The 57,671-nt window shown below is 42.9% G+C and carries 45 protein-coding genes, 1 pseudogene and 1 riboswitch (2 of these 47 running past the window's edge); of the genes and pseudogenes, 38 read left to right on the top strand and 8 right to left on the bottom strand.

All coding sequences use genetic code 11. From position 1 onward, the window contains the following. The 4 genes and pseudogenes from BMX50_RS03030 to BMX50_RS03015 form a co-directional block, all read left to right on the top strand. Window positions 1–192, top strand: the end of a protein-coding gene (locus tag BMX50_RS03030) for a hypothetical protein (RefSeq protein WP_091207453.1). The gene continues 1,377 nt to the left of window position 1, outside the view; the window shows 192 of its 1,569 coding nt (coding positions 1,378–1,569); its start codon lies beyond the left edge, outside the window; it ends in the stop codon at window positions 190–192. Beyond that, window positions 182–1,378, top strand: a complete 1,197-nt coding sequence (locus tag BMX50_RS03025; RefSeq protein WP_091207450.1) for a hypothetical protein — start codon at window positions 182–184, stop codon at window positions 1,376–1,378. The genes BMX50_RS03030 and BMX50_RS03025 overlap by 11 nt, the downstream gene beginning before the upstream one ends. Next, window positions 1,360–2,418: pseudogene (locus BMX50_RS03020) on the top strand (thiamine pyrophosphate-binding protein); the annotation flags it as partial. The gene BMX50_RS03025 and the pseudogene BMX50_RS03020, both read left to right, overlap by 19 nt. A 199-nt stretch (window positions 2,419–2,617) precedes the next feature. After that, entirely contained in the window at window positions 2,618–3,415 is a 798-nt protein-coding gene (locus BMX50_RS03015) for an AraC family transcriptional regulator (RefSeq protein WP_091207445.1), read from the top strand. Window positions 3,416–3,434: 19 nt separating this feature from the next. On the opposite strand, the gene mug is transcribed toward BMX50_RS03015, so the two are convergent. Next, window positions 3,435–3,977, bottom strand: coding sequence for a G/U mismatch-specific DNA glycosylase (gene mug / locus BMX50_RS03010; protein WP_091207442.1), 543 nt, complete (start codon window positions 3,975–3,977; stop codon window positions 3,435–3,437). A gap of 316 nt (window positions 3,978–4,293) precedes the next feature. On the opposite strand from mug, the gene BMX50_RS03005 reads away from it, so the two are divergent. From BMX50_RS03005 to BMX50_RS02875, 28 genes are all read left to right on the top strand, one after another. After that, window positions 4,294–4,806, top strand: coding sequence for a hypothetical protein (locus tag BMX50_RS03005; RefSeq protein WP_091207439.1), 513 nt, complete (start codon window positions 4,294–4,296; stop codon window positions 4,804–4,806). Window positions 4,807–5,024: 218 nt separating this feature from the next. Next, entirely contained in the window at window positions 5,025–5,930 is a 906-nt protein-coding gene (locus BMX50_RS03000) for an aldo/keto reductase (RefSeq protein ID WP_091207436.1), read from the top strand. 109 nt (window positions 5,931–6,039) lie between these two features. Continuing rightward, window positions 6,040–6,270 (top strand): hypothetical protein, encoded by a 231-nt coding sequence (locus BMX50_RS02995; protein ID WP_091207434.1) that lies wholly within the window; start codon window positions 6,040–6,042, stop codon window positions 6,268–6,270. 1 nt (window position 6,271) lies between these two features. Continuing rightward, window positions 6,272–8,002: a helix-turn-helix domain-containing protein gene (locus tag BMX50_RS34715; RefSeq protein ID WP_208864629.1), complete on the top strand. Its 1,731-nt coding sequence runs from the start codon at window positions 6,272–6,274 to the stop codon at window positions 8,000–8,002. A 21-nt stretch (window positions 8,003–8,023) separates the two neighbouring features. Further along, window positions 8,024–9,922: an FtsX-like permease family protein gene (locus BMX50_RS02990; protein ID WP_208864628.1), complete on the top strand. Its 1,899-nt coding sequence runs from the start codon at window positions 8,024–8,026 to the stop codon at window positions 9,920–9,922. Between the two features lie 145 nt (window positions 9,923–10,067). Next, window positions 10,068–10,448: a DoxX family membrane protein gene (locus tag BMX50_RS02985; RefSeq protein WP_091207431.1), complete on the top strand. Its 381-nt coding sequence runs from the start codon at window positions 10,068–10,070 to the stop codon at window positions 10,446–10,448. 56 nt (window positions 10,449–10,504) lie between these two features. Beyond that, window positions 10,505–10,825: an ArsR/SmtB family transcription factor gene (locus tag BMX50_RS02980; protein WP_091207429.1), complete on the top strand. Its 321-nt coding sequence runs from the start codon at window positions 10,505–10,507 to the stop codon at window positions 10,823–10,825. Next, window positions 10,822–11,325: an SRPBCC family protein gene (locus tag BMX50_RS02975; RefSeq protein WP_091207426.1), complete on the top strand. Its 504-nt coding sequence runs from the start codon at window positions 10,822–10,824 to the stop codon at window positions 11,323–11,325. The genes BMX50_RS02980 and BMX50_RS02975 overlap by 4 nt, the downstream gene beginning before the upstream one ends. 2 nt (window positions 11,326–11,327) lie before the next feature. Continuing rightward, window positions 11,328–11,741 (top strand): SRPBCC family protein, encoded by a 414-nt coding sequence (locus BMX50_RS02970; RefSeq protein WP_091207423.1) that lies wholly within the window; start codon window positions 11,328–11,330, stop codon window positions 11,739–11,741. Between the two features lie 199 nt (window positions 11,742–11,940). Then, window positions 11,941–12,375, top strand: coding sequence for an energy transducer TonB (locus BMX50_RS02965; protein WP_091207420.1), 435 nt, complete (start codon window positions 11,941–11,943; stop codon window positions 12,373–12,375). 238 nt (window positions 12,376–12,613) lie between these two features. Next, window positions 12,614–13,549 carry an acetylxylan esterase gene (locus BMX50_RS02960; RefSeq protein ID WP_244280829.1) on the top strand — a complete coding sequence of 312 codons (936 nt, stop codon included), beginning with the start codon at window positions 12,614–12,616 and terminating at the stop codon, window positions 13,547–13,549. Window positions 13,550–13,800: 251 nt separating this feature from the next. Beyond that, a complete protein-coding gene (locus BMX50_RS02955) occupies window positions 13,801–16,140 on the top strand; it encodes a GH92 family glycosyl hydrolase (RefSeq protein ID WP_091207414.1) in 2,340 nt (779 codons plus the stop codon). 128 nt (window positions 16,141–16,268) lie between these two features. Further along, window positions 16,269–17,963 (top strand): RICIN domain-containing protein, encoded by a 1,695-nt coding sequence (locus BMX50_RS02950; RefSeq protein ID WP_091207410.1) that lies wholly within the window; start codon window positions 16,269–16,271, stop codon window positions 17,961–17,963. 42 nt (window positions 17,964–18,005) lie between these two features. Further along, the gene (locus tag BMX50_RS02945; protein WP_091207408.1) at window positions 18,006–19,391 is read left to right on the top strand and encodes an SGNH/GDSL hydrolase family protein; all 1,386 of its coding nucleotides are present in this window, start codon (window positions 18,006–18,008) and stop codon (window positions 19,389–19,391) included. Between the two features lie 15 nt (window positions 19,392–19,406). Next, a complete protein-coding gene (locus tag BMX50_RS02940; RefSeq protein WP_091207405.1) occupies window positions 19,407–20,237 on the top strand; it encodes an alpha/beta hydrolase in 831 nt (276 codons plus the stop codon). Window positions 20,238–20,522: 285 nt separating this feature from the next. Further along, complete coding sequence (locus tag BMX50_RS02935) at window positions 20,523–22,274, top strand: RagB/SusD family nutrient uptake outer membrane protein (protein WP_091207403.1); 1,752 nt, start codon at window positions 20,523–20,525, stop codon at window positions 22,272–22,274. 27 nt (window positions 22,275–22,301) lie between these two features. Continuing rightward, entirely contained in the window at window positions 22,302–22,745 is a 444-nt protein-coding gene (locus BMX50_RS02930) for a DUF5004 domain-containing protein (RefSeq protein ID WP_091207402.1), read from the top strand. 24 nt (window positions 22,746–22,769) lie between these two features. Beyond that, window positions 22,770–23,777, top strand: a complete 1,008-nt coding sequence (locus BMX50_RS02925) for a DUF4961 domain-containing protein (protein WP_091207400.1) — start codon at window positions 22,770–22,772, stop codon at window positions 23,775–23,777. A gap of 68 nt (window positions 23,778–23,845) precedes the next feature. Then, entirely contained in the window at window positions 23,846–26,971 is a 3,126-nt protein-coding gene (locus BMX50_RS02920; protein WP_208864627.1) for a SusC/RagA family TonB-linked outer membrane protein, read from the top strand. Between the two features lie 27 nt (window positions 26,972–26,998). Next, window positions 26,999–28,705, top strand: coding sequence for a RagB/SusD family nutrient uptake outer membrane protein (locus BMX50_RS02915; protein WP_091207399.1), 1,707 nt, complete (start codon window positions 26,999–27,001; stop codon window positions 28,703–28,705). A 40-nt stretch (window positions 28,706–28,745) separates the two neighbouring features. Then, window positions 28,746–31,838 (top strand): SusC/RagA family TonB-linked outer membrane protein, encoded by a 3,093-nt coding sequence (locus tag BMX50_RS02910; protein WP_091207398.1) that lies wholly within the window; start codon window positions 28,746–28,748, stop codon window positions 31,836–31,838. Window positions 31,839–31,922: 84 nt separating this feature from the next. Next, window positions 31,923–33,098, top strand: a complete 1,176-nt coding sequence (locus tag BMX50_RS02905) for a prolipoprotein diacylglyceryl transferase (protein WP_091207396.1) — start codon at window positions 31,923–31,925, stop codon at window positions 33,096–33,098. Window positions 33,099–33,106: 8 nt separating this feature from the next. Beyond that, a complete protein-coding gene (locus tag BMX50_RS02900) occupies window positions 33,107–34,297 on the top strand; it encodes a DUF4185 domain-containing protein (protein WP_091207394.1) in 1,191 nt (396 codons plus the stop codon). A gap of 140 nt (window positions 34,298–34,437) precedes the next feature. Continuing rightward, a complete protein-coding gene (locus tag BMX50_RS02895; protein WP_091207392.1) occupies window positions 34,438–36,714 on the top strand; it encodes a GH92 family glycosyl hydrolase in 2,277 nt (758 codons plus the stop codon). Window positions 36,715–36,972: 258 nt separating this feature from the next. Further along, a complete protein-coding gene (locus BMX50_RS02890; protein WP_091207390.1) occupies window positions 36,973–39,942 on the top strand; it encodes a discoidin domain-containing protein in 2,970 nt (989 codons plus the stop codon). A 65-nt stretch (window positions 39,943–40,007) separates the two neighbouring features. After that, the gene (fucP, locus tag BMX50_RS02885; protein WP_091207388.1) at window positions 40,008–41,252 is read left to right on the top strand and encodes an L-fucose:H+ symporter permease; all 1,245 of its coding nucleotides are present in this window, start codon (window positions 40,008–40,010) and stop codon (window positions 41,250–41,252) included. Between the two features lie 100 nt (window positions 41,253–41,352). After that, window positions 41,353–42,375, top strand: a complete 1,023-nt coding sequence (locus tag BMX50_RS02880) for a LacI family DNA-binding transcriptional regulator (RefSeq protein ID WP_244280827.1) — start codon at window positions 41,353–41,355, stop codon at window positions 42,373–42,375. Window positions 42,376–42,483: 108 nt separating this feature from the next. Further along, window positions 42,484–43,095: an MCP four helix bundle domain-containing protein gene (locus BMX50_RS02875; RefSeq protein ID WP_091207386.1), complete on the top strand. Its 612-nt coding sequence runs from the start codon at window positions 42,484–42,486 to the stop codon at window positions 43,093–43,095. Window positions 43,096–43,154: 59 nt separating this feature from the next. On the opposite strand, the gene BMX50_RS02870 is transcribed toward BMX50_RS02875, so the two are convergent. Further along, the gene (locus BMX50_RS02870; RefSeq protein ID WP_091207384.1) at window positions 43,155–45,518 is read right to left on the bottom strand and encodes an alpha-L-rhamnosidase-related protein; all 2,364 of its coding nucleotides are present in this window, start codon (window positions 45,516–45,518) and stop codon (window positions 43,155–43,157) included. 276 nt (window positions 45,519–45,794) lie between these two features. Here BMX50_RS02870 and BMX50_RS02865 point away from each other — a divergent pair, with 276 nt between their 5' ends. Beyond that, window positions 45,795–47,240, top strand: coding sequence for a TlpA family protein disulfide reductase (locus BMX50_RS02865; RefSeq protein ID WP_091207382.1), 1,446 nt, complete (start codon window positions 45,795–45,797; stop codon window positions 47,238–47,240). 5 nt (window positions 47,241–47,245) lie between these two features. Here BMX50_RS02865 and BMX50_RS02860 read toward each other — a convergent pair whose 3' ends face one another. Then, window positions 47,246–47,842 carry a TetR/AcrR family transcriptional regulator gene (locus tag BMX50_RS02860; RefSeq protein WP_091207380.1) on the bottom strand — a complete coding sequence of 199 codons (597 nt, stop codon included), beginning with the start codon at window positions 47,840–47,842 and terminating at the stop codon, window positions 47,246–47,248. A gap of 355 nt (window positions 47,843–48,197) precedes the next feature. Between BMX50_RS02860 and BMX50_RS02855 the strand changes: the two genes are divergently transcribed. Continuing rightward, window positions 48,198–49,436 carry an MFS transporter gene (locus BMX50_RS02855; protein WP_091207378.1) on the top strand — a complete coding sequence of 413 codons (1,239 nt, stop codon included), beginning with the start codon at window positions 48,198–48,200 and terminating at the stop codon, window positions 49,434–49,436. 82 nt (window positions 49,437–49,518) lie between these two features. Here the strand turns inward: BMX50_RS02855 and BMX50_RS02850 are convergent, their stop codons facing one another. Further along, window positions 49,519–50,883 (bottom strand): MFS transporter, encoded by a 1,365-nt coding sequence (locus BMX50_RS02850; protein ID WP_091207375.1) that lies wholly within the window; start codon window positions 50,881–50,883, stop codon window positions 49,519–49,521. A 224-nt stretch (window positions 50,884–51,107) separates the two neighbouring features. Continuing rightward, a riboswitch (cobalamin riboswitch) is annotated at window positions 51,108–51,300 on the top strand. A 172-nt stretch (window positions 51,301–51,472) separates the two neighbouring features. Here BMX50_RS02850 and metE point away from each other — a divergent pair. Both metE and BMX50_RS02840 read left to right on the top strand, forming a co-directional pair. Continuing rightward, entirely contained in the window at window positions 51,473–53,797 is a 2,325-nt protein-coding gene (gene metE / locus BMX50_RS02845; RefSeq protein ID WP_091207367.1) for a 5-methyltetrahydropteroyltriglutamate--homocysteine S-methyltransferase, read from the top strand. A 53-nt stretch (window positions 53,798–53,850) separates the two neighbouring features. Continuing rightward, complete coding sequence (locus BMX50_RS02840) at window positions 53,851–54,096, top strand: cysteine-rich CWC family protein (protein ID WP_091207365.1); 246 nt, start codon at window positions 53,851–53,853, stop codon at window positions 54,094–54,096. 63 nt (window positions 54,097–54,159) lie between these two features. Here BMX50_RS02840 and BMX50_RS02835 read toward each other — a convergent pair whose 3' ends face one another. From BMX50_RS02835 to BMX50_RS02820, 4 genes are all read right to left on the bottom strand, one after another. Continuing rightward, window positions 54,160–54,660, bottom strand: coding sequence for an SRPBCC family protein (locus tag BMX50_RS02835; RefSeq protein ID WP_091207363.1), 501 nt, complete (start codon window positions 54,658–54,660; stop codon window positions 54,160–54,162). A gap of 25 nt (window positions 54,661–54,685) precedes the next feature. Continuing rightward, window positions 54,686–55,174 carry a VOC family protein gene (locus BMX50_RS02830; RefSeq protein ID WP_091207361.1) on the bottom strand — a complete coding sequence of 163 codons (489 nt, stop codon included), beginning with the start codon at window positions 55,172–55,174 and terminating at the stop codon, window positions 54,686–54,688. 122 nt (window positions 55,175–55,296) lie between these two features. After that, a complete protein-coding gene (locus BMX50_RS02825; protein WP_091207359.1) occupies window positions 55,297–55,716 on the bottom strand; it encodes a VOC family protein in 420 nt (139 codons plus the stop codon). A gap of 6 nt (window positions 55,717–55,722) precedes the next feature. Further along, a complete protein-coding gene (locus tag BMX50_RS02820) occupies window positions 55,723–56,052 on the bottom strand; it encodes an ArsR/SmtB family transcription factor (RefSeq protein WP_091207357.1) in 330 nt (109 codons plus the stop codon). Window positions 56,053–56,385: 333 nt separating this feature from the next. On the opposite strand from BMX50_RS02820, the gene kdsA reads away from it, so the two are divergent. After that, window positions 56,386–57,162: a 3-deoxy-8-phosphooctulonate synthase gene (kdsA, locus tag BMX50_RS02815; protein ID WP_091207355.1), complete on the top strand. Its 777-nt coding sequence runs from the start codon at window positions 56,386–56,388 to the stop codon at window positions 57,160–57,162. Window positions 57,163–57,186: 24 nt separating this feature from the next. Continuing rightward, window positions 57,187–57,671 carry the 5' portion of a KpsF/GutQ family sugar-phosphate isomerase gene (locus tag BMX50_RS02810; protein ID WP_091207352.1) on the top strand. 451 nt of this gene lie beyond the right edge of the window, so only the first 485 of its 936 coding nucleotides appear in the window; it begins with the start codon at window positions 57,187–57,189; its stop codon lies beyond the right edge, outside the window.

Genomic DNA, 57,671 nt, shown 5'->3' with positions numbered 1-57,671 from the left:
CAAGCACTGGTGCACAATTATATGATCGAAGATGGTATGATTTGGCGTTTACGGGAAACCTACCCTAACCGGACAACACCAAGGTTACAAAATGCTGTCCAATACCTGGAGGATGTCAAATGGTTGCAAAGGGAAGAGAAAAAGATAATCATCACCGCCTTAGGCAACAAGCTGTTGACCGATGCAAGCTAAGATCATCCTTAAAGACATTCCCGCAGGAAAATTTCACTCGGCGGTTCTGACGACGTATTCCATTGACCTCTACTTTTTTGAGCAGCAGGTTTTGCCGCTATTGGGTAGCAAGGGGGTACACTATGTTTCCGTGCTGGCTGACGGTGGGATGCTCAGTAAACAGCTTTCTGGCTACAGCGGATTAAGTGAAAGGCGGCGGCGAAATTACGCTTTACATGGCATGCAAAGTAATGGGGCATTCCATCCAAAAATTATATTTCTGGCCGGTGACCGTAGCTTGTTACTGTTAATCGGTTCGGGAAATTTGACCAGCGCTGGACATGGCAAAAATCTGGAAACCTGGAATGCGGTGTATGTCGACGCTCCTACTGATTTACGATTGGGTTTGTTAAAAGAAGCCTGGAGTTTTATCCAACATTTGCACCAGGATCTGGGGAAGTCCGCACTCCACAAAATAAATACGATCGCGGAAAATTGCGATCTGCTACGCAATACCAACAAGTCGGAAAGCCAGCAAAAATATGCCAATGGCGGAAACGGTGCTTTGATTAGTTTTTTGGGTAGTCAGGGTATCCAATCGATGTTTGAGCAATTAAAAGACGCAGTTGGTGAACAAAGCGTGAATCAGATTCATCTCATGTGCCCTTATTATGATGTAAATGGCGCATTCCTCCACCAGCTCGAAGAAACGTTCCGTCCTAACAAGATCAATGTAATACTCCAGGAGGAGTTTGGTATGATTCCCTATAAAATGAAACCGCTACCTAACGTGCGCTTTTATACCTGGACAGGGTCTCAAAAACGGGATTTTAAACAGTCTTTTTTCCATACGAAGCACATTATTTTTGAAGGCAGCCAAACCAATTTAATGTATACAGGCAGTGCTAACGCATCAATGGCAGCCTTCGGCGGCCCGGGCTTTCGGGAAATCAATACAGAAGCCGGACTGATTTACGAAAAAAGCAATTTTGATTTCTTCTCCCATTTAGAAATTGAACTACGCAACGATATTCAACTTGTCGATCTATCAATTCCCGCTTTAGCGGAACCAATAACCGGTGAAGCTATTCTCGTTTACATCAAAACGGCGGAAAAGCAGCGAAACGAGGTTCACTTTTCTTTTTTTTCGAAGCAAGCGCTAACTAACGTGGAAGTTGTGCTCTATGGGTTTGGGGGCAAGGCGTGATTTTAGGTGGTGCCGAAGATGAATTTAAGGCCTTCATTGAAAAGTCGGGCATCCCGAGCGCCTGGACAATTCTGGGTATAGGTGCAATTCCGGGCAATCACCCGCTTAACGTTGGTATGCTTGGCATGCATGGAAATTATGCGCCCAATATATTAACTAACGAGTGCGATTTGCTGATAGCAATTGGGATGCGGTTTGATGACAGGGTTACAGGCCGGCTGGATAAATACGCTAAACAGGCTAAAGTGATCCATCTTGATATCGACCCGGCAGAGATCGACAAAAACGTGAAGGCTACAGTGCCCGTGTGGGGCGACTGCAAAGAAACTTTGCCAATGCTTACGGCTTTAATCGAAAAAAAAGAGCATGCAGAGTGGTTAGGAGAGTTTCAAAAACGTTATAAAGAAGAACTCGATACAGTTATCAACCCCGAGCTATACCCAACCTCTGTAGATATTACCATGGGCGAGGTTATGCGCAACCTTAATGAGCTTACGAAGGGGGAGGCGGTTATTGTTTCGGATGTAGGGCAAAACCAAATGGTAACCTGTCGTTACGCAAAAATGGATAAGACCCGGACTAATGTAACCAGTGGTGGCTTAGGCACAATGGGTTTTGCTTTGCCTGCCGCTATCGGTGCAAAATATGGTGCACCTGAAAAAACGGTGATTGCCATAGCGGGTGACGGAGGCTTTCAAATGACATTGCAGGAACTGGGTACGATTATGCAAAACAAGATTGATGTTAAGATCATAATTTTAAATAACCGCTTTTTAGGTATGATCCGGCAGTGGCAGGAACTGTTTAGTGATAGCAGATATTCATTCTCAGATCTTGAAAATCCGGATTTTGTTGCCCTGGCAGCATCATACCGTATTAAGGGAAAATGGGTATCTGACCGTGATGAGTTGCCGGGCGCTTTAAGTGAAATGATGAGTAGCAGCGGGGCGTTTTTGCTTGAAGTGATGGTCACAAAAGAAAATAATGTTTTTCCGATGGTGCCGCAAGGCTGCAGCTTAAGCGAAATAAGGCTTAAGTAATGATAAACTGAGGTTGGTATTAGTACCTCCTGAGTTCTTGGAGGGGAATGCCTCTGAGTGTGATTTGTGTTTTATTGTTGTTTTGATTTGAATGTATCTGCCCCTGCAACGTAGGGGCGGATCATTCTTTTTTTGTTAATTTAAGGAAGGGCCTGGTAACTATCCGGGTTGGTTTCGGAGCCCGAAAAGTTTAGATAAAATGGGTACGATAGCGTCTCTTGAAGAAATTGAATTATTTGATGATTCGATATTTGTGATGCATGAAAAGTGCGAAAAGTTTATTCCTTTTCATATGCATAGTAAAAGCCAGCTAACTTATGTTGAAGGAGGGTTGGGATATGTCAGGTTCAGGGAAAAACTATATGTAATACCTGCAAGGCATTATTTTTGGATTCCGGCAGGTGTGGAGCATACATTCACAATAGGAAATCCCGCTACTAAATGCCGGACACTTTTTTTTCACACGTACGGTGATTCGCAAAATCAATTTTATAATAAAGTAGGTATCTACCCGGTAAACGATCTCCTTTTTCAAATGATAAAGTTCACCGAACAGTGGAACGGGCATAGTTTGCCTGATGATGAGCGATTTGTGTTTTTACAGAGCATCAAAAATATATTACCTCAATTAAGCAATCAGGCACTTTCTGTTGCTTTGCCATTTACCGAAAATGAACGGATGCTGAAGATCCTGGCTTACCTGGAAGATAACCTTTCTGAAAGCCATACGTTGCAAAGTATCAGCTCAAAATTTGGCGTTAGTGAACGAACCTTGTCGCGTTTTTTTCAGGCAACCTTAAATGTTTCTTTTCTCCAATACCTGAAATTATTAAGGATGGCTAAAGCATTCAGGCTTATTGTCGGAAATGAGCACTCTTTAGCTGATATCGCTTTTTTATGCGGTTATCAGAGCCTGTCGTCGTTTAGTAATACATTTTATCAGGTCACTAAAACGAGGCCGTCAGAACATTTATCAATGCCTAATAGCCTGGTTTAGTTGGCCAAAGAATTATAAATCAAGATCTATCAGCCTTTTCGGAAATTATCACAGGTTTTGTAACGGCTACATATAGCTCGCTATAATGAATCACAAGGTCATTAAGTGTAAAGCCTCTGTTTAAACCACTTGGATTAGGCAATACCCATACTTTTGCACCGCAAAAATCTTCGGGCTGATGTCCCCATGAAACCTGTTTTTTGCCCGAAAAGGCTATATAAGTAGGCTTACCTAAAAAAGCAATGTATTGGGGTTGATAAACGTTCATTTTGATTTTGAAGGCTTCAATTGCGTTTGCAAACTCGTGTTTGGAAAGCTCATCGGCACGTACGGTTGCCCTTTCTACGGCGGTGGTAAGGCCATAGCCGAAATCGAGAATTGTGGCATCATTAAGAGGCTCAATTTCATTTGGCGTAAAACCTGACAGATGTAATACTTTCCAGAAACGATTACTTCGGCCGGAAAAATGATGGCCATCCCATGCAGACTTTAAACCGGGGTTGATCCCGCAAAAAACAACTGTAAGGTTGTTGGCAATAAGATCAGTTAACAGAGGAATCATCGGATTGTGTTGAACTGTGCAAAGTTAAGGTAGCTTTCATATAAAGAGGGTACTAATCCGGTCAAATTTTATATAAAAAGCGCCAGGTAAAATACCACAGAAGCAAGTAAAAATACCATGGTGTTTATCCCTTTGCCAGTATCTTCGGCTTTGTGCATAAAGCAATGAAATGATTAAATATCATTTTAAAGTAAGAAAGGATGGTTGGCCGGAATCGTAAAAATATTGGCTTTTTTGGTGCTCGTAAGAAAACAAAACGTATCCAAATTTGCAATCAGAGAAGAGTGCATAACAACACCAAATTAAATTCAGGACTATGAAGGTTGAAACAAAATTCGTCATCGGGAATAAACAGGGGATTGATACGCTTGCCTTTGTTGCTGTAGCAACGGCACGGCAAAAATTTGCAGAGAAAATTTCTGCTCAGGAATTAGATGATTATATCAGCACAAACTTTAATCAGGATGTATTGATGACCGAGCTAAATAGCTTGTCCAATCAATATTTGATAGTTTATTTGGAGGGACAACCCGCTGGTTATGCCAGGGTAACATCAAAAGGTATGCGGCCTCAAATATTTGATGGGAAAACCTTGGCCCGGATAGCCGACTTCAACATACTGGATGAATATAATGATGAGGCTGTGATTAAATCATTGTTTGAAAAATGCCTTTCTCTTACTGCACGGCAACAGGCAACCTGGATAAACGAGTATGAGTTTGACCCTTTCCTGGCTTTTTTTGAGGCCTATGGATTTCAAAGAAGAAACGATATCGCCGTTTCGAAAGAATTGGTTCTGACGTCTGTTAGCCTGGTTAAAGAGAATTGATAGAATGTCATTTTAGGTACGGATAGATCTGTGATGATAAATGGTGGGTCTGGTGAAAAAAAATATCTGAAATTCAATTAGTTATATGTGATTTTCTGCCTTACTTTGTATTGCGGATTTGATAATATATAACAAGGTTAACTTATGAGTTTGGACGTTAAAAACAAACGCAGTTAGCCTGATAACCTAATGTAAATTACAATAGATATATTATAAAAATGAAAGCAATAAATAATTCAATCGGCATGCCAGCCCTCGGGTTTGGTACCCTGATCCCCGATGCTGATGAAACTATAAGTGCTACGAGAAACGCACTGAAAGCCGGGTTCCGGCATTTTGATTGTGCCGAACGTTACCGAAATGAACGTGAGGTTGGCAAAGCCTTACAGGAAGGACTTGCTGCCGAAGGTATAGCACGTGAAGATATTTTTGTTACCACTAAATTGTGGAACACTAATCATCGGCCCGACCGTGTTGAAGCAGCCTTTGAAGGGAGTATCGAAAGGTTGAGGCTCAACTACCTTGATCTTTATCTTATTCACACTCCGTTTGCGTTTCAGGCAGGAGAGGAGCAGGATCCGCGGGATGAGAATGGTAATGTTATCTATGACGATGGGGTAACACTGCTTGATACCTGGAGAGCAATGGAAAATCTTGTAGATAACGGCCGTTGCCATGCCATCGGATTATCTGACGTTACACTGGCCGAACTGAAACCGCTTTACGAGTTGGCGAGGATTAAACCGGCTGTAGTGCAGATAGAATCACATCCTTATTTACCGGAGACCGAACTCCTGGAGTTTTGCAAGGAGAGGGATATTGTATTTTTAGCTTTTGCACCATTAGGTCACGGAATAAAACCGGGCCCGCTTAAAGACCCTGTTGTTTTGTCGGTAGCTGCGCGCGTTGGTAAAACACCGGCACAGGTACTACTGGCCTGGGCGGTACAACGTGGAACCGCACTCCTTACCACGCCAAAAACCGAGGTGCGCGCGAAGGAGAATTTTGATATTTCCCCGCTGCCTGATGATGCGTTCAACGAAATCAACAACATTCAAACCCGGCAACGTTTCAATTCCGTGGTGAAAACCGGTGTTCCGGGTTTTATAGCCAGGGGTAATTGAATCAGAAACAATAATTTGTTGGGAAATTTAAAGGGCTGTTTTCATTAGTTCCCGTTATTTACCTACCTTGATTGTGCAATGAAAAAGGTTGGTTTATATTTTTAAGACAATGGCAAGTGTATTTAAGACTAAATATTGGGGGGATGAAATTCTAAAATCGTTTGCCAGCTTTTATGAAGGTGGGTTTTTCTTTGTTGATTTGGTTCTCGAAAGAAAAAATGGCTCGAATCCGAACAATCAAACGTTCGCTTTTATTACAGTAGCCTTGCCTGTAAAATCTTATTTGGCATATGTATCAATAAGTTATAAAGTTGGAATGGCCTTTGAAGCAGCATTTTAACTTGACCACATACAGCCTCCATATCACCCTTTATGATGTTGCGTTTTTGGCTGCGATATTTACCGGGCTCACGTTCAGTCTGCTGTTATGGTTTACCAAAAATATTAACTTCATTGCAAACCGTTTTCTCGCCATTGCTGTGCTAATCATTGTTTTGTGGATGGCCTGGGTTTTGGGAAATAGCATTGGACTGGATGTTTACGTCCCGCATTGGAGCCGGCTGCCATTCCGATTTTCGCTGGCGCTGGGCCCGTTCATCTATTTTTACGTGCTTAAGATAACTCAGCCGGGTTATAAATTACGCCTTACGGATTTGCTGCACTTTATCCCTTTGTTACTTCAACAATGCATTCTTGCGTGGGGGATTGGGGACAACATTAGCGTGGCAACTTATTATACACCAATCTTCCGGCAATTAGGCCTGATACTGAATATGGCGGCCTTCATTTCTGTGCTTACCTACTTGTATATTTCCTTCAGGCTGATTGAAAGCTATTACCAGCAGTTGAAATTCAATAACGTAAATGACCGCTACCGCAACCAAATGCGCTGGTTAAGCCGATTGATCAGGGCTTTTGGCCTTTTATGGTTATTATGGCTGCCATATACTGCTACGGATTATTTTTATTTCCATTATCAGTTAGGGATGCAAGCATATTATCCCTTGTATTTGCTGTTAGCCGGAATGATGATTTGGATAGCGGCGACAGCTCATTCAAAACCAGGCTCCTCAGTTATGGTGCAGGCCTCTCCGGTTTTCAAAACGCCGGTTTCGGCAGAGCTCAGGCAAAAAGGAGCCTGGCTTAGGAAGGTGATAGAGGCTAACAGGTATTACGAGGACGCAGAGCTGAATTTGACCTCACTTGCCGAAAAGCTTGGGCTCACGGTTCATGAACTATCCCGGATCATCAATGTAGCGCTCAAAAAAAACTTTAACGATTTTATCAACGAATATCGCGTGGCGGAAGTGATCTGTAAAATGCTGGATCCCGCTTTTGCCCATATAACCCTGCTTGGCATAGCACTGGAGTCTGGGTTTAATTCAAAATCATCCTTTAACCGCATTTTTAAACAACTGACGGGTAAAAGCCCTGCGGAATATAAAAACGAGCCCCAAAAAGAGTTCCCAAGTTATAACTTAAGACGACATGCGCAGTTTGCAAGGGTAATTTCGAAGCATGAAACCACAACTAAGTGGTCTTCCCCGAAATTAAACCGCAGTTATATGTTTAAAAATTATTTTAAAATCGCGTGGCGTAATATCACCCGTCATCAAAGTTACTCGGCCATTAACGTAGCTGGGTTGGCAGTGGGCATAGCCGCTTGCCTGCTTATATTTGTAGTTGTTCAATATGAGTTAAGCTTTGATACGTATCAACCCGGCTATAAAAGCACTTATCGCATTGTTACAAAAAAAGAGCGGGAGGGCAATATCAGGTATAGTGCCGGGATCTCAACGCCTGCTGTAGATGCTTTTCGCCTTTATTATCCGCAGGCTGTTGTTGCGGGTATCAATGCCATTTACGGTAGTCAAATTGTGGCCCAGGCTAATGGCAGCCCCGCCGGTGATAAAAAATTTGTTGAGAACACGGGTATCATGTTTGCCGAACCTCAGCTTTTCGACATTTTTTCAGCAACGTGGCTCGCCGGCAGTGCCTCAGCGTTAAGAGATCCCGATATGGTGGTCATAGATAAAAGCAGCGCCATAAAATATTTTGGTAACTGGCAATAGGCTGTAGGAAAAACACTCCGGATGGACAACCTGCTAACGCTGAAGGTTGCAGGTGTGATACAGGATCTTCCCTCAAATACCGACCTGCCGTTTAAAGTGTTGATTTCGTACGTTACCTGGAAAAAGAACCCCAAAAGCTACAATTACTCATATACCTGGGACGAAACCAGTAGCGATTGCCAGGTATATATAAAATTTCCTCCTAATGTGCTGCAAAGTACCGTCGAAGGTCAAATGCTCAGCTTTTCGGAAAAGCAATTTAATAGCAATAATAAACGCACAGCCAGGAAAAGATATGCCGTAGCACAGCCGCTATCAACTATCCACTTTGATACGAGCTTTGGAGGTACATTAGGGGATCATGTGACGAGCAGGTCTACGTTGCGCACGCTGTCGCTTATTGCAGTACTAATCGTCGTCATGGCTTCCATCAACTTTATTAATCTTTCAACTGCGCAATCTGTTGGCCGCTCTAAGGAGGTAGGCGTTCGCAAGGTGCTTGGGAGCAGCCGCAGGCAATTAATAGGTCTGGTAATGTGCGAAACGGCCATTATCGTATTGTTTTCAGCAGGGCTTGCAATAGGCGTGGCCGAAGTAGCTTTACCTTTGCTCAAACATATCGCCAGTGTTCCGGAGAGCATTGGCCTGTTCAATGCGGGTACAATGCTTTGCCTGGCTTTAGTAATAGTTGCTGTAGTTTTGCTTTCAGGAATATATCCGGCAATTATTGTATCCGGGTTTAAGCCTGTCCAGGCGCTGAAAAACAAGATTAATTCTGCCGCGGTTGGTGGTATATCGCTTCGCCGTGTGCTGGTAGTTACGCAGTTTGCCATTTCACAGTTGCTGATTATCGGAACAGCCATCGCCGTTAAACAAATGGATTTTGTAAACAATGCCGACCTTGGATTTAATAAAGAAGCGGTATTGGCCATCCCATGCCCGGCCGACAGCATAGGCTTATCGCGATTGAATAGCTTTAAGCAACAGGTACTCACATTACAAGGTGTAAAAGCGGCCAGTTTTTCGGCAGATGCACCATCTTCGTCGCATAATAATTCAAGCAATTTCTATTTTAATCATTCAGATAAAGATCCGGGCTTTGATGTTTTCATGAAAATAGCTGATGCAGATTATTTCAAAACATTTGGCCTCAGGTTTATAGCAGGCAGAGGCTATGCACCCGGCGATACCGCGCGCGAACTGGTGATTAATGAAACCATGGTACATAAACTCGGCATTAAAAACGCTAACGATGCTTTGGGTAAAACCCTAACCTTCGATAGTTACGGAAACCTGCCTATGGTAGGTGTTGTTGCCGACTTTAAAACAAATTCCATGCGCGAGGAGATTAAGCCGCTGGTGATGTATCCCTCAAAACAATCGGAGCAGCAGATAGCGATAAAAATTGAAGGCCCAAAATTTGCAAAAACGGTAGCATTGGTGCAAAGTGCCTGGGAGAAGAAATATCCCGAATACGCTTACACCGGCTTTTTTGTTGACGATAGTATTGCCAAATTTTATGAACAGGAGAATCAGCTCGAACTGATTTATAAAGTATTTGCGCTCATTGCGATTTTTATTTCCTGCCTCGGTTTATACGGCCTCGTGTCATTTATGGCGGTACAGCGTACCAGAGAGGTAGGGATCCGGAAGATATTAGGGGCATCAACAGGCAGTATCGTGTACCTGTTTTCGAAGGAATTTTTAGTGCTTATTGTTGTGGCATTTGTTATTGGAGCTCCTGTTGCCTGGTACCTGATGAACGGATGGTTACAAACATTTGCCTATCGTATTTCGCCGGGCCTGTGGGTTTTTGCGGCCGCTATTGCAACCTCTCTATTGATAGGTTGGTTCACTGTAGGCTACAAGGCCTTAAAAGCCGCTTTGGCAAATCCTGTAGATAGCTTACGGAATGAATAATTAGGTTGGCCCAATCGCAGAACACCGACAAACAGCTTGAATTTAAGGATGCTATCTTAAGTTTTTTAAAAATAAATTTGCGAAACTGATTGGTTGCGTATATATTTGCAATCAATCAGTTTCTTATTTTTAAATAAAACCAATTATGAAAAGTAAAATCCTCTTTGTTTTATGCCTGTTAACCGGGCTAATGTTTATTAATGCCGGCCTGAACAAATTCCTGAACTATATGCCGATGCCCAAAGATATGCCTGAAAAAATGGTGAAAGTAATGCAGGCGTATATGCAGATAGGCTGGCTTATGCCACTGGTTGGAGCAGCCGAGGTATTTGGTGGTCTATTATTGATTATTCCAAGAACAAGGGCGCTTGGTGCAGTTATACTTGTACCCATATTAACCGGTATTTTATTGTCCAATATCAGCATGGCCCCATCAGGTTTGCCTATTGTGTTGGTATTGATTGCCATTGTAATTTGGGTAATCATTGACAATTGGGAAAAGTACCTTCCCATGATCAGGAAATAATTTTTTGTTAATGACACCGGTTAGCCGACTTTAACCGGTATGTAAAAGCTACCTCAATGAGAAGGGACATTTTTCAGGCTGTTGCCGATCCTACGCGGAGGGCAATCATAGCGTTGATTGCATTACAGGCCATGACGCCCAATGCTATAGCCGAACATTTTGATACCACCCGGCAGGCTATTTCCAAGCACCTGAAGGTTTTAACCGAATGTGAGCTGGTAAAACAAGAGCATCAGGGCCGGGAGATTTATTATCTATTGGAGATTGACAAAATGAAAGAAATAGACAAATGGCTGGAGCAATTTCGCAAAATTTGGGAAACCCGGTTTGCACAACTCGATAACCTTTTAGCAACCTTAAAAAAAACACATAAATGAAAAACAACTTGTATTTCGATTTTATTGCCGACAAAGTGAAAAATACGCTGACTATTAAGCGTGAGTTTTTGGCCGACAGGCCGTTGGTTTGGGACTGTTATACTAAAAGTGAATTGCTCGACCAATGGTTTGCGCCTGCGCCTTTAACTACCAAAACCAAATCAATGGATTTTAGTGAAGGTGGACGTTGGCATTATGCCATGGTTGAACCCAATGGTACAGAGTACTGGGGGTTAACAGAATATGTTAAAATACAGCCAATTGATTATTATACAGCATTAGATGCTTTTAGTAATGCAGATGGAGAAATTAATAAAGACTTGCCACGTGCCGAGTGGTTGGTAAATTTTACCGATAAAGGGGAAAACGCTTTGGTGGAAACCATTGTTACCTATAAATCGCTTTCTGATTTGGAAACGGTTATCCAGATGGGTATGGAACAAGGCATGATGGCAACCCTTGAAAAATTGGATCAGTTATTACTAACCTTAAAAAAATAAAAATGAGCAACAAAATCACTGTTACAGCTACAGTAAATGCCGGTGTAAAAAAAGTGTGGGATTATTATACCAATCCTGAGCATATAACAAAATGGAACTTTGCCGATCCATCATGGCAATGCCCTTCTGCATCAAATGACATGCGGGTAGGGGGCAAGTACTCGGCAAGGATGGAGGCCAAAGACGGAAGCTTCGGTTTTGACTTTGAAGCTACTTATGATGAAGTTATTGACGGCGAAAAGTTTACTTACACCATGCCAAACGGCAGGCAGGCCTCTGTTGCTTTCAAGGCAAATGGCAACGAAACCGAGGTTGAAGTAACATTTGACCCGGAAGACCAAAATTCACTTGAAATGCAAAAAAACGGCTGGCAGGCTATATTAAACAACTTCAAAAAATATACTGAAGAAAACTAAAGAAAAGCTCACCAGGCTTTTTATAAGTTCGTGAGGGGGCTATGCAACAAGAAGGCCGGATACGGAAAGTATCAGGCCTTCTTGTTGCTGATAGGTATTAACAGTATCTATTGTTTCATGTTTGTTTCTCAATAAATGGCTCAGTTATTTAATGACTTAAGCTTAACAGAAACATGGAATTTTTTATAATATTGTTTTCATGAAGAAAACCCTAATCCTTTTATTTTTAGCTTGTGTGTCTTATCAGGTAAGCGCTCAAAAATCAATAAATATTGCTGATACAATCGTAGCTGGTAGTATCGAAAAAAGCTGCCCCGGTGGCTTTGAAGCCTTCAAGTTGTACATCAAAAAAAATGTTCGCGTGCCTGCCATCGCATTTGAAAATCACAAGGTAGGTACAACTTATGTAAGTTTTATTATTGAGCCAGATGGAAGTGTAAGTCATGTCTGTACAATTTTTGCCGCCGGTAGCGGTATGGATGAAGAAGTAGTTAGGGCGATTAGTAACTCGAAAAACTGGTCACCGGTAGTTATTGATAATAATCCAGTAAGATCTTTTTGTCGGGCTGGCGTGCAATTCTTTGCTGATTTTAATAAGAATTCCATGTGGGTAGATGCCAAACAAATTGATTGAGATAGATTATTTAGATGCAGGCCTGTTTTTTTAAGGTTCTAATATTTCATGTCAGCATTGTTACACGGAGTACACTGGCCGTTTAATAAATTGTAGCGGTCAATTATTTTGTATTATGTTGTTTAAAATCAAAGTGCTCTGCTTTAGCATTGTCTTGTCGTTATGTTCAATGCTTTCATTTGCGCAGCAAATAAATTATCCTCCTGTCGAAAAAGTAGCGGCTGATTTTAAAAAGCTCTTGGAAAGGCCCCGTGTGCCGTTAAATCCTTCTTTCACAATAATTAAAACAGATTCGGTTATTATAGAGCATGGTTTTATTTACAGCGAAAAGGATGAACGGGTACCTATCCTGATTTACAAACCGGTTACCGGCGCAAAACCATATCCAGCCGTAGTTTTTTTGCACGGCACCGGCGGTAAAAAAGAAGATAACAAAAAAATGTTATACCAGTTAGCTAAAAGAGGGATCATGGGTGTGGCTATTGATGCCCGCTTTCACGGCGAACGTATTGCCGGAGGAGCGCATGGATCAAAGGAATATGTAGCTGCAGCTATTGCTGCCTGGGAAAATAAGGATCAGGCCCATCAAGCCCATCCATTTTTGTTTGATACGGCTTTTGATTTGTGGAGGGTAACCGATTACCTGGTAAGCAGGCCCGACGTTGATGCCAACCGGATCGGTATGGGCGGTATATCTATGGGTGGGATGGAAACATGGCTTGCAGCATCCGTAGATAAGCGCATAAAAGTAGTTGTACTGGATATCGCGGTGCAAAGCTTCAAATGGTCATTAGATAATGATAAATGGCAGGGACGTGCAGGTACAATTCACGGAGCGCATCTGCAGGCAGCCAAAGATCTTGGCGATTCAGTGTTAAATAAACGTAATGTACAAGCTGTGTGGAATAAACTATTACCTGGTATCACTGGTGAATTCGACTGTCCGTCAATGTTGCGATTGATAGCTCCCCGCGCCATGTTGGTTTTAAGTACAGAGAATGATTCTAATTGCCCATTGCCTGGCGCAAATATAGCCTACGCATCGGCTATGCAGGCATATGCATCAGAAAACGCCGCTGATAAGATCATGCGCGACGTAGCACCGAAACTACCCCATACTTCTACCCCCGTACATTTTGAAATGACTCTGGATTGGTTTGCCAGGTGGCTGTAGTTATAGTATTGTAATTGTCAGCATGAGTAATGCCCCCTTTTATTCCAAAAAATAAAAAGCAACAAAAATTTGCTAAATCGATTTTATTACATAATTTGGTTGCGTAATAACCAATTAACAAATAACGGTCACGTTTTTAAATTCTGAAGCTTTATCTGTCATAAAAAACTTACGTTAAATAAAGTTTTTTCCGATAATAAATCACAGTTTCGGCATGCCAGATTTTAAACAACGATACCGGTACTACTATTATGAACGCAACTACGTTTCCTGTATTAAAAAAATATTTAATAGCCGTATTTACTACGGGTTTGTCACTTGGTTCAGCAACAGTGCTGAAGGCTCAAAGCGCGGCATCGTACGTTAATCCATTTATAGGTGCCAGCACCAGTGCCGATGGAGCAGGCGTTTATCATGGCTTAGGTAAAACTTTTCCGGGAGCAGCTACACCTTACGGTTTGGTGCAGCTTAGCCCTAATACTATAACGGGCGGCGATAACGGCTCCGGCTACAGTTATGAGCATAAAAGTATTGAAGGTTTTGCTTTCACCCAAATGAGCGGCATTGGCTGGTATGGCGATTTAGGAAACTTTTTGGTAATGCCATCAACTGGCACGCTAAAAACAAGTGCCGGTAAAATAGGTACTACCGGATTGGGATACCGTTCCGCTTATGATAAAAGCAGTGAAAAAGCATCTGCAGGTTATTATAGTGTGCAGTTAACCGATAATAATATCAAAGCCGAGGCTACAGCCGCTCCTCACAGCGGTATGCTGCGCTTTACTTTTCCTCAAAATAAACAATCGCGTATCCAGGTAGATCTGGCCCGCAGGGTAGGAGGAACATCAACACTGCAATACGTTAAAGTGGTTGATGATCACACCATTGAAGGTTTTATGAAATGTACGCCAGATGGCGGGGGCTGGGGCAATGGGGATGGCAAGGCCGATTATACAGTATATTTCTATGCACAATTCAGCAAACCACTAAAGAGCTACGGCGTTTGGAGTGCCGATATCCCCGACGATTGGAGCCGCAAACTGGATGATGTAACCAGCGATAAATACCAGGAGCGTTTAGCTAAAGCTGAAGTATTGAAGGGCCTGAAGGAAAAACAAGGCAAGCATCTTGGGTTTTATACCGAGTTTGCAACCAAAGCCAATGAGCAGGTATTGCTTAAATCAGGTATTTCATTTGTGAGTATTGCGGGTGCCAAAGCCAATTTACAAGCCGAAATTAAAGACTGGAATTTCGACGCCGTGCACCAACACACTGTTGACTTATGGAATAACGCTTTATCAAAAGTAAGTATTCAGGGTGGTACCGCTGAGCAAAAAACGGTGTTTTATACCGCGCTATATCACACCATGATCGATCCGCGGATTGTAAGCGATGTTACCGGGCAATATATGGGCGGCGATGGTAAGCTTCATCATACCACAACCTTTAAGAAGCGCACTATTTTTAGCGGATGGGATGTTTTCAGGAGCCAGATGCCTTTACAAACTATTATTAACCCTTCGCTGGTTAATGACCTGGTTAATTCGCTGGTGACGCTTGCCAATGAAAAAAATAAGGATTACCTGGAACGTTGGGAGTTATTAAACGCTTATAGCGGTTGTATGCTTGGTAACCCGGCGGTAGCTGTTATGGCCGATGCGTATGCCAAAGGCATTCGTAACTATAATATCCCCGATGCTTATAAATTAGCTGTGAGTACCGTTGAAAAATTTGGGAATGGCGATAAAGGCTTTACTCCTGGCGGCGGTGGCATAAGTTATACGCTTGAGTACGCCTATAACGATTGGTGCGTTGCACAGCTGGCAAAAGCGCTTAATAAAACACAGGACGTCAAAAAATACGGCGAAAGGGGAGAAGCCTTTAAAAACATCTTTGACGCGGATAAAGGTTGGTTCCGCCCGAAAGATAGTACCGGTAATTGGCTGCCTTGGCCTGCAGAAGGACGTATTAAACAGTGGTATGGCTGTGTAGAGAGTAACCCTTATCAGCAGGGCTGGTTTGTACCTCAGGATGTTAACGGAATGGCCAAATTGATGGGCGGGCGCGAGAAAGTAATAGCCGACCTGAATAATCTTTTTGAAAAAACACCTGATAACATGATGTGGAACGATTACTACAATCACTCAAATGAGCCTGTACACCACGTTCCATTTTTATATAACAGGTTGGGCGCTCCATGGCTTACCCAGAAATGGACCCGTGAGATCTGCCGCCGGGCATATAAAAACTCGGTAGAGGGCCTGGTAGGCAATGAAGATGTAGGACAAATGTCGGCATGGTATGTGTTGGCAGCCAGTGGTTTGCATCCTGTTTGTCCGGGTGATACCAGGCAAGAGATCACCAGTCCGGTATTCAATAAAGTAACCTTGCGGCTCGACCCTAAGTATGCAAAAGGGAAATCGTTTACCATCATCGCCAATAATAATTCGGCAAAAAACATTTACATACAAGGAGCAAAGCTTAACGGTAAAGCCTATAACAAATGCTATATCGATTATAAGGATATCGCTGCAGGCGGCACGCTTGAGTTAAGCATGGGCGCAGCGCCGAATAAAAACTGGGGAATCTGATAATTTAAGAAAAAAAGAAAGGTAAGGGGCGGGTGATTTTTTATGTTTAATTGCTAAATCGATTTTATAATTAATTGATTTTACAACACTAACCAAACATCAAACCAAATTATAAACCAAACCAAATTATGAAAACAAACCTTTTTACCTGTGCTTTTGCGGCTATGGTCTTGCTGGTATCATGCAGCAAACAAACTGCCGTTAAGTATCCCAAGCCCTTTGTACGTACTGATTCAATTCAATTGGCCAGCGGATCGCCGGTAAGCTCTTATGGTACCTTTTTTATCACCAATGTTTTGAGCGGAAAAGCTATTGAAATCAATAGCAGCGGCATGCTTAATGACGGCACCGGTGCACAGCAAAATCAATACTCGGGCAGCGGTACAGCCACTGCGCCTAATCAAAAATGGATAATTGTGCAACAAGGCAGCGGTGCTATAACCAGTACTACTAAGTTCAAGATCATGAATGTGGCCAGTGGCAAGTATCTGGAGGTGCCGCTGGCAACAACTAATCCGGGTACAGGATTGTGGCAGGATAAGGCCAATACCAATAACGCCCAGCAATGGTATATTCAATCTGTAAGCGCCGGTGTATATAAAATTATTAATGTAGGTAATGGCCTGGCAGCTACTAATCACGGTTCATCTACCACTAATGGCACTCCTATAACGCAGGAGACTTTTGTAGCCGGTAATACGGCACAAACCTGGCTGCTTAACGGGCTTGCGGCTGAGGCTTACCGCGATGATGATGTGGTGAACTTTTTTCACCGTACTAATGGCACCGTGGCCTTTGACGAGGGAAAAAGTATCCCGCTTACCTACGGTGCTAATAACGGAAAAGTTCTTTGGATAACCGAAGATGCCTATGAGTCATCGCAACTTCAAAGCAACGGGCAATTATATTGCCAGTTTTTTAAATATCATAATTCGGCCTTGTTACAGCCGGCCAGCCACAGTTGGGACCAATCCCTCACGCCCAATATTACTACCACCAACTCGCCGGTTAACAGTATGGAGATCATCGAAAGCCCCGGCGATCATAATTCAACTTACCGCTGGCCTGGAGCCGGTATTGAGGCTGGCAATCATGTTTATCTCTACACTTTTGAATCAGCCAACGGATCTACGCCCGAAAACCAGGTACTTTATGATCTCACGCAAAATACAGCAGGACTAAATTGGGGCACAGCGGCCCGTATCACACCTGCGGGCATGTCAGGACAAACAGAAACAGGCTTTTCAAACGGCATGGTTAAAAACGTAAGCAATGATTCTGTATATGTTTACGGAAGCAAAAGCGTTTACTTCAATACGTCTAACGTGTTCCTGGCCCGTTTCCCTGTAAGTAATCCGGCTAACTGGTCGTTTTGGACGGGCTCTTCATGGTCATCAACGCGTACAACGGCCTCTGCTGCAGCTGTAACTGTGGGCGCAAGCAACACTACTCAGCAAAATGTGATCATATCAAAAGTGAATAACAAATACGTAATGATGCAGATGGACCTGGGTTATTTTTGTGATCCAGCGAGTCATAACATTTATATCTCAACAGCCGATAGCCCTAAGGGGCCTTTCACCGCGCCTAAAATGGTTTTCACCATTAATGATGTTTACCAGGGGCATTTGGCTAAGTATTATACCCCGGCCATCCATGCCGAGTTTACAAACGGGCATAACGAATTGCTTGTTACCTATTGCCTAAATTATAATGGTGACGGTGGCAGTTGCAGTACCACCACCTGCGTAAACAATAACCAGGATCCTAACTTTTACCAGGTAAAAGCGGTGAGGATTCCGTATAGTTTAGTGGGCCTATAGTTTGAATTTATTTTTTGCTGAACACATTATAATTAACAGTTAATGAAAAAGTTGATTTTATTATTAGTACTAATAGCAGCGCGGGGAGCAGTAATTGCCCAAAATATTGCGCCTTTTCGCGCCGGAGACCGGGTGGCCTTTGTTGGCAACAGCATTACCGATGGGGGCCATTACCATTCATACATTTGGCTGTATTACATGACCCGTTTCCCAAACATGCGGATAACCTGCTACAACGCGGGGATTGGGGGCGATGTAGTTGGGCAGATCAACGATCGTTTTGAGGATGATGTGTTCAGCAAAAAACCTAATGTTTTAACACTTACCTGGGGTATGAATGATACCGGCTATTTTGAATGGTACCGTGCCGATGCGCAAGACTTTATGGATAAAAAGATCCAGGGTTCATACGATAATTATGCACTGTTGGAAAACAAACTTAAGCAACATCCGGAGATTCGTAAGATCTTTATTTTAGGTTCGCCTTATGACGAAGCCAGCAAGTTCACTACCAAGAATATCTACCCCAAAAAAAGCGCTGCTTTTTCAAAAGTGATAGATTTCCAGCGCGATGCTGCTAAAAAGAATAATTGGGGGTATGTCGATTTTTTTCATCCTATGACCGAGATCAACCTGCGCGAACAGGCCAAAGATTCAACATTTAGTTTAACCCCTAATGACAGGGTGCACCCCGATAATGATGGGCACCTGGTAATGGCTTACCTGTTTTTAAGAGCCCAGGGTTTCAGTAATAAAGTGGTGGCCGATGTTGCTGTAGATGCTAAAAGTAAAAAGGCAATTAAAGCGGTTAATTGCAAGATAACCAATGTGGTATATGCGAAAGATTCGGTGTCGTTCAATTATCTTGCAAACTCATTGCCTTACCCCATAGATACTATTCCCCGTGGTTGGGGAAACCGCAAAAAGCAAGCTGATGCCCTTAATGTTGTGCCATTTATCAAAGAAATGAACCAGGAGTTGCTTGCTGTTAAAGGATTAAAAACAGCCAATTATGATGTTCTTATTGATGGTGAAAAAATGGGCAACTGGTCGGCTGAGCAATTAAGTGGGGGTATCAACCTGGCAGAGATCACAATCGCGCCGCAATACCAGCAGGCTATCCAGATCCGGGAGTTGAATGAGGAACGCTGGGATATTGAAAGGCGCATCCGCATGTATGTTTGGATGCAGTTCGACTTTTTGAAAGGTAAAGGTTTGTTATTTCACGATACCAATGCTGCCATGGATACCGTCAGCAAGTATGCCAAAAAAGACATTTTTGTAAACGGTAACAAGGATAATTACACCCGTGCCCGCTACAAAAGCCTGCGCGACGCATGGCAAAAGGAAATGGATGTACTTACCGATCAGATCTACGCTATAAACAAACCACAGAATCATCGTATTACTATCATAGCCTCAAAATAAAATCACTATATACAGATGAACATTAAAAAACTATTATTTATTCCGTTATTTACCTGCCTTGCGGTCTGCAGCTTTAAAGCGAATGCTGCAACGGTTGATACGGCGCTTACCCACAGTGCTGCGATGAACAAGGATATCAAGGCAGTAGTAATTAAGCCTTCCGACTACTCGAATACTAAAAAGTTTCCTGTATTGTATCTGCTGCACGGTTTCAGCGGTAACTATAGTGATTGGATCAAAAAAGTGCCGGCAGTTGCCAACCTTGCCGACACCTATCAGTTTATTATAGTTTGTGCCGATGGCGATTTTGCGGGCTGGTATTTTGATAGTCCAACCGTTAAGGAATCACAGTATGAAACCTATGTGGGTACCGAACTGGTAAATTGGGTGGATAAACATTACTCAACTATAACTGATAGGAAGGGGAGGGCCATAACCGGTTTGAGTATGGGTGGGCATGGCGCTTTGTATTTAGCTTTTAAGCATTTAGATAGGTTTGGCGCAGCGGGCAGCATGAGCGGTGCGGTTGATATCAGGCCTTTCCCGGATAGTTTCGGCATTGAACGGGTGCTGGGTAAATACAGCGAACATCCCGACCGATGGGAGCAAAACAGCGTTGTAAACCTGATTTATCTGTTAAAACCAAACTCGCTTGCTATAACATTTGATGTTGGTTATGATGATTTTCTTTACCAGGCCAACCAGGAACTGCATAAAAAGCTGCTTGAGCGCAAGGTTCCTCATGATTATACAGTAAGACCAGGAGCACACACCTGGGAATATTGGGGTAATTCAATCAACTACCAGGCCCTTTTTTTTAGTCGCTTTTTTAACGGCATTAAATAGGGGAGAAGGATACCTTACAAATACAACATTTTCAACCGATTGTAAATGTTGTATTTGTTAAAATCTGAGCAAAGAAATTGCGATTTTGAAAAATATTATAAAATCGAATAAAAAATTTGCTAAATCGTTTTTATAAACTATATTAGTGACAGATTTAAACATCTGAATTATAAACCAATTAATAAATAGCTTTTAAACTTTAGCTCCCGGAGTTATAAACTATAGAATTGCTAAAACGATTTTACGTTTTCTCTGTCGATGCCTGATGTTAACTAACCCTATAGTATGAAAAAACTTTACTTCAAGGTTCTTGCTTATTCGGTTTTGGGCGGCTTTTTCTTTTTTACCTCGTGTAAAAAGGATGGTTTCCTGGGGCAAACTCAAACATCAAACCTAACCGAAAACACCGTATTCACTGATAGTGCCAATACCGTCTCATTTTTAGCCAATATTTACAGTAACGTCGGTTTCAGTGCAGCCGCGGGCAGGTTTACTTACGGGCCGATACTTTCGCCAACCCCTAATGGAGGCATCGATGCCGCTTCAGACGAGGCTGAAGTATCTGCATCAGCGGGCTCAACAGCCCTGGCCTTTGAAACCGGTACCATCAACGCCGCCGTGGTTACCGATGATGCCTATAAAAACTGCTATACCAATATCCGGTCGGTAAACCAGTTGCTTAAAAACCTGCCCCAGGCACCGATCAATAGCTTCGTTAAAACACAAATGAAAGCCGAGGCCCGGTTTTTACGTGCCTGGTATTATTCTATATTGGTAAAGCATTATGGTGGTGTGCATTTGTTGGGCGACAGCATCTATACCTATACTGACAAGATCCCGGCCGGCCGTAATACTTATGCGGATTGTGTGAACTATATCCTTACCGAATGCGATGCAGCCGGGCAAGATCTGCCGACAGCACAATCGGGCGTAAATTACGGCAGGGCTTCAAAAGGGGCTTGTCTGGCTTTAAAATCAAGGGTGTTGCTTTATGCGGCAAGTCCGTTATTTAATGGTCAGTCCATAGGCGAAGGTAAAACGGTTGGCTTAGCAGGTTATCCGGACAGTGATCCTAAACGCTGGCAACTTGCGGAGCAGGCCGCTGCCGCTGTGATATCAACAGGGATGTATAGTTTGAATGTGGACAATGCCACAGCTCCGGGTTTTGGCTTTCAAAAGCTTTTTACCAAGCGCGTAAATACCGAATACATTTTTCAACTGATGCGCCCAACGGGCAATGTTGACCTTGAAAACTTATGGCAGCCGCCAACCCGTACAGGTAAAAATGGCGCGTTCCCTTTACAAGGATTGGTTGATGCCTTCCCCATGAGTAACGGTAAACTAATAACTGATCCCTCATCAGGCTATAACCCCAACGACCCATATGCCAACCGCGACCCACGGTTGAATTACAGCATTATTCATGATCAAACGCCTTTGCAAATCAGGCTTGCATCAGGTACTTCGCCAATAAACATCTTTGTAGGTAAGTACAACGGAAACACTACCGGACCTGATGCCGTGCATGTTGGCACTACTACCGGCTATTACACCAATAAAATGCTTGATCCGGCTGCGGTTGCGAATGATTTTGAGCATCGCACAGATCGCTGCCTGCCGCTGATTCGCTACGCTGAGATCCTGCTCAACTATGCCGAAGCAGCTAATGAATATGAAGGGCCAACAGGAGCGGTTTATTCGGCGGTCGAAGCTATTCGTCAAAGAGAAGGGTTAAATCCTTATCAATTGCCAACCGGGTTAAATCAGACTGAAATGCGTGGGGTGATTCAAAACGAACGCCGTATTGAGCTGGCCTTTGAAGAACACCGTTTCTGGGATGTGCGCCGCTGGAAGATCGCCGATCAAACAGATAATATAACTACTAAAGGCATGGAGGTTGACCGTGATGGCGCTGCGGTAGCATACAAACAGTTTGATGTGCGCAAACGCAATTTTCGTAAAGCGATGTACCTGTGGCCTTTTCCGCAAAGTGAGGTTGCTAAATCGCCCGAACTGATCCAGAATCCAGGCTATTAATTACCCGACAGCATAAATAATATTGATATGAAATATAATTACAAAGCAAAACGGATTTACCTGGCGCTTGTGGCTGTCGTTATGTTGGCGGCAACATCATGTAAAACCGAAAAGATAGTGCCCGGAAGTGAGGCCCCAAAAAATATCGCAGGTAACTGGCGGGTGATTAAGGCTACCCGTAATGGTACCGACTTAACGTCCATTATCGATTTTAGCCAGTTCCGGATCAATTTCACTGATAAGGGTTACTCGCTGGTAAACAAGCTGCCCTTCCTGGTAAGCAAAGATGGCGCTTTCACGCTGGACGATCCGCAGTACCCTTACAAGATCACTTTTACGGCTACTGGCGACAAGCCGGTTTCAACTCCTTTTACCTATCCAATTGTAAATGGTAAAAGGCAGCTCAGCATAACCTTTAGCCCTGGGTGCGCCAACAATACCTATGTGTACGTGCTTGAAAAAGCGAATTAATAAACCAATAGTAACAGATAAATTATGAGATCATATTTACTACATATAAAAGGTAAAAATTTGTGGAAGCTGTGCGCTTTGGTTGTGTTGGGCATTGCCCTGGCCTGCTGCGGCGAGCAGATCACCAGCGTCGATCAGCCTGCTACTGCTACCGTAGGCGCTGTAGTGCCTATAACTGTGCATTGCGATATCCCAACAGCGGGCGATGGTGGTCCAGACTACCTGATCTTCGGTTTCCTGGTACCTAAAGGCTGGAAAGCTGCACAAAATACTACCATAACTTATACCAGTAAACAAGGCAACGGCAATATGACACTAATCCCTGACGGTACTTTGCCTAAAAATGGTGGTGGGCTTACCTGGCCGGCTTATATGAAAAAAATGTTCGGCAATGGCGGCAATCTTATTGATGATGTAGAGTGGGTGGCTTACCAAACAGATAAAGCCTATAGTCATACCGGCGGAGTTGAGTTTATTGTTGACTTAAATATCAAAACAAAAGTAGGAGCCGATAATAATAACATGCTGGTAAAACTGGGCTATACCATAACAGATAGCGGTAACGGCTTTACGAGCGATGGTAACGGTACTTATTACAGCGTGCTGACCGGTATGAATTGCTTTGAAGTAACCGGCGGCACGGGCGACCTGGTTGACTTTTGTAACCCGCAACTTACAACCATTGATCCGCCAAAATCACTTGATAACGATTTCGTGACCCTCACCTTTGATGGTACTGTTACCGACACTCATTTAAAGGGGGAAAGCGAGGTTTACTTGTGCGCAACTGCTTATACCAGCGATGGTAAAACCATAATTGTTTGTGAGCAAACCACTAAAACTATGCTCAAACAAACTACAGCTACCAGTAAAAAGTATCAGCTTACATTTTGGCCACGATCATTCTTTAACGTAGGGGATACGCAAACCATTACAAGAATGGAGTACTACCTAACCGATAAAACGGGTAAAACGAAGGTTGGCTACGGTAATACCGATGCCCCGTTCACTTACACCTTTAAGTGTGGTTAACCGATAGATAAACAAAACAGCGGATGCATTTAACCAATGTGTATTTGCTAAAACGATATTTAAACCTATTGCCAACAATTTTAAACCTGAAAGATATGGCTTATTGCTACATAAAGAGATGCTTAACAGGTATCACACTGTTGTTATTGATGCTGGCCACGGCCGGTTATGCAGTGGCACAGCAGGATACTACCGCCGTGGTGCCTGCACAACCCGGTCAGGCAAGCGGTATCGTACTTGATGAGTACGGCAACCCGTTGCCGGGCGTTAGGGTAACCAATAAAGGAAAAAACAGCACCCAAACTACCGGTAAAGACGGCGCTTTCACTATTAACGCTACCAGAGGCGATGTGCTGGTATTTGCCGCCGCAAATTATAACGCCCGTCAGGTTGCCGTGAAAAACACTACAGGTATTAGGGTAAGGCTTTTAGATACTTATATACAGAAGCCCAAAACCATCAATGTACTTTATGATACCGTTAGCACAACAAAAAGTGTAGGTGCCGTATCAACTATTTATACCAATCAGCTTACTACAACACCTTCTACTTTATACACTTACGCATTACCCGGACAGCTCCCAGGCTTATATACCCAGCAGTATAGTGGTTTTGCTTCGCCTCAAACCGGCGTACAAACAGTAAACGATTTTATTGGCGCGGTGGTGCAGCACAATAACTATTCGGCTAATGATAATAGCGAGTTTGGGCTGTTTTTAAGAGGACAGGCACCGGTAACCATTATCGATGGTGTTCAGCGTGAGATAGCTTCGCTTGATCCTGAAAGTATTGAGTCCGTTTCAGTTTTAAAAGATGCGCTCTCAAATATTATGCTGGGGATCAATAGTTCGCGCGGAACATTGCTGATCACCACCAAACGCGGACAAGCCGGTACGCCTCATATTTCGTTCACGGCGCAAACCGGTATTCAGCAACCTTTGGGTTTACCTAACCCGCTGCCCGCTTATCAGTATGCTTATTTATATAACGAAGCTTTGCAGAATGATGGTAAGCCTGCTCTTTATAATGCTGCTGATTTTAATGCTTACCGCAACCATACCGATCCTGTAAGGCATCCGGATATCAATTGGTTCAAAACCATATTACGCGATAACTCGCTCATGACCAGTTATAAGCTTAATGTAAATGGTGGTACACAGGTAGCGCGTTATAGTGTTTCATTAAATTATCTCGATCAGGCAGGGATGTTTCGCCAGGATCCTTCTGTAGCTTATAATACCAATAACGACCTTAACCGTTATATCATCAATTCTGATCTGGCTGTTAACGTTACCAAAAAGTTTACCGTCGATCTGCAATTGTTTGGCCGCGTTCAGCAAAGCACACAACCGGGAGCAGGTTATGGAAACATATTGAGCACACTTTATAGCCTGCCAAATAATGCTTATCCATTATACAACCCAAACAAATCATTTGGTGGTACAACTACTTATACCAATAACCTGCTTTCGCAAACCGAGTTTTCTGGCTATCAGCGCACCAACAGTAATGACGTACTCGCCAACCTCGACCTCAATTATAACCTGAATAGTATTACTCCGGGTTTATCGGCAAAAGCAAAGGGGAATCTTGCTTTTTCATCGCAAAGCTTCTTAAACCGCTCGTTACAGAACAATGCTTATTCCTTTAATGCGGATAGCTCTTATTCAGCGGTAGGATCATCGGTTGCGCAAAGCAATTCATATAGTACCGTATCAAGCGCCCGCTATTCATTTGCCCAGGCATCGGTTAATTACGACAGGACTTTCGGTAAAAGCAATTTTACAGGTATGGCTTTGTATGATGTGCGCTCGGTAGTGTTAAACTATGACCTTTCGCAGGTAACAACAAACCGCGCTCTAAAAGCTGGTTATAACTATGACGGTAAGTACTTTATTGAGGCTGCCGCCAACAGCAGTGGTTATAACCGTTATCCTCCCGGTAATCAATACGGGTTGTTTTATGCAGGCGGTATTGGATGGCAAATGGGGAAAGAAGGTTTTATCAAGGATAATTTCAGCTGGATCAACTCATGGAAATGGCGCGCCACCTATGGTAAAACCGGCAACAACAACGTAGATAATTACGGTTATTATAATTTTTTACAAACCTACGGTGCTACAAACGGCTATTCGTATAGTACAGGTACCTCAAAAAGCCCGGTACAGGGGTTTTATGAAAATACGCTGGCTAACCCTTACATCCGCTGGGAGAAAGCCCGTAAGCTGGACATTGGTACAGATATTTCACTGTTTAATGACCATTTCAATATTACCGCTGATGTTTACCGGGACAGGTATTACGATCTGTTGCAGGTTAGGGGAAACAGTATTGCTTTGTTAGGTACTTCATATCCTTACGAAAATTTAGGTATTAATCTTTACAAAGGCGCTGAGCTTACTTTAACCTATCAAAATCATATTCAAAACTTTAATTATTTTATCTCAGGTAACGCTTCTATCCAATCGTCTAAAATTATTTTTAGCGATGAGGAACCATATCCTTATCCCTGGATGAGGCATACTGGTCGTTCAACTACAGCTATTTACGGTTACACTGCCATTGGTTATTTCAAAGATGCTCAGGATGCAGCCGCCAGCGCAACAACTACCGGCTACACGGCACAAGCGGGTGACGTAAAATACAAAGACCTTAACGGCGATCATATCATTAACCAGTTTGATGTTTCGGCCATTGGCGGCAACCGGCCTCTGGTTTATTACGGCTTTTCCGGAGGTTTCAATTATAAAGGTTTTAGCTTGAGCTTCCTGTTGCAGGGGGTAACCAACCGCGAGCTGATGTTCAACAATTCGCAGGTGAATGGTTTTGCCGGGGTGGGGTTCCTGGGGCTTACTTACAGTGGCCAGGGATACGAGACCATTTTAGGTCGCTGGACACCTGAAACAGCCGCCACAGCTACCGCGCCGAGGTTATCTCTTGGTAATGCCAATAACACTGCCAATTCAACACTGTATTTGCGCAAAGGCAATTATGTAAGGCTTAAAAATGCTGAGTTAGGCTATAATCTGCCTTATGAATGGGCGCACAAACTCAGGCTCTCTGGCTTGAGGGTATTTGTAAATGGCGAAAACCTGTATACACTCTACGGCTACAAAGATTTCGATCCGGAAGTATATGGCACTGCTTACCCGATTCAAAGGGTGATAAATGCCGGTGTTAACATTAAGCTTTGATTTTGGCCACCATAAAATATCACGATCATGAAGAATTTCAATAAAATAATTTTAGCGGCCGCCGGCATCATCACCTTAATGGCAGGTTGTAAAAAGTACGAGCAATTCCCGGTTGATAAGGTGACCATTAACTACGTATTTGATAAAAAGGATTCGTTGGGAACTAATGCTCAGATGTTCCTGTACGGGATTTACGCATCATTACAAAATGGCCATAGCAGGATAGGAGGTGATTACCTTGATGCTGCGAGTGACGATGCCATATCATCGGCTGCAGGCGCGTCAAACGAGGTTACCGTACTGTCAACGGCGGCTTATAACTCTTACACTGTTCCTACTGACGAAAACCTTTGGGCCTATTATTACGCCGGTATTCGCAAGGCAAACGAGTTTGTAACCAATATTGATGTGGTACCAGTAATGGCTAAATACAATGGTTACTCCATGAAATATGTATGGAAAGATGAAGCCCGCTTTTTAAGGGCACTGTATTACTTTGAGTTGGTTAAACGCTATGGCGGCGTACCATTATTGGGCAATAAAGTATTTACCATAACTGATGATGTATCCCTGCCCCGAAATTCATTTGCCGATTGTATCAAATACATTGTAAGTGAATGCGATGCTATCAAAGACACACTGATGACCGCTCCGTTGAGCAACCCTAATGCCGACTATCACCGCCCAACTAAAGGTGCGGCCATGGCTTTAAAAGCAAAGGTGCTACTGTACGCGGCAAGCCCTTTGTTTAACGGGCAAAATATTGATGCCTCAAATCCGCTGACTGGTTATACCGATTTCAACGCCGATAGATGGGCGCAGGCCGCCGCTGCTGAAAAAGCAGTAATGGATCTGAACGTTTATTCGTTACTACCCAGTTTCAAAGATGTATTCCTGACCCAAAATAGTTCGGAAAATATCTTTATTCGCCAAACTGATAATTCATCATCGATAGAAACCACCAACGGGCCGATAGGCTTTACAGGGGCGGTAGGTAAAGGGCAAACCAGTCCAACCCAGCAATTGGTTGATGCCTTCCCGATGCAAAACGGTTTGGCTATTACCGATCCCGCATCAGGTTATAACCCCGACAACCCTTACGTAAACCGTGATCCCCGCTTAACATACACTGTGCTTTACAACGGTACAAGATGGCTTAACTCCGATCTGCAATTGTTTGAAGGTGGCATCAGCAAACCTAACGGCTCGTTACAGCAAACCAAAACCGGTTACTACATGCGCAAGTTCATGGGCAACTTCGAAAATACCAATGCCTACGCAGCCCACGTGATCGACTGGCAGATACTCCGCTATGCTGATGTGGTTTTAGGTTATGCTGAAGCACTCAATGAGTCGGCAGGGGCCACTGCTGATGTTTATAACGCGGTGATCAGCATCCGGAAACGTGCGGGGATTGATGCGGGTACCGGTAATTATGGACTTAAAGCCGGCATGACTAAAGACGAGATGCGCGCCATCATTCAAAATGAACGCCGTTTGGAAATGGCTTTTGAAGAGAACCGCTACTTTGATATCCGCCGCTGGAAAATTGCCGGCACCGTGATGAACCAGCCCCAAAAGGGGATGAGCATTGTGAAGATAGGTTCAAGCCTCACTTATAATGTGGTGAATGCGCTCACGACCAAATTCGAATCGCCTAAGATGTACCTGTACCCGATACCTTATGACGAGGTTTTGAAAAATCCGAATATGAAACAAAATCCAGGATGGTAATCTCAAAACCGATTCAGTTAAATCAAAAAAATTAAGCTTTATGAGAAAAATAATACTTTTCTTCCAGATATTAATGATCCTGCTCCCGGCAGTGTCATTTGCGCAAAGCCGAACCATAACAGGTACTGTGCGCGATATTACCGGGGTATTGCCGGGGGTATCGGTTATTGAAAAAGGCGTTGCCAATAACGGCGCCATTACAGATCAGAGCGGTAAATTCAGGCTTGTTCCGAAGGGCAAATCAAATACCATTATTGTGCGTTTTATCGGTTACATCCCGCGTGAACTCCGCGTATCAGAAACCGGCCGGATGGATATCATCCTGCAAACCAACACCAATGGTTTAGATGAGGTTGCTGTCGTAGCCTACGGAACAAGAAAGCGTATTACCAATACCGGCGCTGTAAGCTCTATTTCGGCCAGCGAGATTCGCACCGTACCCACCGCTAACGTGCAAAATGCTTTAACCGGTAAATTGCCTGGCTTCTTTTCACAACAAGCTTCGGGTCAGCCAGGTAAAGATGCTTCAGACTTTTATATCCGTGGTGTAAGTTCGTTGAACCCATCAGGTAACCAGCCGCTCATTATTGTGGATGATATCGAGTACAGCTATGACCAGTTGCAACAGATTAACGTAAATGAGATAGAAAGTATCTCCATTTTGAAGGATGCGTCAACTTCTGCTATTTATGGTATTAAAGGGGCCAACGGTGTATTGGTGGTTACCACACGCCGTGGTAAGGCCGGTACACCTAAAGTAAACCTGCGTGTTGAAAGCGGCATACAGCAGCCAACCAAAACACCGCAGTTTTTAGATTCATACAATACCGCAGTACTCATCAACGAGGCGCAGCATAATGACGGCATCCCGCTTAGCTTTACCCAGCAAGATCTCGATCTATTTAAAAACGGATCTGACCCGTATGGGCACCCCAATGTTGACTGGTACAACAAGATTTTTAAGAAATACACTTACCAAACCAACGCTAACCTGGATATTTCCGGTGGAACCACAGGGGTGAAATATTTCATCTCGGGTGGCGCGTTAAACCAAAATGGTTTAGTGCGTGATTTTGCCGATCCGCAAAGTTTGGTGAATACCAATTATTATTTCAAACGCTACAATTTTCGTTCAAATCTCGATCTGAAAGCAAATAAAACGCTTGATTTACGATTGGATATTACCACTCGTTTCTCCGATTTAAACCAGCCTTACAACGAGAATGCTGTTAGTGAAGTGTACAATTTTACCAAGGAAACACCTTTTACCGCGCCGTATCTAAATCCTAACGGAAGCTATTCATACGCTTATTCATCTTTTAACCCAGATCACCTGCCAACGCTTAATGCAAGGCTGGCTACCGGAGGTTATCAGCACTCGCGCCGTACCGATTTTAACGTGCTTTTTGGCGCTACCCAACGATTGGATGATTTGACCAATGGGCTTTCGGTAACAGGTAGGGTGGCATATTCCAGTATAGAGCAGTTTACTAAGCAGATTTTTAACGGCGGGATTCCTGCATATCATTACGACCCTACAACTAACCAATACTCATTAAGACCGGGTGCTACTTATGTTTACCAAACTTATGCATTAACAGGAAGCACAGATATCAGCACTAATAATTATAACCTTCAGCTTTACGCTAATTACGACAGGACATTCCGTGGTTCACACCATTTTTCTGGATTGTTATTGTTTAACCAAACTTCACAAACCTATTTTACTTATCCATTGTTGGATGGAGCACAGGTGGGTGTTCCACAGAAATTCCGCGGTGTATCGGGTAAGGTTGGGTATGATTTTAAGCAGAAGTTTCTGTTTGATTTTAACGTAGCCTATAACGGTACCGACCGCTTTGCCGCAAATCACCGCTTTGGTATTTTCCCGGCTGTAAGCTTTGGTTACAATATTGCAAAAGAGTCTTTTTTTGAAAAAGCTATGCCGGTTTTCAGCCTCCTGAAACTGAGGGGAAGTTACGGTTTGGTTGGTTCGGATGCTGCACCGGGTAACCGTTATGTGTACAATCAGGTTTATAACCAGGGTGGCGGTTATAACTTTGGCGAAACCGCACAGGGCTATACAACCATTTCTGAAGGATCATTAGGCAACCCAACCGTTGTATGGGAACGTGCCAAAAAGATAGATATCGGTTTGGATGCCAACTTATTTAACGATAAGATCTCCATCACTGCCGATTACTTCCATGATATCCGCTACAACCAACTGATTACTCCGGGTAGCGTGCCCGAAATATTGGGCGTTGGCTTGCCCGCGGTAAATATCGGTAAAACCCGTAACCAGGGCCTCGATGGGCAGATCAGCTACCACAGTACCCTTGGCAAAGTACAGTATAATGTGGGCTTCGTGTTCTCGTATGCTAAGAATAAGATCCTTTTTGAAGATGAGGCTACGCCGGCTTATCCATGGCTTGCACAAACCGGCCATTCTATCGGCCAGCAATATGGTTATCATTTTATGGGATACTATACCGCTGCTGATATTGCCGCAATTAACTCAGGAAGCAAATCGGTTCCGGTGCCTGATAACGGTATCCCGCTGCAGCCGGGCGATCTGAAATACCAGGATTTGAATGGCGATGGTGTCATCAACGTATTTGATAAAAGACCAATCGGTAATCCCAACCTGCCAAATACTATACTTGGCCTGTCGTTACAGGCAGTTTACAAAGGTTTTAGTGTGAGCGTGCTTTTGCAGGGATCATTCAACTACAGTTTTGCAGTTATTGGTACAGGTATCGAACCATTCCAAAGCCAGTTTCAACCCATACACCAGGAACGCTGGACACCCGAAAATCCGGTTAATGCAGCTTTCCCGAGGCTAACCACTAACCCAACTTCGGTAAATAGTCCTACAGCTTATTTCTCTGATTACTGGTTACTGAACGCGCATTATGTTCGTTTAAAAACTGTTGATATCGGTTACCAGCTGCCAACTAAACTGCTGCCGTTCAAGATCAATAACGCCCGTATCTACATGAGCGCATATAACCTGCTTACGTTTGACAACTATAAGAAATATCAGCAGGACCCGGAAATTGCTACTAATACGGCGGGCGATGCATACATTAACCAAAGGGTGATTAATCTGGGTATCCAGGCGGGCTTTTAATAATCAATACATAAACCACAAAGGAGGCCGCTGCTCCGGCATCGGTGCTCTTTTTGTTTTGGCAGATAAACTTTAATTTAGGATATGTTTCCAACCATCGGCGATCTGATATTTTACCTGTTCCATATGCGGATCGGGTTTCCTATCCAAACGCTTGGTTTTTTTATGGCGCTTGCCTTTTTATTTGCCTACATAGTTTTTACCTCCGAATTTAAACGCTATGAAGCCATTGGCAAAATCAACGCGTTTAAGCGCAAGGTGATTGTAGGAAAGCCTGCTTCGGCTGCTGAAATGACCATTAATTTTTTGCCGGGTTTTTTATTCGGATTTAAGCTTTTTGGCGCTGTTTTTAACTACGCTATTTTCGCAGCAAATCCCAGGGCTTACATTCTCTCATTTCAGGGAAACCTAACTGCCGGAATCCTGATCGGCGGGGCGTTTGCTTTCTGGATCTATAACGACCGGAAAAAATTCGCGCTGCCAAAACCGCAAACAACTGAATATAGTGTCCATCCTTATCAATTGATGGGGTTGATTGTTTTCAGTGTTGGCTTTTTCGGATTTATCGGTGCCAAGCTGTTTGATATTGTGGAGCATTTTGGCCGTTTGAAGTATGACCCTTTGGGTACCATATTTTCAGCAAATGGGTTTGCTTATTACGGCGGATTGATCTTCGGCGCGCTAACTTATCTCTACATTGGTAACAGGCATCATATGAAGTTGGTCCATCTTGCAGATATCGGTTCGCCGGGCATGATGCTGGCTTATGGTATTGGTCGCATTGGATGCCAGCTTTCAGGCGATGGCGATTGGGGGAAGGTTAATATGCACTTAAAACCCGGTATGTTGAACTGGTTGCCTGATTGGATGTGGGCGTTTAATTATCCGCATAACGCCATAAACTCAGGTATGCCGATACCGGGGTGTATCGGTAATTATTGTAACCAACTGGCTAACCTGGTTTATCCTACACCGTTTTATGAAGCTACATTGTGTATTGGCATGTTTATCCTGATGTGGGCTTTTCGTAAACGTATAGTTACACCCGGCTTTATGTTTTTCCTGTACCTTGTGCTTAATGGTACCGAGCGCTTTTTGATAGAGCAGATCCGCATAAATCCGGTGTATCATTTTTTAGGCTTACCGTTTACACAGGCGGGCTTAATTGGCTTTTTAATGCTATTGGGCGGATTAACAGGTTTTGCTACCCTGATTATTAAACATAGAACCCATCAGCACAAACATTTACCTGTATTATAAATATCGAAATGAAAAAAAACACCCTTGCTTGTTTAGCTTTTTTGAGCCTGACCTTAACAAACAAAACCTTTGCTCAAAAGGCAGATACAGTTGATGTAACCAATATTAAATTTAAAGTTGAGGCCGCTCCAGAATGGTCGGCTTTGTTAAAACGTGATTCGGGCTGGTTTGGTGGCGATGGTATTTATACCATTCCTTTAAATGGCAGGGAAACCGGCCAGGCAAAAGCCAATGATAAAGTGCTTTTTATTTTTAGCGACAGCATGATTGGTGCGGTGCGTGACAATACCACGGCTCCCGGAGCGGTAATGATCCATAATGCGGTAGCCGAATTAAAAGGCAATGAGCCCTTGGATAAGCAGATGAAATTTTATTGGGATAAGAATGCCAAAGGCGAACCCGAGTCGGTTTTTATCCCACATACACCTAACACCGGCCCTACAGATTACTACTGGCTTGGCGATGGCTTTGTTAACCAGGCGCTGAATAACAATATCTACATTTTTGGGTACCGGGTTCATAATGTAAGCAATGAGGCGTTTGGTTTCAGAGAGGTTGGTAATACGTTGATCAAGATCCCGACAAACAGCAAACCGCCTTACAAAGACCTCAAGCAAATGGATACGCCGTTTTACCTGATGGACAAAAAGGGAGAAAGTGGTTCGTTTGGTGCGGGAATCTATGTAAATACTAAAGAGGCCGGTGCGCCCAAGCCCGATGGATATATTTATGTTTACGGGGTGAGGGGTATGGCCAAACACATGATGGTTGCCCGTGTTTTACCCAAAGATTTTGAAAATTACAGTAAGTGGACTTTCTACGACGGAAAAGCCTGGGTAAGCGATATGGAACAGGTTGCTAATGTAACCAGCAGCGTATCAAATGAGTTAAGCTTCAGTCCGTTGCCCGATGGCCGTTATGCCTTGATATTCCAGGTAGGGGGGATGACTACATCTGTAGGCATGCGGATAGGGGCAAGCCCAGTTGGTCCTTTCGGCCCGATCATTAAATTATGGGATTGCAAACCGGATTTGACTGCCAAAACCTTTGTGGTTTATAATGCCAAAGCCCATCCAAGCCTATCAAAGCCCGGTGAATTGCTGATCAGTTACAACATTAATTCCGTTGATTTTTTAAACGACCTGAAGAAATATCCCAACCTGTACAGGCCAAGGTTTATCAGGGTAAAGTTTGAATAGCCAATATTTTAAATGAGCTTTCAGGGAGATTCTTTCTGCTGTAATCTTATTTAAAATGTTATTTTGCTAAATCGATTTAATTGTTAAATTTGTTCGTGACGATTTCTTCAATCACCAAGCCCTGATACCATTATAAACCAATGAAAATACGTTCGCTTGTTTGCGCTGCTGCGCTTATTTATACCGGAAACCTATTTGCACAGGAGACTAATCTTGTAAAGTATGTGAATACCCGTCAGGGTACCAATACCAAATATGAGTTTTCATACGGTAATACTTACCCTGCTACCTCGCTACCCTTCGGCATGAACACCTGGACTGCGCAGACAGGTAAAAATGGCGATGGCTGGAAGTATCAGTATTTTGAGCATACTATTCGCGGTTTTCAGCAATCACATCAATGCAGTTCATGGGTGAATGATTACGCGGTGTTTTCACTGATGCCAGTTACCGGTAAATTGGTTGTCAATGAAGATGAAAGGGCGGCATCATTTAGTCATGATAACGAGATAGCGCAACCAAGTTATTACAAGGTAAAGCTTGATAACAATATCACCACCGAAATGTCGCCCACCGAAAGGGGCGCGCATTTACGGTTTTCTTTTCCGAAAGGTAAGGCCTCATACCTTGTGTTGGATGGTTACACCAAAATGAGTGAAGTGAAGATCATTCCTGCCGAGCGCAAAATAACAGGCTATGTGAACAATTGTCGCTGGGCTCCCAAAGATTTCAGAAATTACTTTGTTATCATTTTTGATAAGCCGTTTGTCAATTATGGCACCTGGGAAAATAAAAAGAATACCCTTGTCGCAAAAAATCAAACTGCAGAGGGAGAGGGTGTTGGAGCGTATATTCAATTTAAAGATGGCGAAACTGTGCAGGCTAAAGTAGCCTCGTCTTATATCAGTCCCGAACAAGCGGAGCTTACGCTGAATACCGAATTGGGCAGGTTTAAATCATTTGACGATACCCATAAAGCAGCAGACAAGGTATGGAACCAGTTGCTTGGCCGTATGGCCGTTGAGGGCGGTACTGAAGATCAAAAGGCTACATTTTATTCCTGTATGTACCATGCTAACCTGTTTTCGCACCAGTTTTTTGAGTATGGAAAAGATGGTAAGCCATACTATTACAGCCCTTATGATGGTAAAATTCATGATGGTTATATGTATACCGATAATGGTTTTTGGGATACCTTCCGCGCCCAGTTTCCTTTGAATACAGTATTGCATCCTAAAATGGAGGGGCAGTTGGTACAGGCGCTGCTTGATGCACAACAGCAGTGTGGCTGGCTTCCCGCGTGGTCATTCCCGGCTGAAACCGGTGGCATGTTGGGGAACCATTCTATATCCTTGTTGGCGGATGCATGGGTAAAAGGCATCCGCACTTTTGACCCTAAAAAGGCTCTGGAAGCTTACTATCACGAAGCAACAAACAAAGGCCCATGGGGTAGTGCTAACGGTCGCCCGGGTTGGAAAGAATATTATACCAATGGCTATGTGCCATTTACGCCGCAAACTCTTGGTTCAACCGCCTGGACACTAGAGTTTGCTTATGACGATTTTTGTGGCTACCAATTAGCTAAGCTTACCGGCAATAAATTTTATGAGGAGGTTTTTGCAAGGCAGATGTACAACTACAAAAATCTGTTCGACACCAAAACTCGGTTTATGCGCTCGAAAGATGCACAGGGTAACTGGATTGAGCCTTTTGACCCGATGGATTGGGGCGGCCCTTACACCGAAGGCAATGCCTGGCACTGGACCTGGTCGGTTTTTCATGATACGCAAGGGCTCATCAACCTGATGGGCGGCGAGAAGAATTTTACCGCCAAGATAGATTCGGTATTTACAGAGCCTGGAACCATCAAAGTAGGAGGGTACGGCCAGGTAATCCACGAAATGACAGAAATGGCCGAATTTAAAATGGGACAATATGCCCAGGGCAACGAGCCTATTCACCATTTGCTTTACATGTACAACTACGCTGGTCAACCCTGGAAAGCCCAGCAACATCTGCGCGATGTGATGGATAAAATGTATAACGCCGGTGAAAACGGTTACCCCGGTGATGAGGATGAAGGCCAAATGTCGTCATGGTTTGTGCTGAGTGCCGCCGGTTTCTACAGCGTTTGTCCCGGTACCGATCAATATGTGATTGGTAGTCCACTGTTTAAAAAGATGACTATTGCTTTGGAAAATGGCAAAAAGTTCGTGATTGAGGCTAATAATAACAGCAAGGAGAATGTGTATATTCAATCGGCTACACTTAATGGCAAACCATATACCCATAACTGGATTACCCAGGCGGATATCATGAACGGAGGTGTATTGCATTTTGAAATGGGGGATAAGCCGGCTACAAACCGCGGGATAGCGCCTGAAGACAGGCCGTTTTCGCTTTCGAAGGCACAATAAACTATCTAAATTAGGTGCAAAGGCACTGTCACCCTGAGCTTGTCGAAGGGCGCGCAGAGGCCCAACTCAACATGCTTCGACAGGCTCAGCATGACACCTATTGTTAATTTTGTTATAGGTAGGAACGAAGCATCTTCTTCGCCCTGTATAGCGACTTTGCTTATCGAAGAAGATCCTTCGCTCCGCTCAGGATGACAAAGAATGTCTAATCGAATACAAGGACATGAAAGTTATTTTAATACTTACTAAAACGATTTTATGATCAATATTTACAAAATAAAAAAGTCAATTCTGTTATTTACTTCGGTGATAATGATGGTCAATAAAACATCAGCGCAGGAAATATTTTACCTAAACAACACCAACAAACAAATAACCTGGAAAGTAAAAGCACAAGCCGATCTGGGAGCCGATAGCCTCGACATCTACAAAAATAACTATGCAGCTACAGATTGGGTAAAGGCTATTGTTCCTGGCACTGTATTCTCTTCATACGTAGCTGCAGGTTTAGAAAAGGATCCCAATTTTGCTGATAATATCTACAAGGTTGATAAAAAGAAATACGATCGTAGTTTCTGGTACCGTACGGAGTTTAATGTTCCCGCTAATTTTACCAAACAAAAGATCTGGCTCAACTTTAAGGGTATAAACCGCAAAGCCGAGATCTACCTTAACGGAAAAAAGATAGGCAGTTTAGATGGTTTTATGCAGCGCGGGATGTATGATATAACCAAAATGGTTAATAAAAACAGTGCCAATACATTGGCTGTTTTGGTTTATTGTCCACTAAACCCTTTAGTAAATTATGCCAGTCCAACCTATATTCCCAGCGCCAGTTGGGATTGGATGCCTTACGTTCCAGGCCTTAATAGCGGCATCACTGATGATGTATACCTGACCAATACCGGAAGCCTTACCATCAATGATCCCTGGATTCGCACAGAAGTGCCTACCACAGCTCGTGCCGAAGTATCTGTTTCACTTGGGGTGAAAAATAGTACTGACGGTTTTCAAACAGGTGTGTTAACAGGCGTTATTAATCCGGGAAATATTCAGTTTACCCAGAAAGTATTTGTTGGGGCTAACAGTAATGCCGAGATCCGGATCGACCCTAAACATTTTTCGCAATTGATAATAAACGGCCCCAGGCTCTGGTGGCCGAATGGCTACGGCGAAGCCAACCTGTACACTTGTAACTTAAGCCTGAAGCTTGGTGATGAAGTTTCTGATAGCAAACAGATTAAATTTGGCATTAAAAAGTACAGCTACGATACCGTTGGTCATGTTTTGCATTTGTATGTGAACGGCACCAAAGTATTTTTAAAAGGTGGTAACTGGGGCATGGCCGAATATATGCTGCGTTGCCGTGGAGATGAGTATGACACCAAGGTACGTTTACACAAAGAGATGAACTTTAACATCATTCGTAACTGGATTGGATCAACAACGGATGAAGAGTTTTATGATGCCTGCGACAAATACGGTATGATGGTTTGGGATGATTTCTGGCTTAATTCTATCCCTAATTTGCCTAATGATGTAAATACGTTTAACGCCAATGCCATCGAAAAAATAAAACGGTTCAGGAATCACCCTTCAATTGCCATTTGGTGCGGTGATAATGAGGGTGAACCTTTGCCGCCGCTTAATAACTGGCTTCGTGAAGATATCAGCGCTTATGATGGGAATGACAGGTATTATCAACCCAATTCGCACGCAGGTAACCTGACCGGCAGCGGCCCGTGGACTAACTTTGATCCGCGCTGGTACTTTAGCCGTTTTCCCAATGGTTTTGGTGGTAACCAGGGTTGGGGCTTACGTAGTGAGATTGGCACTGCGGTATTTACCAATTTCGATAGCTTTAAGAAGTTTATGCCTAAGGATAAATGGTGGCCCCGCAATGAGATGTGGAACCTGCATTTCTTCGGCCCGTCGGCAGGTAATGCCGGGCCCGACAGGTATGATGATGGTATTAAAAACCGATATGGAGCAGCTTCGGGTATTGAGGATTATTGCCGTAAAGCTCAATTGTTAAACATCGAAACTAACAAAGCCATGTACGAAGGCTGGGAAGATAACATTTGGGAGGATGCTTCGGGTATCATGACCTGGATGAGCCAGTCGGCATACCCCTCACTGGTGTGGCAGACTTATGATTATTACTATGACCTTACCGGTGCTTACTGGGGAGCTAAAAAAGCCTGTGAACCATTACACATTCAATGGAACCCGGTAAACAATGCCATTAAAGTGATCAATACTACCCGTAATGATGAAAATGAATTGACCGCCTACGCGGATGTTTACAATAGCGACGGACAAATTGTAAAGCAATATAGCTTGGCAAAAACCATCGACGCGCCATCAAATACAGCCCTAAACTGCTTTACAATGGCTTTCGCCGATAACCGCGAAAATCTGGCACTTAACAAGCCTGCTTTTGCGTCATCAACTACTATGGGCGAAGCAGGTTCTGTAACTGATGGTAATTCGGGCAGCCGGTGGGCAAGTAATTCAACTGACGCGGAATGGATCTATGTTGATCTTGGCAAGGAGCAAGAGATAAACGGTGCTAAATTGAATTGGGAAGAGGCTTATGGTAAAGCTTTCAAAATCCAGGTATCTGATGATGCTAAAACCTGGAAAGATGTTTATGAAAGCGGAGATGGTCATGTCGGCGTTCAGCAAATCACCTTCGATGAGGTAAAAGGCCGCTACGTGCGCATGTATGGGCTACAGCGTGGTTCGGGCTGGGGATACTCGCTTTGGGATTTTGAGGTGTACGGTGGTGCCCCCCAAAGCAGCGGCCTTACTGATGTTCATTTCATTAAACTGAAATTGGTAGATAAGAACGGAAAACTGATATCGGATAATTTTTACTGGAGAGGTAATAAACGGACAGATTTTACCGCCCTTAATCAACTGCCAAAAGTAAACCTGAAAGTATCATCGGTGATAAAACAAATTAATAGCAGGTACTATGTAGATGCTAAGATCAGTAACCCATCATCATCAAAGGCGGTTGCTTTTGCCATTCGTGTACAAGCTACCAAAGCAAGTACCGGCGAACAAGTTTTACCTGCTATCATGAATGATAATTACTTTTCACTCATGAGAGGCGAATCAAAAGATATAAGGATAGAATTTGACGCAGCATTGTTGGGTAAGGATCATGTTAAATTATTGGTGCAGCCCTACAATGATCCGGTAATGGCACAAAATAAATAATAAGCTTTGGGTACATTGAAGTTTTAAGCTAATTTACCGGTCCAATTAATATACAAACCTGCACAATGGACACCCAGCCTAAATTTACTGAACGTAAGTTCCTTGTAGTACTCATTTTTGTTACCTCGTTATTTATGCTCTGGGGGATAGCCATGACCCTTGGAGACACTTTGAACAAGCATTTTCAGAATGTTTTACATGTTTCAAAATCGCGCTCGGCTTATGTACAGCTATCGTTATTTGGTGCCTATGCGGTGATGGGCATTCCGGCGGGTATGTTCATGAAAAAATTCGGTTATAAAAACGGTGTTCTTTTGGGCCTTGGGCTTTATGCTGCAGGTGCATTTCTGTTTGTTCCGGCGGCTGATGCTAAATCGTTTGACTTCTTCAGGATTGCCTTATTTGTTCTTGCGTGTGGTTTGGCAACACTCGAAACTGTGTCACACCCTTTTGTTGCCTCCCTCGGCGACCAGCGCACCAGCGATCAGCGTATTAACTTTTCGCAGGCCTTCAATGGCGTTGGTGGCGTTATCGGTCCGCTGCTGGGCGGTTATTTTGTTTTAAAAGGTGGCCAGGAACATTCAAATGACCTGATATCGGTAAAGCACCTTTACATAGCTATAGGGGCCGTGATTGCATTGGTTGGGGTAGCATTCTCATTTTTAAAAGTGCCACCGTTGCAGGACCCACACGTGGTGGCAACGGATTCATACGCAGTTGCCGGCGAGGGGCATGTTTCTGAAAGTTTATTCAGGAAAAAGCATTTTGTTTTTGCAGCTATAGCCCAGTTATTTAACGTTGCAGCACAAGGAGGTACCTGGGCATTTTTTATTAACTATGGCCACGAAATTATGCATTTGACCGACGAACATGCAGGTTATTATTTTTCACTGAGCATGGTAATGATGATGATCGGTCGGTTTATCGGTACCTTTTTAATGCGCTACATAGCGCCAAATAAATTGCTGGCGATTTTTGCGTTAGGCAATATCCTGATGTGTATAATCGTGGCACAAGGCTTTGGCGTGGTTTCGTTTGTAGCTTTGCTTTTCATCAACTTCTTCTTCAGTATTATGTTCCCAACAATATTCAGCCTTGGGTTAAAAAATTTAGGGGCGCAAACGCAAAATGCGTCCTCATTTATCGTAATGGGGGTTGTTGGAGGCGGGTTGTTTCCGCCAATTATGGGCCTCATTGCCAACCATAATGTTGCAACAGCTTATTATCTGCCTATCATTTGCTACGCCGTGATATTTTTATTCGGTATAAGTTATCCAAAACTTAATAAACAAGGCGTGCAATCAATGTAGCTTAATCGATTTATTTTTATATTTTGGCCAATAATAGCTCAATAATCTATGGTTATTGGGCTATTATATTTTATATTTGATTTTAGTCAATTTTAGCCGAGTGAAAAAACTATCGATTGTTGATATAGCCAATGAATTAAAGGTTTCTAAAACCACGGTGTCATTTATACTGAATGGCCGGGCCAAGGAAAAACGGATAGGTGAGGACCTGGTAGAGCGTGTTACCAAATATGTTGAAGAAGTAGGCTATAAGCCAAACTCGCTGGCTAAAAGCCTGCGTACCGGTAAGTCAAATACCATTGGTTTAATGGTTGAAGATATTTCGAATCCTTTTTTTGCCAGCATAGCGCGGCTTATTGAAGACAGGGCTTATAAAAACGGATATAAGATACTTTATTGCAGTACCGACAATGATACTCAAAAAACCAAGGAGCTGATCAATATGTTCCGCGACAGGCACGTAGATGGTTACATTATTGCTCCGCCCGAAGGTATTGAAGATGATGTGGAACAACTACTTAAGGACGGTTTGCCTGTGGTGATGTTCGATAGGCATTTGCCAAAAGTAAATACCGACTATGTAGAGATCGACAACCTGTTCAGCACCTATAATGCTACCCGGCATTTAATACAGCAAGGCTATAAAAATATAGCTTTTGTTACTTTCGCTTCCACACAAACACAAATGGCGGCCCGGATGCAGGGTTATAAGGATGCATTGAAAGAAAGTCGTTTTACGCCTGTTATTAAAGAGATTGTTTTTAATCAGGATGAAGAGATGATCATTAAGCCAATGACAGCGTTTTTCAAAAAACATAAAGATCTCGACGCGGTAGTTTTTGGTACTAACCATGTGGGTACCTGCGGGCTTAAAATATTTGGTACACTGGGTATTAAAGTGCCTGAAGATATGGCTGTTATATCATTTGACGATTATGATGTTTTTAAGTTGTATTCGCCCCCGGTAACGGCTATAGCCCAGCCGGTTGATGAAATAGCTGATAATGTGATCACAGTTTTGCTCAAAAAGCTTAATACAAAAGGAGTTAGCACAGCTTCGCATTCTATAATTCTTAAAACCAATCTGCAGATCAGAGGTTCATCGTCGGGTTTAAAAGGTTGATTAATTTTAAAAGAACCATATATTAGCAGCCGTAAGTGATACAATTGCAGGGGATAGGTTTTCTGTAACCGGGCATCCTTTTATTATCTTTAATAAAAATTTACTGTTATGACACGGGCTTTCATTATAAAAAATAAAGCAAGAATGGTTTTGGCTTTAGCTGCGCTTACCGCTATGCTTTTATTAGCCAATTGGAATGGGCGGGACAATGTTAAAGCGTTGGATAAAACGCTGACATCCATTATGAACGACCGCCTGCTGCCGGCTACTTTTGTACATGAAATAAGTAATAGGCTTTATGAAAACAAACTAACTGCAGCGGCTTCCGGTCCGGATGCCCAGGCTAAAATCAGTGGTAATTATGCAGCTATAGAAGCATTGGCAAAGAAATATGAAGCTACTCAATTAACGAAAGAAGAATCAGCAAAGTGGAAAGCTTTTCGCATTCAGCTGAGTAACCTCAGAAAACAGGAAGCGGACAAAAATAACGCCGAATATGTTTTTGCCCAGGCCCTTAAATCGCTCGATCAGCTTATTGCAATACAAGTTGGCGAGAGTAACCGCTTGCTTCAAAGCGGACAAAGAAATGTAAGTTCGAGTATAGTTACTGCTAATTTTGGTGTTGTTGTTTGCATTTTACTCGGACTGTTTATTATGGTGTTACTAAGCGCCAGAGAGCAAATGATTTTACGGCAGGATGAACGGCATTTGATGAATTAAAAGTTAGAATCCAGACTTACGAAGTTTTAAAAACTTCGTAAGTCTTCAGCTGCTTGTATTTAAATAACCATAACATTTTCACCGCCTTTAAGTATATATGTTTTTGATTTCCATACAAAAACACCTGATGTGTGGCGCGGTAAACTGATCTTTATTTTCCACTTGCTGTTTTCCAAAGCATAACTCACCACCACCTTTCCGTTGGGATGTGGAATTTCGCCGCTTGCTTTGGTCAATGTCCCTAAATGGGGTTCAATCTTTACCTTGCTGAATCCCGGTGCATAGCTGTCAATGCCTAAAACTGTTCTGAAAAATTCAATATTAGGGCTGCTTCCCCATGCATGACAGTCCGACCGGCTGTATTTAAGGTCGGAGTATTCGGCCCAGGTGGTTAATCCCATTTTAATGTTATCGCGCCAAATACCCAGCCAATTTATATAGTCGTTTCCTAAACCACCTTTTACCAATGCCTGGTGCAGGTAGTATTTGAAGTAGATGGTACATTGCGTTAGGGAGGTATCAGCTAACAATTTTTTTGATAATGCAGTCAGGTCTGCATTTTTCACCATGCCGGTAAGTATAGCCAATGAATTGGCATGCTGCGAAAAATGATCTTTATCCTTTGTATCGGCATACAACATCTTGGCCGGGTCCCAATATTTGCGTTGAATAGTTTGTTTTAGTTTAGCGGCTTGCCTATTGTATAAAGCTGCATAATCGGGTAATCCTATTTTAGTCTCCATTGCCGCAGCCCATTGGTAAGCCCACAATAATTGTAGGTCAATAATGGCCGAACTCCCATCCGTACCTTTGGGTGGCGATCCAATTTCCCAGTTTTTGCCGCTTGCCCAATCAACAAATGTCCAATATGGAGTGTTTTTTAACGAACCGTCGGCTTGTTGGTATTGGCTGAAGAATTTTAACACAGCCCGTTCTCCATCCAGTTTATCTTTAATGAAAGTACTGTCGCCGCGGTACATCCAATAATCATGCAGCATGCCTATGTACCATAACGAAAAGGTTGAAATAATTTGGGTATCATGAGTAGGATAGCGGCTTTGAGTAACGCCTTCGGCCAAACGCGAATGATCCATCAGGTTAATGGCGTTGCGGGCCAGGCGGTCGTCGCCGCTGTAGTAATAAGAAATCATGGCCTGGATACGGGTGTCGCCAATGTACTGCAACTGTTCGTAATAGGGGCAATCGGTATAAGTTTCAAATGCATTCAAACGGGCAGTACGCCAGCCAATGTCGAGAATCTGTTTTATCTCCTTGTTATCAGTATTGAAAATGGCGGTTTGTTTAAATGGATACCCGGTAAAGATTCCATACAAATCATTAATAACTAATGGCTCATTTTGTGTATGTATAATTAAACGGATGTAACGAAAAGTCCGGAAATTGAGTGTTGTATACGATTGCGCGGTACTGCCATTGGAGATCAGGCTATCCTTTCTGCCCGAAAAATCTTTTCCCTCCACATCATTACGGTTGCCTTTCCGCATGCCGTATTTACTTAAATTGTCAAAAAGTGATTCTGCATAGCTTAGAGAAATGCCGGCGTCTTTTCCCCCGCTGAAATTAATGGTTGGGTAGGCATTGGTGAGATGTGCTTGATCAAGCAGCATGGTAACCGTAGTGTTAGCTGGAATAGTCAGCGGTGCTTTTGCGCCCGGAAAAGTTGAGGGAATATCCATTCCGGTGGCTTTACGTATGGTCGGGATTCGTTCGTAGATCAACTCTCGTTGCGGAATTGATGAAGGCACCAGTTGCCACCCAAAACCATCCCATTGTCCTTTCAGTTGCCCGCCGAAAAGATTAGTTGCATTTGGCCAGGTGCTATCATCAAAGTTGGGCGAGTACCAGTTCATAATGCTTTTATTCATGTCTACCATTTCGCCGGTGCTGGCAGCAAAATAGCCCCAGATGGGTTGATACCCTTTATCTTGTGTGCTTTTCCAGGTATTATTGGTATTCAGCATTTCTTCGGCAGCGGTGTTGCCTTGTATAATGAGTGCTGTACGTACGCTAATCTGCGCCTCCGGGCGATACTGGGCCTCGTTCCATACCAATGCGGCAACAGTATTTTTACCTGCGTTGAGATAGGGTGCAAGATCTACCGTTTCGTAATTCCAGTAAAAGGCGTCGCCCCGCGCTGGCCCGAGGGATACTAATGTGCCGTTTATATAGAGTTTATACCGGTTATCAGCCGATACATGGATAATAAAGCTGGCCGGTTTATTAGCAAGCTGAACGTTTTTCCGGAAGTAGTAAATTCCGTATTCATTCCCGGTAATACCGGGGGCGGAGATCCATTGCGCATTCCATGCCCGTTCTTCTGGCGGATGAAGGACGCGTGCATTACTGCTTTGTGCTAAGAGGATAATTGTTGCCGATAAAATAGAAAGTAGAAAACGTTTCATGCAGATTTAATTGGTTTATTGGTAATGGTTCAGGTTGGTTTTTCCTGTTTGTGCTTGATAATAAAATTGGTTCGACTAATATAATTAAATCGATTTAGCAAATTGTTATATATTTTGAATTTTTATATTAAAAAGTTGATACGGCTGCGTTCCTGTTGCGAAGCCAATAGTGGGGGTAGGTATATTCTGGTTTGGGTGGTAGGTAAACTAAATCTTAAAGTCTTATTGAAATCACCTGATGAAGTTTATATTTGTTTAAACCTGCCAATTACATCTATGAAAAAAATAATCCTGCTCCTGCTCAGCTTTTATTTTATCAGCAATGGGGTAGCCCAAAACGTTGTCCAGCCCCTTGTTATACAGGGAAAGCTTAGCAATTCTGCCGAAAAAACACTAAAGATTTCTTTTGAAGATGCCAACGGGAAGTTTGTTATCGATACGATAAGGCTCAATGACGCTGGCGAATTTTATTTAAAAACATACAAAATAGTCCGGCCGCAACGTACCAGTATTCAGCAAAACAACACGCAGATCAATCGCATCTACGTTGCTCCGGGTTATAATCTCCTGATAACCGGTGATGCCGCCGATTACGTCAGATTGTCAAAAACTAAGAAGATTGGCGGGATAGGCGGCCAGGTCAATCAATACAGGGTGAAATTAGATTCGATCCTGGTAGCACGGAATGACAAGACCGCATGGTATGATCTGAAGACAGACGAATTAATACAGTTCCTTAAAAAATCAAAAACGCTGGAAGATTCAGTATTAAATGTAGTATTTAGGAAACCCGCAATGGAGGATAAATATTCCAATACGTTTAAGAAAATGATTGATTTAGATAATCAAAGCTTAAACTTTTACATGCTGCTCCAACATCTTGATTTGGTTAAATACAATACAGCGGAAATGCGGGAACTGGTGGCGAAAAACACACCGCCTGCATTCTTAAATGGTGTATCGCATGATGAGTATTTATTATCAGAAGATTATAAATCATGGTTTTTGCCGCTTTACTATACTTATGAACAACGGTTGGATTTACTGCGCGATTCGGCTGCTGTAAAGAAGCCTGGTTATACGCTTGAAAAAATCAAACTACTTTTTACCGGAAAAGTGAGGGATTTTTATCTTAACCGTTATGTTGAAAAGAGAATTGGTGGATCCAACGCTATAGCGCAATTGATTGCCGGACAAAAGGAAATGCAGACATTTATCAATGCTATTGGCAATCCTGTTTTAAAGAAAAACCTTGCCAATAATTTTATTGAGAAGAAGCAACAGTTAATGCAGGTGCAAATTGGTAAACCGGCTCCGACGTTTACTTTACCCAGTGACCACGGCAAGGTTTTTAGCCTGTCCGATTTTAAAGGAAAAGTTATCTATATTGATCTTTGGGCAAGCTGGTGCGGCCCATGTCGCCAGGAGATGCCTGCATACAAAAAACTGAGTGACAAATTTAAAACCAATCAACAGGTGGCTTTTGTAAGTATTGCTGTGCACGACGGAGAAAAGGAGTGGAGGAACGCCCTCAAAGAGGAAAAACCTGATTGGCTGCAACTTTATGATAACGAAGGTACAGTGGCGCAGGCTTACATAGCCAACGCTATTCCAAAATATATACTTATTGATAAAGAAGGCAAAATGCTCAGTTTTGATGCTCCCGGTCCGGGAAGTGTTCAGGCTGAACAGTTGATCAATGATGCTATCGCAAAGCCATAATTTGTTTAGGCTTTTTCCAGGGCGTATGATGCCAGCTCTTCTTTCAGGTTTTTAATCATTACCTGCATGGGCTTGGTGCTATTTAATACACGGCAAAGTACGTTTCCGCCTTCTATAGATAACATCATCCTTGTGGCAAATTCATCAGCATTTATAGCATTTGAGAGTTCGCCGCTTGCAATGCCATCTTTTATAATATTAGTAATAGCAGCGATGCCAGCACTTACCATATCCTTTATTTTCTTTTTAATAGCGGGATTGGTGTCATCTGTTTCTGTTGAGAAGTTAACTATCGGGCAACCACCGTCAATATAGCTTTTAAGCGGGTTCTTGCTGTTATCCAATACTGCATAAATTTTTGTAATAGCAGTTTTGTGCTTGTTGATGGTGTTGTTTCGCCTGTCGGTAAGTTTACCTAAAAGGAAATCAACAGAAGCCTGGGCCAATTCGTCTTTGCTTTCAAAATGACCGTAAAAACAGCCCTTGCTTGTATTGGCAACTTCAAGCACATCATCAACTGAAGTACCGGCAATTCCTTTTTCATTAAATAAAAGAGCAGCCTTTTCAATAATGAATTGCCTTTTTTGCTCGCCTTTGTTCATTTTCAATTATTTAATACGCAAATATAGACTAAATGGTTTAAAAAAGTAAAGCGTGGTAACTGTTAGTGAAGGTAATGTGATGCCTCTTTTTTGTTGTAAGTAATTGAAAGTTAATTAATTATTGAAGTTTTTGTATTGGGCCAGATACAAAGGTTGTTCGTTTTTTTACATTGATTTTATTATTCTGTGTGTTGGCAGATGCTTAGAAAACAGGATTGACACGGGAATGTAAATATGATTAAAGGTAGACTAAATGGTTTTATTTAATAAACCATTTAGTCTACTTTTGTTTGCCGGTAATAAAGAAATACACAATTAATACTTTTTTGATTTCAATAAAATTTAGCATTGAGTTATGAAACTTATAAAAGAACATCACAGGGGCATCAGTACTGTTTTAGCGTTTGCGCTGATTCCGCTTTCGGGTTTTGCAACTGATATTTATATACCCTCGCTTCCGTCAATGGCAAAGGAATTGGCTGTTAATAATTCGGCAGTGCAACTTTCTCTTATCGCATTCATGATCAGCTCGGGTGTTAGTCAGCTTTTTGTTGGTAGTTTGCTTGATAGCTTTGGCCGTTATCGTATCGGCACAATCTCTTTGCTTGTGTTTGCGTTTGCGAGTTTTACCATAGCCATTTGTCATAACATTAACCTTATTTATGCTATGCGTGTTTTACAAGGTATCACGGTGGCGCTTATTGTAGTTGGTAAGCGGGCCTACTTTGTAGATATGTACTCGGGCGAACAGTTGAAGCATTACACCAGTCTGTTTTCTATTATCTGGGCAACCGCACCTATTGTTGCGCCTTTCATCGGCGGATACCTGGAAGCGGCCTTTGGCTGGGAATCAAATTTTCTTTTTCTTGGAATAGCGACACTTTCGCTGTTGGTTTTAGAATTGGCGTACGGCGGCGAATCATTAAAAAACTACCATCCATTTAAGGCAAAAAGTATTTTGCAGGCTTATTTATCTACCATTAAAACCCGCGATTTTTCGTTGGGCCTTATCCTGATCTCGTTGAGCTACGCCATGTTAGTGGTATATGGTATGAGCAGTCCTTTTATTATCGAGCATATATTTCATTTTTCGCCTGTGGTAACTGGTTATTGTTCGTTGCTTTCCGGGGTGTCATTAATGGCCGGGGGGATAATTTCTAAAACACTTATTAAGAGACCGCTGGTTAAAAAAGTATCCATAGCGCTTGCGCTTCAATTAAGTTTTGCCGCTTTAATGGTTTTTACAGCTGGCATTAAAACAAGCTTGTTTACACTAATGGCGTTTACGGTATTGGTTCACCTGTTATCTGGCTTTGTGTTCAATAACATTTTTGCTTATTGTTTAGGCCGGTTCTCAAAAAATGCAGGTATTGCCAGTGGGGTAACAGGCGGATCGCTTTATATCATTACTTCATTTTTTAGCTACGGAATTGTGAACCTGATGGCTATCAAAAATCAGCAATTGTTAGGGATAGCTTATTTGTCATTCGCCATAATTGCGGTTATCACTCTGGTGCTTTTTAACAAAGCAAGGGCAGTGCATCAAAAAGAACAGGAAGCTGCTGTTGTTTTGACTGCCGAAGTAGCGATATGAAAATATCAGCTGATCTTTTACAGCACAAAAGAAGCCGGCAATTATTTGCCGGCTTCTTTTGCGTTTTGATAATACTATGTATTTACTTTTTCACGCTCCGGGTTACTAAAAACAAAGCTAAAGCTGTTAGCCCAATGGAAATAGCGGCACTTTTAGATACTGCTCCTAAAATAGACAGGCTGCCTCCGGCTGCCATTGCGCCAAAAACGGCTACACCGATAGCACCGGCTGTTTGCCTTGATGTATTTAAAATAGCAGAGGCTGTGCCCGATAAGGTTTTATCTACACTTGACAAGATTCCGTTGATCATGGCCGGTACAGCAAGCCCCATTCCCATCGGGATAATCAGGAAAGGCAAAAATAGCTGAATGTAAGGCGTATGCTCGTGAGCAATAAATAAACCCGTAAAACCGGCTGCAAACATGATTAACCCCGCAACAATCGGTTTACGTATTCCGTAACGGTTAATAATGCGGCTGCTGATTACATTTGAAATAACAAAGCCTGCTGTAAGCGGCAGGAATGCGAACCCGGCAATAAGGGAAGGATAGTTCAGTACTTTTTGCAAATAAAGACTCAGGATAAAAACAGTACCATAGTATGATCCGTTTAAAACAGCTCCCAATATCAAAAGCGCATTAAATTGCCCTGATTTAAACAAATGAAACGGTAGCATGGGGTGCGCAACTTTGCTTTCTATCCATAAAAACATGCCGAACAGCAATAAACTTAGTATCAGTCCGCCCCAGATTAATCCGTTATTAAACCCAAGTCTTGGTACTTCAATAATGATGCTGATGAGTGTTGTGATGGATAGCATCCAGGTGAGCTGTCCTGCCAGGTCAAAGCTTTTTTTGTTTGTTTTTGCAGTTTGCTCCATTTTAAAGCTCAGAATGTAACCGATGATACAAATGGGGATGTTAACAATGAAAATATAGCGCCAGTTGCTAAATGCTATTAATAAACCGCCGATGGTAGGGCCTGCCACCAGGGCCGAGCTTCCGGCTGCGGTCCATAAACTTACGGCGCGGGTTCGTAGCTGTGGTGTATGCGCAAATTGATGATTGAGCAGTGCAAGTGAACTTGGTATCATCATAGCCGCCCCGACTCCCTGGGCTATCCTGAAAATGATAAGCGTAAGGGCATCTGGTGCCAAGCCGCAGCCTGCCGATGCAATACCGAAAACGATTAAACCTATCTGGAAGATCTTTTTTGATCCCAAGAGATCGCTAAGGCTGCCTGCCGATAACATCAATACGGCAAAGGCAAGCGTGTAGGCATCTATTACCCATTGCAGGGTGCTGATACCGGCATGGTACGCTTTTGCAATTTCGGGCAAAGCTATATTAACAATAGAAACATCAAGCTGGGCTACCACGAAAGCGAGGCTGGTAGTTAATACCGCCCAGCCAAAACCCGGAGTATTTGTACGTGTTTGCTGACTCATAGAAGCCGCCAAAGTTAAGGATAGGTTTGCACCGGGAATGGTATAATTCAACGGTTTGTAAGGGTTAATTATTTGTTGACCGTTGTGTGACTTATAGCGAAACAGGAATATCTAATTGTAAGGCCGGATAGTGTGATTTTTAAAGGAGTTTGTTATGACAAATAAAATAACCTGAATATTCAAGTGGCATATCCTTATATTTGCCGCGATAAGTTCTTTACTTTACTTCAACAACCGGTATAGGTTTTACTTAATTGTAGATTAATAGGGAATCGTGTGCAAATCACGAACTGTCGCGCAACTGTAAGTAACACAAAAGGTTTTTGCCAATAATGCCCACTGATCGCCTGCCGGCGATTGGGAAGGGCGGCAAAAATGTTACAAGTCAGGAGACCTGCCTAATACTGAATTGACGGTGCTTTCGCGGTATGAAGCTCTGGTCAGGGTTATGATTGCTTGCCTGTTCGGGATCATTCCGTTATAAGGGCGCGTACCCATATATTCTCTCCATTTTTACATATCACAAAACATCGCGAAGCTTAGCTGAAGGGGCTTTTAACCGATTTATTCATTTAATCAATTAAAAGAAATGCTAACGCAAAATTTAGGCTATCCGCGTATTGGTAGCCGGCGCGAATTAAAAAAGGTCTGCGAAAACTACTGGGCAGGCAAAACTGGGCTAAAAAATGTGCTTACTGTTGGTAAATACATCAGGGAAGAAAACTGGTTGCTGCAAAAGGAAGCAGGGATTGACCTGATCCCATCAAATGATTTTTCGTTTTATGACCAGGTGCTTGATCATTCCTTAACATTTGGTGCTATTCCAAAGCGCTATCACGAGGTAATTCAACAAAAAGGCAATACCGAGCTCGACCTGTATTTTGCTATGGCGCGTGGCTATCAAAAAGAAGGTTTGGATATTGTGGCTATGGAAATGACCAAGTGGTTTGATACCAATTACCATTACATAGTACCCGAGTTTTATAAAGATCAGCAGTTTAAGCTTTTCTCAACCAAGGTTATTGACGAGTTTTATGAGGCCAAGCAACTGGGTATCACCAGTAAGCCGGTATTGCTTGGCCCGGTATCTTACCTGTTGTCAGGCAAAGAAAAAGAAGCTGGGTTTGACAGGATAGACCTTGTTAAAAATTTACTACCCGTTTACTTTGATATCCTGAATAAGCTCAAAACCTTAGGTGTTGAATGGGTTCAGTTTGACGAGCCATTTTTAACGCTTGATTTAAGCGAAAAACAACAGCGGGTATTTAGAGACACCTATGCCCAGCTCAGAAAAGAGTTTCCTTTCCTGAAGATAATACTGGCAACTTATTTTGAACGATTAGGAGATAACACGGCTTTAACAGCTTCATTGCCGGTTGATGTTTTACATATCGACCTGGTTCGTGCGCCACAGCAATTGGATGATGTAATTGCGCATCTTCCTAAAAAAACGGTCCTTTCTTTAGGGGTTGTTGATGGTCGCAACATCTGGAAGAATGACTTTATCAACTCGTTGGGTATTATAAACAATGCGAAAGATAAACTGGGGGCCGACCGCGTTTGGATTGCCCCCTCGTGTTCATTGATCCATTCGCCATGTGATTTGCAAAATGAAACCAACGAAGAGGTACTTACTTCCGAAATTAAACAATGGCTGGCCTTTGCCCGTCAAAAAATAAACGAAGTGGTATTGTTAAGCCGGTTATCGGAAGATGTAGTTAGCGACAGCAGTTTGCACCAACTGGCCAAAAATAGGGAAGCAAACGAATCCCGCCGGGTCTCTCGTCTTATTCACAATGAGGCTGTTAAGCAACGGGCGAGTGCAGTTACCGAAAGTGATGCACAGCGTATAAGCACTTTCCACGATCGAAAAAAACAACAGCAGCTTCTGCTTGATCTGCCGCTTTTTGCTACCACAACTATAGGTTCATTCCCGCAAACAACCGAGGTGCGCAGCTGGCGCGCCCGTTTAAAGAAAGGGGAATTAACCACAGCCGAATATGATAAACTGATAGCAGATGAAACCGAAAAGGCTGTAAAATGGCAGGAGGAAATAGGTTTGGATGTACTGGTGCATGGCGAGTTTGAACGTAATGACATGGTTGAATACTTTGGCGAACAACTGGCTGGTTTTACTTTTACGCAAAACGGCTGGGTACAGAGCTATGGTAGCCGTTGTGTTAAGCCGCCTATTATTTATGGCGATGTATCAAGGCCAGAGGCAATGACCGTAAAATGGTCGGCTTATGCGCAGTCATTAACTTCGCAATGGATGAAGGGTATGTTAACCGGCCCGGTAACTATTTTGCAATGGTCGTTTGTGCGGAATGACCAGCCACGCTCTGAAACCTGTACGCAGATAGCTTTAGCAATTCGTGATGAAGTATGCGATCTGGAAAGTGCTGGTATCAAGATTATACAGATAGATGAACCTGCTATTCGCGAAGGATTACCGCTTCGCAGGGATGACAGGGCCAATTACCTCAATTGGGCGGTTAAAGCTTTCCGGATTTCGGCGAGCGGCGTTCAGGATAGCACGCAAATCCATACACACATGTGTTATTCGGAGTTTAATGATATCATTAAAAATATTGCCGATATGGACGCGGATGTGATCACGATAGAGACTTCGCGCTCGCAAATGGAACTACTGGATGTTTTTGCCGATTTTAAATATCCTAATGAAATTGGCCCGGGTGTGTATGATATTCATTCGCCCCGCGTACCCAACAGGGAGGAGATGATTTATTTGCTTAAACGTGCACAGGCTGTAATTCCTGATGCCCAGCTTTGGGTAAATCCAGATTGTGGTTTAAAAACCCGCGGCTGGGATGAAACTAAAAAAGCGTTAATAGAAATGGTAGAGGCTGCAAAAGCCATCCGCGAAAGCGTAATAAATAATGTAACCGCATAAAACAATAAACTGCTGTGCCTTATTTGTAAGCGCACAGCAGTTTTATATATGTTATGGCAAATCATGAAAACAAACATTGCCCGCGGTGTAATGCGCCTTTTGAATGTAAGGTTGGCAGTATTTTACTTTGTCAGTGCCAGGGTATCAACTTTACGGATCAGGAACGTGACTATATCCGTTTAACCTACCCGGATTGCCTTTGCCGCAATTGTCTGATGGTTATGAAACATGAGATCAGTACAAAAGCGGCTCAGAAAAAAATCAGAACGATACTTGAAGCAATCAAAAAGGGTACGTAATAACGAGATATTGTTAATTGTATTAAAGTCGGCTTTAAGCTTTTTGCATTCCGCTTTTGGCTTTCATACAATTTCTCCTGCTTCAAACAGTTCGTCCAAACGGCTGTGAGAATCGTTTACACCTCGTTCCATACCTGATTGCAGCATGCCATCGCGATCTGCCACAGACTGAAAAACTGATTGAACGGTTACCTTAGTTCTATTATCAGGTAAAGCTTCAAATCTGGTAGTTTCAAGTGTAACGTGGCCGCTTTCTGGTAAGCCTTCAAATTCAAAAGTCTGGATGATGCGTTCGGGTGCGGTTACATCATGGATAACACCGTGAAAACCGTAATCATTGCCAGCCGGGTCGGTATGGATATAACGGTAAGCGCCTCCGCTGCGGCAGTCGTATTTGTCTATACGCATTTTAAGCTCGCGCGGGCCAAGCCATCTAACAATAAGTTCAGGATCAGTAAAGGCCTTAAAAACAAGTTCGCGAGGCGCTTCAAATTCACGAGTTATAAAAATCTCCTGTTTGCCGGGTTCGGCTTTAATGCCGGTTTGATTTTTTGTGGTGATCATGGTGTTTTTTTATTTAGGTGATTGGTTAATCGTTATCGTAAGCTTCCTGTAAAAGTTTGATATCCATTTTGGTCATCTGCATCATTGCTGCCATAACCCTTTTTGCTTTTTCAGGATTTTCATTGTTGTAAAGTAGTTCGCTCATAACTTCAGGAACAATTTGCCAGGTGACGCCAAATTTATCATCAAGCCAGCCGCATTGATTGGTTTTACCACCATCTGCCGGTAAGGCTTCCCACAGGTAATCAATTTCTTCCTGTGTTTTGCAGTTGATGTAAAACGAAGTAGCAGGCGAAAAATTGAACATCGGTCCGCCATCTAATGCTAAAAACTGCTGGTCTTCTATCCGGAATGTCCCAACTATCATTTTGCGACCGTTGCCAGGATCGGTAAGCGAGCTTACCTCACTTTCTGAGTTTTTAAATACCGAGGTGTAAAATTTCAATGCTTCTTCAAGGTTTCCGTTGAACCATAAAAAAGGAGTTACTTTCTGGGTTGCTTTAAATGTTGCCATGGTTTCAGTTTTTTAACGTTTAAAATTTGTTGCTTTTGATATCTCAAAGTTACCAGCAGCGGTAAAGGCAAATAGCGTGCAAAAACGACGAGATAAGGGGGCGATAGCGACAAGTTGTATTTTTACCTTCCTGGCATTTTGCTCATATCCATATGTAGCACATTCCAGCTGTGTCCATCAGGGTCGGTAAACAGGCAGCCGTACATCCAGCCATCCATTTCGCGGGGCTTATGGTTGCTTTTGCCACCTGCTTCTATGGCTTTCTGTGCCAGCTGGTCAACTTCTTCCTTGCTTTCGGCATCTATAGATAACAATACCTCAACTCCTTTGGCTGTATCGGCAAGGCCGCAATTTTCAACAAAGCCTTTAAATGTAGCTTCATCAAAAAGCATAACCGTAACATCTTTTTCGCCAACCTGCATGGCTGCAGAATTTGGCCCGTTACCAAATTGCGAATTAAAACGGAACCCGAGTTTGCTGAAAAACTCCTTCGATACATTTACATCTTTTACTGGCAGATTGATCCAGAATTGCTTTGTCATAATTGATTATTTTAAAGGTTTATCATTGTTTTTTAATTCTTCAAGCAGGTCATCAAGGGCGTCAAATTTTTCTTCCCAAACTTTGCGGTAGCGTTCAACCCACCGGGCTACTTCGTCAAGCTGTTTCAGGCGGGGCTCACAATATCTTTCGCGGCCTTGTTTTTTAATGGCGATAAGGCCGCATTCGGTAAGGATTTTTATATGCTGGGATATTGCAGGGCGACTTACATCAAAATTATCCGCAATGGCATTCAGGTTCATTGGTTTGAAAGCTATCAGGTTAATGATATCCCTGCGGGTTGGATCGGCAATGGCCTGGAAAACGTCTCGTCTCATCAAAATATAATATGTAAGTAATTGCTTACAAATTTATATGTAAGCAATTACTTACGCAAATTTTTCCGAATATTTTTCCTTATGGATAAAGAAGGGGAGAAGTATAGGGCAAAAACATTAAATATTCGGACTTACTCAAGTGCTCAAAAATATCAGTGTAGTGTAACCCTGGTAAAAAATAATATTTGATTATGAATATCTTGTAAGCTGTTTATTTGAAAAGTGTCAACCCGTTAATTTATTTATGTGCGTCTGCCCGGGAGGAAATAACCCCTTCTGTATGATTCTCAAAAAAATCAGCATCTTTGTGGCTGATAAATATATCCTAACAATATGCTGTTTGAACAAATAAACCAAAAGCCGTTCTTTATTCTTGGTCCCTGTGTTATGGAAAACCAGGAGTTGTTATATACTGTTGCCGAAAAGGTTGCCGAAGCAGGTCAGAAGTACAACGTTCCGGTGATCTTTAAATCATCGTTTGACAAAGCTAACCGTACTTCAATACACTCGTACCGTGGCCCGGGTCTGGAAAAAGGCATGGAAATGCTGCTCAATGTTAAGCAACGCTTTGGCCTGCCTGTTACTACTGATATTCATGAGCCTTTCCAGGCTGCTATTGTAGCCGAAGTTGCTGATATATTGCAGATCCCTGCGTTTTTATGCCGCCAAACAGATTTATTGGTTGCGGCTGCTCAAACCGGTAAAATTGTCAATGTAAAAAAGGCCCAGTTTCTTTCGGGGCATGATATGTTTTATCCTGCTCAAAAAGTTATTGAAGCCGGCAACAACCAGGTAATATTAACCGAACGCGGTAACATGTACGGCTATAATAATTTAGCTGTTGATTTCAGGAATATACACGATATGAAAGCTTTTGGCCATCCGGTTTGTATGGATTGTACGCATTCGGTTCAACGCCCTGGCGGAGCCGGCGGCAAAACAGGCGGCGACCGTACTTTTGTACCGATGATGGCCCTTGCTGCTAAAGCTTTTGGTGCCGACGGCTACTTTTTAGAAACACATCCCGATCCTGATAATGCATTGAGTGATGGCCCTAACATGGTTAAATTGCATGAACTGGATAAAGTTTTAGCCCCTTTGGTAGGATAGGTTTTTGTATGAGTGTTGGGACCTATGAAAAACATTGCAAAAAAGGTTTTTGATATTGAAATAGAATCGCTGCAGCATGTAGCAGGTTTAATTGATGACGAGTTTGCGCGGGTTGTTGAAGCTGTGCTTAAATCAACAGGTAAGCTCATAGTTATCGGGATTGGTAAATCGGGGCTTATTGGTAAAAAGATAGCCGCAACGCTGGCCAGCACGGGTACACCGAGTTTCTTTTTACATCCGGGCGAGGCGTTTCACGGTGATTTGGGCATGGTAAGCTCCAATGATGTTGTGTTGCTGATTTCTTATTCGGGCGAAACTGATGAGGTGCTGAAGCTGATACCCTATTTAAAGTGGAATAAAAATGTAATGATAGGCATTACCGGCAATCCCTTATCAACCGTTGCCAAAAACTGCAGTTATCATCTTAATATAAAGGTTGAGCGGGAGGCTTGCCCGCTTGAGCTGGCGCCTACGTCGTCAACTACCGCAGCGCTTGTTATGGGCGATGC

The organism is Mucilaginibacter gossypiicola, from assembly GCF_900110105.1.
Lineage (GTDB): Bacteria > Bacteroidota > Bacteroidia > Sphingobacteriales > Sphingobacteriaceae > Mucilaginibacter > Mucilaginibacter gossypiicola.
This window is presented reverse-complemented; position numbering and strand designations above follow the sequence as displayed.

Coding starts and splice junctions, on each gene's coding strand:
- BMX50_RS03025 (WP_091207450.1), top strand. CDS start 182: ATGCAAGCTAAGATCATCCTTAAAGACATTCCCGCAGGAAAATTTCAC.
- BMX50_RS03015 (WP_091207445.1), top strand. CDS start 2,618: ATGGGTACGATAGCGTCTCTTGAAGAAATTGAATTATTTGATGATTCG.
- mug (WP_091207442.1), bottom strand. CDS start 3,977: ATGATTCCTCTGTTAACTGATCTTATTGCCAACAACCTTACAGTTGTT.
- BMX50_RS03005 (WP_091207439.1), top strand. CDS start 4,294: ATGAAGGTTGAAACAAAATTCGTCATCGGGAATAAACAGGGGATTGAT.
- BMX50_RS03000 (WP_091207436.1), top strand. CDS start 5,025: ATGAAAGCAATAAATAATTCAATCGGCATGCCAGCCCTCGGGTTTGGT.
- BMX50_RS02995 (WP_091207434.1), top strand. CDS start 6,040: ATGGCAAGTGTATTTAAGACTAAATATTGGGGGGATGAAATTCTAAAA.
- BMX50_RS02990 (WP_208864628.1), top strand. CDS start 8,024: ATGGACAACCTGCTAACGCTGAAGGTTGCAGGTGTGATACAGGATCTT.
- BMX50_RS02985 (WP_091207431.1), top strand. CDS start 10,068: ATGAAAAGTAAAATCCTCTTTGTTTTATGCCTGTTAACCGGGCTAATG.
- BMX50_RS02980 (WP_091207429.1), top strand. CDS start 10,505: ATGAGAAGGGACATTTTTCAGGCTGTTGCCGATCCTACGCGGAGGGCA.
- BMX50_RS02975 (WP_091207426.1), top strand. CDS start 10,822: ATGAAAAACAACTTGTATTTCGATTTTATTGCCGACAAAGTGAAAAAT.
- BMX50_RS02970 (WP_091207423.1), top strand. CDS start 11,328: ATGAGCAACAAAATCACTGTTACAGCTACAGTAAATGCCGGTGTAAAA.
- BMX50_RS02965 (WP_091207420.1), top strand. CDS start 11,941: ATGAAGAAAACCCTAATCCTTTTATTTTTAGCTTGTGTGTCTTATCAG.
- BMX50_RS02955 (WP_091207414.1), top strand. CDS start 13,801: ATGAACGCAACTACGTTTCCTGTATTAAAAAAATATTTAATAGCCGTA.
- BMX50_RS02950 (WP_091207410.1), top strand. CDS start 16,269: ATGAAAACAAACCTTTTTACCTGTGCTTTTGCGGCTATGGTCTTGCTG.
- BMX50_RS02945 (WP_091207408.1), top strand. CDS start 18,006: ATGAAAAAGTTGATTTTATTATTAGTACTAATAGCAGCGCGGGGAGCA.
- BMX50_RS02940 (WP_091207405.1), top strand. CDS start 19,407: ATGAACATTAAAAAACTATTATTTATTCCGTTATTTACCTGCCTTGCG.
- BMX50_RS02935 (WP_091207403.1), top strand. CDS start 20,523: ATGAAAAAACTTTACTTCAAGGTTCTTGCTTATTCGGTTTTGGGCGGC.
- BMX50_RS02930 (WP_091207402.1), top strand. CDS start 22,302: ATGAAATATAATTACAAAGCAAAACGGATTTACCTGGCGCTTGTGGCT.
- BMX50_RS02925 (WP_091207400.1), top strand. CDS start 22,770: ATGAGATCATATTTACTACATATAAAAGGTAAAAATTTGTGGAAGCTG.
- BMX50_RS02915 (WP_091207399.1), top strand. CDS start 26,999: ATGAAGAATTTCAATAAAATAATTTTAGCGGCCGCCGGCATCATCACC.
- BMX50_RS02910 (WP_091207398.1), top strand. CDS start 28,746: ATGAGAAAAATAATACTTTTCTTCCAGATATTAATGATCCTGCTCCCG.
- BMX50_RS02905 (WP_091207396.1), top strand. CDS start 31,923: ATGTTTCCAACCATCGGCGATCTGATATTTTACCTGTTCCATATGCGG.
- BMX50_RS02900 (WP_091207394.1), top strand. CDS start 33,107: ATGAAAAAAAACACCCTTGCTTGTTTAGCTTTTTTGAGCCTGACCTTA.
- BMX50_RS02895 (WP_091207392.1), top strand. CDS start 34,438: ATGAAAATACGTTCGCTTGTTTGCGCTGCTGCGCTTATTTATACCGGA.
- BMX50_RS02890 (WP_091207390.1), top strand. CDS start 36,973: ATGATCAATATTTACAAAATAAAAAAGTCAATTCTGTTATTTACTTCG.
- fucP (WP_091207388.1), top strand. CDS start 40,008: ATGGACACCCAGCCTAAATTTACTGAACGTAAGTTCCTTGTAGTACTC.
- BMX50_RS02875 (WP_091207386.1), top strand. CDS start 42,484: ATGACACGGGCTTTCATTATAAAAAATAAAGCAAGAATGGTTTTGGCT.
- BMX50_RS02870 (WP_091207384.1), bottom strand. CDS start 45,518: ATGAAACGTTTTCTACTTTCTATTTTATCGGCAACAATTATCCTCTTA.
- BMX50_RS02865 (WP_091207382.1), top strand. CDS start 45,795: ATGAAAAAAATAATCCTGCTCCTGCTCAGCTTTTATTTTATCAGCAAT.
- BMX50_RS02860 (WP_091207380.1), bottom strand. CDS start 47,842: ATGAACAAAGGCGAGCAAAAAAGGCAATTCATTATTGAAAAGGCTGCT.
- BMX50_RS02855 (WP_091207378.1), top strand. CDS start 48,198: ATGAAACTTATAAAAGAACATCACAGGGGCATCAGTACTGTTTTAGCG.
- BMX50_RS02850 (WP_091207375.1), bottom strand. CDS start 50,883: ATGAGTCAGCAAACACGTACAAATACTCCGGGTTTTGGCTGGGCGGTA.
- metE (WP_091207367.1), top strand. CDS start 51,473: ATGCTAACGCAAAATTTAGGCTATCCGCGTATTGGTAGCCGGCGCGAA.
- BMX50_RS02840 (WP_091207365.1), top strand. CDS start 53,851: ATGGCAAATCATGAAAACAAACATTGCCCGCGGTGTAATGCGCCTTTT.
- BMX50_RS02835 (WP_091207363.1), bottom strand. CDS start 54,660: ATGATCACCACAAAAAATCAAACCGGCATTAAAGCCGAACCCGGCAAA.
- BMX50_RS02830 (WP_091207361.1), bottom strand. CDS start 55,174: ATGGCAACATTTAAAGCAACCCAGAAAGTAACTCCTTTTTTATGGTTC.
- BMX50_RS02825 (WP_091207359.1), bottom strand. CDS start 55,716: ATGACAAAGCAATTCTGGATCAATCTGCCAGTAAAAGATGTAAATGTA.
- BMX50_RS02820 (WP_091207357.1), bottom strand. CDS start 56,052: ATGAGACGAGACGTTTTCCAGGCCATTGCCGATCCAACCCGCAGGGAT.
- kdsA (WP_091207355.1), top strand. CDS start 56,386: ATGCTGTTTGAACAAATAAACCAAAAGCCGTTCTTTATTCTTGGTCCC.